A 56,507-nucleotide genomic window follows, 5' to 3' on the forward strand; every position below is an offset into this window, starting at 1 on the left:
CCAAGGCCGCCTCCCAAAAAGAAGCCTTGAATCTGATTTGCTCTCAAAAGGGAATCCTTAGAGTCCACACCACCTAGGGCGTAATCGGAAGATAGACGCCAAGCTGAAATGCCAGCGACGGTGCATAGTCCACCTCGATCCAGAGAATCACCGGAACCAAGACGTGTCCGACGATGACAATCACTAAGTAGGCCGGCAGGTCGTCGGCCCGGCGGCCGGTGAAATCGAGGTGGCAGACAGATCAGTGGTTATCGACCTTGAGAAACGCACAAAACACGCGACCCCGCCCGCAGCGCGGGCACCTTCCTCGAATGCCCCTCCAAAGGGAGAGGCTAACTTTGCGCCCGGCGGCAGTCTCTGCTGACGTCCAGTCATGGTCGTGACTTACAACATTGCCTTCAACCGTCGTGGCCATCGCCCGTCCTCCTGCCTTACACGGCAGCATGAGTTGTTCCGGCTTCATCGCGCATTGGCGTCACCGCAACTCACTCCGCCGCGACCGCTGTCGTCTGGGTCGGCTTGCCCTCGTTCTTGCCTTCCGCGAGATTGCGCACCACCATGTAGAAGATCGGCGTGAAGATCAGCCCAAACAGCGTGACGCCGAGCATGCCGAAGAACACGGCGACGCCGACCGCCTGGCGCATTTCCGATCCGGAGCCGGTGGAGATCACGAGCGGCAGCACGCCGAGGATGAAGGCGAACGAGGTCATCAGGATCGGCCGCAGTCGCAACCGACAGGCCTCGATCACTGCCTCCAGCCGCGGTTTACCCTCAAGCTCGATGTCCCGCGCGAACTCGACGATCAGGATCGCGTTCTTGGCGGCCAATCCCACCAGCACAATGAACCCGATCTGGGTGAGAATGTTGACGTCCTGGCCCATGATGCGGACCCCGATAGTGGCGGCAAGCAAGCACATTGGCACGATAAGCATGACGGAAAACGGCAAGCTCCAGCTCCCGTATTGCGCGGCCAGAACCAGATAGACGAACAGCACGCAAATCGGGAACACGAACAATCCTGTGTTGCCGCCGGTAACCTGCTGATAGGACAGGTCGGTCCATTCGAAGGAAAAGCCACTCGGCAATTTATCCTCGGCGAGCTTCTTCATAGCGGCGATCACGGTCGCCGAACTCGTCCCCGGCAAGCCTTCGCCTTGTAGCTCGGCCGTCGGATAGAGATTGTAGCGGGCGACGCGATCGGGGCCCGAGACGTCCTTGAACTCAACGACGCTGCCGAGCATCACCGTGTCGGCATTGGCGTTGCGGGTCCGTAGTCGCGCAAGATCAGGACGCTCCTTCCGGAACGGCAGATCGGCCTGCGCGGTGACATGAAAGGTGCGGCCGAACAGGTTGAAGTCGTTGACATAAGTCGAGCCGAAATACGTCTGGATCGTGTCGGTGATGTTCTGGATGGGAACGCCGAGCTTCTGCGCTTTGACCTGATCGATGTCGACGAAGACCTGCGGGGTGTTCGAGGAGAACGGCGAGAACACAGTGGGGGCGAGGAGCAGTGGCGACTTGCGCGCCGCTGCGACCAGTTCGTCAGTCGCATCCGCCAACAGCTTCGGACCACGGCCTTGCCGGTCCTGGATGCGCATGGTGAAGCCGCCGCCGGTGCCGATGCCGGGGATCGGCGGTGGCGGGATCACGATGATGAATGCACCTTCAATGGCCGATAGCCGCTTGCGCAGATTTGCCGTTATCACCTGCGCGTTCAGCCCTTTCTTGCGGCGCACCTCCGGTTCTTCGAACACTGGAAACAGCGCCGCCGAGTTGCTTGCCTGTGTGCGGGTCGCTCCCGACAGACCTGCAAGGACCGCGATATGCGAAATTCCGGGCGTATCGAGCGCGATGCTCTCGATCCTGCGAACGATCTCAGTGGTCCGCGCCAGCGAGGCCGCGCCCGGCAGTTGCGCGGATATGATCACGTAGCCGCGATCCTGTGCCGGAATGTAGCCCTGGGGCGTGGTGACAAGCAGCCAGCCGGCGCTGCCGATCAGGACCACATAGACGAGCAGCATCACCACGCGATGCCGGATCACGAAGCCTGCAACGTCAGCATAATAAAGCGACAGCCAGTCGAAGCCGCGGTTGAACAGCCTGATGAACCATTCCCAGCCGCGCGCGATCAGATTCCAGCCGGCCGACGGCCGCTTCTCCTCGTGCGGAAGCAGGATCTGCGAAGCCAGTGCCGGCGACAGGGTCAGCGAACAGAAGCAGGAAATTGCTGTCGCGACCGCGATGGTGACCGCGAACTGCTGGAAGAACTGCCCGGTAATGCCACCGAGAAACGCGGTCGCGCACGAACACCGCGCACAGCACCAGCGCAATCGAGACCAGTGCGCCGCCGACTTCCTCCATGGTCTTCAGCGCGGCTTCGCGCCGGCTCAAGCCGCGCGCGAGATGCCGCTCAACATTTTCGACCACGACAATGGCGTCGTCGACCACAATGCCCACCGCGAGCACGAGGCCGAACAGCGTGAGATTGTTGATGCCGTAGCCGAGGGCTGCCATGGCCGCAAAGGTACCAACCAGCGATACCGGGATCGCCACGATCGGGATGATCGTCGGACGCCAGCCTTGCAGGAACACCAGCACCACGACGACAACCAGTGCCATCGCTTCATAGATCGTCTTGATCAGCTCGGTGATGGACTGCCGGATGAACTCGGTCGGGTTGTAGCCGATATTGTAGTCGAGCCCCTTGGGGACGCCGACCTTCAGCTTCTCCATCGTGTCCTTAATGCCCTTGGCGGTCGCAAGCGCGTTCGATCCTGGCCGCTGTGTCACCCGCAACGCCACCGCTGACTTGCGGAACAGGAAGCTGTTGGTGGAATAGTCGAGCGCGCCGAGCTCGATCCGCGCCACGTCGTGCAGGCGAACGATGCGGCCGTCCTGGCCCGATTTGACGACGATGTCCTCGAATTGGGATGGATCCTTCAGCCGGCCAACGAAAGTAAGGTTTGGCTGGAAGGCGCGGTCAGCAATCGGTGGGCTCGCAAGCTGGCCGCCCGCGATCTGCAGGTTCTGGGCGCGGACCGCTGCAACCACGTCGTTCGAAGTCAGGCCGAGATTGGCGATCTTGTCGGGATCGAGCCACAGCCGCATCGAATAATCGCGCGCGCCGAAGATCTGGATGTCGCCGATGCCGTCAAGCCGCAGCAACTGGTCGCGCACCTGCAGCAACGCATAGTTGGAGATGTAGAGCTGGTCGAGCGAGTCGTCGGGCGACAGCATGAACACGACCATGAGGATGTCGGGCGAGTCCTTCTTGGTGACGACGCCGTTGCGCTGCACTTCCTCCGGCAATTGCGGCTGGGCGATTGCGACGCGGTTCTGCACCAGCACCTGCGCCTTGTCGAGGTCAGTGCCGAGCTTGAAGGTGATGGTGATGGTGAGCTGGCCATTCGAGGTCGCCTGGCTGTACATATACAGCATATCCTCGACGCCGTTGATCTGTTGCTCGATGGGAGCGGCCACGGTATCCGAGATGGTCTGCGCGGAGGCGCCCGGATATTGCGCGGTTATCACCACGGTCGGCGGCACCAGGATATTCGGCAACCGGTAGCGTCCGATAGGCGATCGCGCCCACGATCAGGAGCACGATCGACAGCACCATCGCCAGGATGGGCTGGTTGACGGAAAGACGCCCGAGATTCATGTCTTGCTCCCGCCAATTTCGGTCATGTGCGGGTTAACCTTGGCGCCGACGCGGGCACGCTGGATGCCGTCGATGATGACGCGGTCTTCGGGTTTGAGGCCCGTGCGGATCACGCGCAGACCCTCGTTGATCGGTCCGAGCTCGACCGCGCGCGCTTCCACCGTGTCGTCATCCTTCACCACGAATACGATCTTGCGCGACTGGTCAGTCGCGATAGCCGCATCCGGCAACAGCAGCGCTTCATAGGGCGAGGAGCCGATCAGCCGCACGCGACCGAATTGTCCGGGCAGAATGGACAGATCGTGGTTGGGGATGATCGCGCGGCTGCGCAGCGTGCCGGTCGACGCGTCCAGCCGGTTGTCGAGGAAATCCATCTTTCCTTCATGCGAGGGTTTGGTCTCGCCGGTGAGCGTCACCTGCACGGGGTTGGCCGTGTCGCGCGAGCTCGGCCGCCTGCCCTCGAACCACAGCTTGTTGTTCTTCAGATAGGTCGCCTCGTACACGTCGAAATAGATGTAGATCGGATCGAGCGAAACGATCGAGGTCAATAGCGTCGCGCTGCCCTCGCTGCCCTGCACGAGATTGCCCTCGGTCACCAGATGGCGGCTGACGCGGCCGGTGATCGGCGCCACCACATGCGTGAATTCGACATTGAGCTGTGCGGCCTTCAACGCGCCGTCGGCCTGGGTCTCGGCGGCACGCGCCGCCTGCAGCTGCTGGCGGCGCTGATCGACGACTTGTTCGGAGACCGCGCTGGTCTGCACGAGGGTCAGCCCGCGCTCGAGATCGCGCTTGGCAAGCGCCCCTTTAGCGCGCGCGTCGGCGAGTTGCCCTTCGGCTTGCAGCTTAACCGCCTCGAACGGGCGCGGATCGATGATATAAAGCAGATCGCCAGCGCGGACGGTCGCACCATCCTTGAACTCTACACTATTGACGAAGCCGCCGACGCGGGCACGGACCTGAACCTCCTGGATCGCCTCGAAGCGGCCGGTGAACTCGTCCCAGTCGGTGACGGTCCGTTTGACCGGTTGTGCCACCATCACCCGCGGCGGCGGAGGCGCGGCCGCCTGCGATTGCGCCCTCTCGTGGCAGCCAGCAAGCGCGAGCGCGAACAGCAGACCGATCGGAGCGCCGCCGCATCGTGCAAGGCGGCGAAACGAACTGCGATCGAGCCGGGGCGTCGGAGTCGGGTACTCCGTTTTGTCAGTCGCACTCACTTCCGCATCCCCGAGGACCTAGAATGTTGCAATTGAAGGAGAGATCGACGGGCTGGGAAACTGCCAGCGCCGTCGCCGGCTTGCGCCGGAGCTCCCCAAGACCGGTTCATATCCTCGACCAGCATTGCCGCGGCGTGGCGCGCGAGCGCCTGGGTCGGGGCGTTCGTGTTGCCGCTAGTGATGTTTGGCATGATAGAGGCGTCAATCACCCGGAGGCCCTCGGCCCCGCGGACCCTGAGCCTTGCGTCAACCACCGCTCGCGCATCCTGGCCCATCCGGCACGTGCCCACCGGGTGAAACATCGTCGTGACGGCACGCTTCACCCATTCGCCGATCTCGGCATCCGACTGGATGCGCGGGCCGGGCTCGATCTCTTCCGTGATCACCAGCGCCAGCGACTCCTGCGCCATGACCTTGCGGATCGCGCGCACCGATTCCACCGCGGCCCTCAAGTCTTCTTCCTCGCCGACGAAGTTCGGGTTGATGAGCGGCATCGACGTGGGGTCGCTGTCGGCCAGCCGCACCCAGCCACGGCTCTTGGGCTGAAGCACCACGAGTTCGAAGGTGATGCCCGAGCGGTCGCCCGTCGGGCTGATTCCATCGGCCGCGATGATTGGCACGTGATAGCATTGGATCGTGGGTTCGGCGGTGAAGTCGGACGGATTCCAGTGAGAAACCGTCTCGATGCCGTTGCCCGACGCCGGGCCATCCTTGGTGACGAAATAGCGCAGGCCCGCCTTCACGCTGCCGAGGCCCTGCGCGGCAGCCTGATAGCCGAGATCGCCCTTCACATAGGCACGGACTGGCACGATCGCGTGGTCGTGGAGATTTTCGCCGACCTCCGGAGAATCGATGATCACCGCGATACCGTGCTGGCGAAGTTGTTCGGCTGGCCCGATGCCCGAGTGCATGAGGATCGTTGGGCTATGGACCGTGCCGGCCGACAGCACAACCTCGCCGGCCATGATCCTCCGCAGACCGTTGTCCACGAACTCGACGCCGACAGCCCGCTTGTTCTCGACGAGAATGCGAAGGACCGTCTTGCCGGTGAGAAGAGTAACGCGGCCCGAGGCGAGGTGTGGACGCAGATAAGCGTCGACCGCGCTGCACCGCCGCTGGTTCCCGACTGTCGATTGCACCGGCGAGACGCCGATCTGGCTCTTGCCGTTATAGTCGGGATTGCTGAGATTAGTTGGACCAACTTTTGGAAAATGACCTTGCAATGCCGGCATGGGAAATCACCTCTCGCCATGGAGTCGATAGACGCTTGTTATTGCCGCTTGCCGCGCTGCGTGATACGCGAAGGCAACTCTTCAACCTGCCTTGGAAGTCGTCTCGCACACCGGTTTCTTTGTTGTGGCTTTATAGGTGTCTATGATCGAAGCATTCGTTCGCCCGCAGAACCGCAGAAGTTTTCTTGAGAAGCACGTTGACTACGTGGCTCTGGTTCCCGCAGCGGCGGCGATTTGTTATCCATTTCTGCTCAATGCTTTTCATGCCATCGTCGGCACGCGGGCCGTAAGCCTGCCACCGCTCGCAATCGCCAGCGCGACCTCCATCCTGGTCGTTGCGTTCATCGTGCCGTTTCTTGGGATCGCTCTGGCTTGTCGTCCGACGTCCAACCCCGGTTCAAGACGCCTCGCCTACGCCAGCGTGGTGTCGCCAACGCTCTATGTCTTTCTCGGCGTTGTCCAGACCTTGATCAAAAGCCCCATTCCCGACGAGGTCGTCTGGTGCGCGATTTGGCTCGCAATTGCGATCTGGTCGCAGTCTGCCCGAGATCCGGTCGCTGCAGCTGTGCCTGCAGTCGGGGCCTGGCGCGTGGTCCACGGGGTAACGGCTGTGGTCCTGTCCCTATATGTGGTGTTTCATCTCACCAATCATCTGTTCGGCTTGATAGGACCGGATGCGCATGCGGCCGTTATGAAAATCGGACGCGTGGTTTATCGCTCTGCCATAGGTGAACCGTTGTTGGTGGCGGCCATGCTTTTCCAGATCGGCACCGGCCTCTTTCTGGCGTGGCGCTGGAGCGCCGCAGCGCATGACTTCCAGCGGACCTATCAGGTCGCTTCGGGAGCCTATCTCTCAGTGTACATTCTCGGCCACATGAACTCGGTCTTCGTCTACGCCCGAAGCTTCCTCGGCATACCGACAGATTGGAATTTCGCGATCGGAGCCCCGACTGGGCTCATTCATGACGCATGGAATATCCGTCTGCTGCCTCACTACGCGCTCGGCGCCTTCTTCGTCCTGAGCCACCTTGCTTCAGGGCTGAGAGTGGTGCTGATCACGCACGGTGTCGACCAACGTAATACCGATCGCCTTTGGGGTGTCTGTGTCGCGATGAGCGCCATCGTCGCGGCCGCGATCATCGCGGGAATGTGCGGCGTCAGGATCGGTGCATTGGCTTCGTGACTTGCGAACGTGATTATCGCGGTCGCATACGCCGTTCTGCCCAAGGCGCGCGGAAATCTCCGACCTGGGTGGCCAGCCGACGCCCACGTGGTGATTGACCTCTCCGATTCGCTGTCATTTGACCTCAAGGCAGTATTGCGCCGCGCCCTCCTCGACGGCTGATCGAAGGCGGTGGGGACGCACGCGCACAGCGCTTTTAGGCAACGATACCCCGCGCTTATCGAATCCATGACCAAACGGAATTTCTAATTTCGCTGGCTGCGTCCGATCCTGAGGTCCACTGGGTCGGCCGAACACGCGGCTGCCTCGACATTGATTGAAGCGATTGCGCCGAGCCGCCGTGCCGTGCGCGGGCAGCAAAGGAGCCCCCAATGAAATTATCGAGGACTGTCGGCCTGGCTGTCGCCGTCTCGCTGATCGCCGGCACCGTGGCGGCGATCGCTCAGATCAGCGGAGCGGCTCCGGCCGACCCGACAGCGAACGTGGTGGACGCTGCCGGGCACCTGCGCGTGCCGGCAGACTACCGAACCCTCTACCAAGCACTCGGAAGTTGGGCGATTGCCGCCGACAGCGGCGGAGGCTCGAAGGAAATGCACACCGTCTACGCATCCCCGGGGGCGATCGACGCCTACCGGAAGACGGGACACTTCCCGGACGGCGCCGTCCTGGTGAAAGAGGTCTTCGCGACCTCGACGAACGAGATGACCACCGGCACAGTAAGCCACGCCGACAAGCTCAAGGGCTGGTTCGTCATGGTGAAAGACAGCAAGGGAACGCATCCCGGCAATCCACTGTGGGGCGACGGGTGGGGATGGTCGTGGTTCGACTCAGACAAGCCGCTCAAGACTACCTCGACCGACTACCACACCGATTGCCAAGGATGCCACGTGCCCGCCAAGGACACCGACTGGATTTACGTGAATGGATATCCCGTCCTGCGTCGCTAGGCGGCCGCATACGCAGGCGTTCTCCTCTTGCCGCGGTTTCGCGGAGGCCAGTGTCGTGTCTGGCGAGCTGGTGCGGCGAGCCAGAAGATTGAAGAGCTTATTGTGACGATTTGCTTCGGTCCGCGACCTTTCGGGTCCGTCCGACGTTCAGATTACAAACGAGCGCATGGAGGTCGGCATGTCCTTCTCGGTATATGACATCACAGTCCCTGTCATGCTGCATGGCTTGAACGTGATGGACGACTATCTTGATCACGCCCAAGCGCTCGAGCGGACCAAGGGATTTGAGCCTGGGAGGATCCTTGCTGAACGGCTCGCGCTCGACATGCTCACTTTCGGAGAACAGTTCTCCGTAAGCTGCAACAAGGTCGAGGCGCACATGGCAAAGTTGATGCAGCACGATCCGCCAGCCCCCAGTGACACCCCGATGATGTATCCGGCGTTGAAAGGGCGGCTCCTTGAGACTCGCGGATTCCTGCAAAGCGTGCAGCCGGACGAGATTTCTGGCGCCCAGTCCCACACATACGAGCTGACGCCGCCTATAGTGCGCGGGTGGTTTGGCGGCGAAGACTACATCCGCCACCTTGTGGTGCCCGACTTCTTCTTCCACATCTCGATTGCGCACGCGATCCTCCGTCACCTCGGAGCGAAGATCGGGAAGCGTGCCTACCTCGGCAACCTCACTCAGCAAAGCGGCGGTGACTACTCGTGAGAGCCGGGCGCGGTGCGCGGCACGGGCCGAGGCCCTCAAGACAGGAAAGCAAGCTCAGGGGATGACATTGTGAGCGATTTGCGAGAGGTCATTGGCGCGCTGCAAAGTGAAGTTGAATTCGAGGCTGCTGTAAGAGAGTTGGGAGCCGCGGGGATTGACCGCGCTCGCATAAGCTTCCTCGCGCAGGAAGAGATCGCAGCGTCTTGTGCGGGCGCTGTTGGCTGCGACATCAAGCAGCTGCCTCGCATCGAGATCGGCTTGAGCGATGACCGCCAGCAGGTTCGCACGCTTGCGACCTCGCTCGCGGCCACTGTCGCGTCGTTCGTCGGCGCCGGTGCCGTCTTGGCAACAACGGGCGGAGCGGCCGCGCCGGCTATGCTAGCCGGGTTGGCTGCCGGGGGTGGTGTGGGCGGGCTCGCGGCCTTGTTCGGGCAGCGACACGAAGCCCAGGTGCATGAGTGGACCGAGAGTCAGATACTCAACGGCGGCATCGTGGTGATCGTCCACCCCGCCAGTGCAGAACAGTTCGAGGCCGCCACCGCTATTATGCGCCGGCACCGCGGAGCCGACGTGTTCGCGACGCCATCAGCCTAGCAACGAGCCTCACCCTGACTCAGCATCGCCGCTAGTTGCAGGTCAGTTTCCGTCGGTTTGCGACTTCTGGAATGCTTTAGCTGACGGCAGTCGCCAGTTCGGTCGGAAGAAGTGGCAGCTGTAGCCGCCCGGGTGTCGTTGCAGATAGTCCTGATGCTCGGGCTCCGCCCTGCCAGAACAGTTCCTCGGGGTTGATTTCAGTCACCAAGGGACCGGGCCACAAACCAGAGGCTTCGATTTCGTCAATCGTCGCGAGCGCCGTGTCCTTCTGCTGCTCGTCCGTGTAGAAGATGGCGGAACGTAGCTCGGCCCAAAGTCGCTCCCCTGCTGCTCGTACGTTGTCGGGTCGTGGACCTGGAAGAAGCATTCAAGGATGGCCCGGTAGGTTACGACCGTGGGATCGAAGACGATCTCGATTGCCTCGGCGTGCCCCTGGTGGTTGCAGTAGCTCGGATTGGGGAGATCGCCGCCAGTATAGCCGACTCGCGTCGACACCACGCCTCGCAGTCGGCGGAACATATCCTGCATGCCCCAGAAGCAACCGCCGGCCAACACCGCCTTCTCAGTCGTCATGTTAGGATTCCTCCGACCGGCCAAACGCCGCTGCGCGACAGTAGCGGCTGCCAATTCTGTTGAGGCACCTTCCCCCTCAAGTCTGCAATTCGTCGGACGGATGCTCGTCGAAGCCGTGCATCCTGAGTGACCATTGCAGCGCCACGACGGCGCCCTTGACCGGCTGCAAGAGAGCTATCGAGGCCAAGGCCGTAATCGGAAGGTAGACGCCAAGCTGAAACGCTAGCGACGGCGCATAGTCCACCTCGATCCAGAGTATTATCGGAACCAAGACGTGTCCGACGATGACGATCACCAGGTAGGCCGGCAGGTCGTCGGCCCGGTGTCCGGTGAAATCGAGGCTGCAGATAGAGCAGTGGTCGTCGACCTTGAGAAATGCGCAAAACAGACGACCGCGCCCGCAGCGCGGGCACCTTCCTCGAACGCCCCTCCAAAGGGAGAGGCCGACGTTGCGCCCGGCAGCAGTCTCTGCAGACCTCCAGTCGTTGTTACTTCCAGCAGGGCCTGCAACCGTCGTGGCCATCGCCAGTCCTCCTTCACAAGCAACACAGTATTCGGCGACGGCGCGCAAACGTCATGAAGATAGGGCATGTAGTCGATAACCGGGCGTGATCGCGATGGCCTGCGCGGGTCGTGCGTCAACTGCGCGCGGCGCGATCGACGGCGCGCCGCGCCGGGCGAGCGGAATAGAAACAATAACGACCGGGCATTTCTAATGGTCGGCGTATCGGCATAGCCTTTCTGTGCGTCCAGCCGGGCTGGCCCGTGGCGGTCGTACGGAGTGCTTGCCAGCAAAGGACGGCGTGATCGTCCTCGTGGGTGGCTGGTCCTCCGCGTCGCAAGGATCCGCTCGAACAACCGAGCACATGGGAGTATCGCCGATGTCGTTCCGCTTCATCACCAAGTCCATCCACGCCTACCTGATCGATTATCCCGTCGCGATCGTTTTGATCGCAGCGCCGTTCGCGCTGAAGCTCGGCCAGAGCGGACCGGTCGCAATGTGGCTTTCGGTTGTTGTCGGTGTGGCGGCGCTACTCTTGGCCGCCCTGACCGACCACCCCACCGGGCTCGTCCGCATCATTCCCTACTGGCTGCACCTTTGGGTCGATCGCGCGGTCGGAGTGGTGTTTGTCGTCGCCCCGTTTGCCTTCAAGTTCTTCGGACTCGACGCATGGTACTACTGGGTCCTCGCTGCCGCTGTCCTACTCACGACGTCGGTTTTCAACGCGCCTGAGAAGCCGGTCGCGATGCGTTCGGGATTGGACACGCGCACGGCGGGTTGAAGGCGGCAAAGAGCTCGTCGGCTTCGACCGCTTTCTTGACGTGCAGGCGTGCCTCAACCGTTGTGTCGCGCGTCCGGCGGCGCCGCGCGGGCCGGAAGTGACGGTGGCTTAGCGAGAGGCTGCTTGAGGTTAAATTGATGTTGCGAGGAGTGTTCCGCGAACGGACACGGCGGCGCGGCTTCTGGCTGCTGGCCAATGAGCGCGCGCGCCGCGAATCGCTCGACCTGACCTGAGAGATTAGGTCGTGAGCAGCGCGTCTCTAATCCTGACCGACCGCAGCCTGGCGCTCTCCGAGCCTAAGGCCGTCGGCGCGCAGGGCAGCACAAAGGTGCTTGCCGCGTCGAGCCTGGGCAGCTGCCTCGTGTTCGTCAGCGGCGCCGTCGTCACGGTCGCGCTCGCGGCGATTGGCCGAGACATGCGCCTGTCGCCGCTCGACCTGCAGTGGGTGATGAACGCCGAACTCCTGCCGCTCGCGGCCCTGACCTTGGTCGCCGGCGCTCTGGGTGACCGGTTTGGACAGAAGCGGATCTTCCTCGCGGGGATTGCTCTCTATGGCCTCGGCGCGACCGCGATTGGTTTCGCGCCGAGTTTCGCCCTGTTCATCGCCAGCCGGTTCCTGCAAGGCTTGGGCGAAGCCTTGATCCTGCCCAACGGCCTTTCCGTGCTCGGGCGGGCCTTTCCCTCAGAAAAGAAAGCCCGCGCGGTCGGCATCTGGTCCGCCGCCGCGGCTGTCGCCAGCGCAGTCGCGCCCGCAATCGCCGGCGCGATCCTGGATCACGGGTCGTGGCGGATGACCTTTCTAATGCTCCTGCCCGTGGTCGCCGGCGCGCTGGCCGCCGGCATTGTGTGGATACCCACGGACTCCCCGACCAGCCACGCCCGGGTCGACGTCGGCGGGGCGATCTTTTCGACAGCCGGCCTCGGCGGGCTGGGCGCGGGCCTGACCAGCCTCACCAACGGTTCCGGTCTGACCCTTTGGGTGCTCGTCACCCTGATCATCGGTCTGGGCGGCTTAGCCTGCCTCATCGTGACCGAACAGCGATTGGGCGAGAACGCCATGCTGCCCCCGTCCCTCATCACCTCGCGGTCGGTCGTCGGCGCGAACCTGTTCACCGCGCTCCTCTACGGAGCGCTCACGGTCATGCTAACCTTGATCCCGTTCGTGATGATCCGGGGCGCACACCTGCCGACGCTGATGGCGGGGCTGGCCTTCATTCCCCTGCAAGTGCTGATTACGGTCGTCTCGCCACTCGCCGGCATACTCTGCCGCGGGTTCGGCCGGCGCTTGCCATTGTTCGCCGGCGGCGCCGTCGTCGCCTTGGGATGCGCCCTGACGCTACGTGTCGGTTCGAACGCGACCTATTGGGCGGACATCTTCCCGCCAATCCTGTTGCTGTCGCTGGGCATGAGCCTGGCAATCGCACCGTTGACGACCCTCGTCCTCACCTCCGTCGAGTCCGATCGCTCCGGGACCGCATCCGGTGTCAATAGCGCGGTCTCACGCGCCGGGTCCCTCTTCGCCATCGCCCTGCTCGGCGGCGTCCTGCAGCAGGGCGGTCCTGCGCTGTTCTCGGGATTCCACATGGCGATGGCTGTCGCCGCGGTCGCGTGCGTTCTCGCCACGCTCGCGGTGTTCATTGTTGAGCCGGGGCCCCACATCGACTTCATCCCGCGAGACTGACCCGTTCGGTGTCCGCAATCAGCAGGCCGGCGAGGCGGGAGGAAGCAATGAAGAACGAAGACCAACCTATATGCAGAAGGAGAAAGCCCATGAAGATCCGAACCATCATCTCCGCCACCTGCGCCGCCCTCACCTTCTCGATGGCCAGCCCCATGCTCGCCCATGACAGTGACGCCGAAACCGTCACGAAGAACTTCGGTGCGGCCATTCCCAATATCGCTGGCAAGTCGCTGATCGCCGTGGAAGTCGATTACGCGCCCAGCGAGGCCTCCGTTCCCCACACCCACGCGAAGTCGGCTTTCATCTACGCCTATGTGGTTTCAGGCGCGATCGAGTCGAAGGTGAATGACGGCGAGACGCGCGTCTATCGGGCAGGCGAGAGCTGGTCCGAACCGCCGGGCGCTATCCATTCGATCAGCCGAAACGCGAGCAAGACCGAGCCGGCAAAGCTGCTCGCTGTCTTCGTCCTCGACACCAATGACAACGCCCTGACCAAGCCCATCAAGTAAACCTTCAGACGGATTGAAAAAGAACGAGTATCCGGAAGCCATGAAAGGCTCTCGCTCCGCCGGTACCCGACGAGGCTCATTCGGGTCATGCGTTACTGGCTGCATCTCTGGGCGGACCGCGCATTCGGTGTGGTCTCCATCACTGCCCCTCCGGTTTCCATTTCACTCGGCTTGTCGCCTGCCACTACCGCACCTCGCAAATTTGAGGCAGCGGCTGAAAGCGATAATGCGCCATGAAGGAGGTGCGACCTTCCCATCCGTCGCAAGGCCCTCGTGGGCAGGGCCTAAACCTTGGTGTGGTCCTCTCAGCCAAAGATCCGATGAGGATCAACCTCTGTGCAATGGCTTGGCCTATCTTTCGGAGGCTACGCTTCGGCATAGCGGCTGATGTGTTGAGCGGCATCAGGAATAGGAGAGGTTTATCGATGATAACAATGGGTGCAACCGCATTTTCGGGTTTTGCTCGTAGGACGGCTGAGTTTGTCTCCGACTTCGCCAGTGTCGTTCGCAACCTGACTATGGACGTGCGCGACAGCTACCGACCCGAGCTGCACTACATGCGTGGCCCCGGCCCGAAATGGCTCGCCAAGCATCAGAGTTGGCTGAGATTCGGTTCTGAAGCTGTAACGCTGGACGGGCAGCGCCAGCTGTCGCCGGTGCATATACGCGGTCCTAACGCGACTAACACCACCCGATAGTCGGCCGAGGTTATGTAGTCATGCTCGCTCACTGGGCGACCACCCGAGCTTGGACGTTGCTCAGCGCCCCCACCCTTCGCATCGCATTGCTCGGCTTGGTAGCCATGCTGGGCTGCTCGGCGTATGCCGGCGTCGCCCTCGAAGAACGCAGATTGCCGATGAAGTTCAGCTGGGTCGCTTGCCAGCCGAATTGCCGAGGCTGGATCAGCGCAGTCGGCATCGTCACCGCCGACACTCCAAGCGATTTCGATGCTTTCGCGCGCGATCATCAGCTCAAGGGCGAAACTATCGTGCTGGATTCCAGCGGCGGATCGGTCAACGACGCGATCGCGCTCGGACGGCGGTTTCGGGCGCTCGAAATGGTCACGACCGTCGGGGTGAGCGTGTTTACCCCCAGAGCACGTGGCGAGCGCGCCCACGTGTCGCCGGAGGCCTACTGCGAATCCATGTGCGTTTTTCTGCTGCTGTCGGGCAAGTCGCGTTATGTGCCTGGAGAGGCGCATGTCCGCGTACATCAGATCTGGATGGGCGACCGCGCTGAGAATGCCCGGGCCGCGAGCTACAGCGCATATGATCTCATGACCGTTGAGCGCGATATCGGAAGTCTCGCCAAATACACCTTCGATATGGGCGGCGCGGGTGATCTGTTGTCACTATCGCTAAACGTTCCGCCATGGGAAGATTTACATGAACTGTCCAGGGAAGAATTGCGAGTCACTAATCTCATCACTACCGACAAAGTTGCTGAGCTGGGCAGCCCCACTGCAGCGGTGGTCGAGTTGACGCCCAAATCGCTACAAAGTCTGTTCGTAAGCACTGCAGCGGCGGCCTCCGCTGGGCAAGAGTAGCGAGTAGTTCGCCTCCAGAAATGTCAAAGGGCATCGCTGTTTCCTAAGTGTCAGAAACGGGAACGTCTTGAGTTGCCCGCTCCGCGTCCGCTTTTCCCTCAGTACGGACTTCGCCAGGTCATTTCGAAGCGGGATCTCAGAACAGGATCTTGCAAACTCGCGCCAATGGGCCCGTTTCTAACAACGGCCAAGAACAGCATTAAACAAGCAAATTTGGGCCGCTTTGCGCCAAAACCCTGCCGGTGCTCGAAGCTAAGGTTTGGGCCTCCGGCCCTTCTATACGATCCAACGCGCTGCGATACTCCATTAGTGAACACGCAATGGATTTTGGACTTCTACCGGGATAAGCCTAGCTCACCACTTCGGTCAGAATTCTCAATGCGAAGGAAGCGAGAACAACTCGACGAGACCACGCTAAACCACGCGATGCCAGCAGGCCGCACTACTCCCACTCTATCATCTCGGAAAACGTATCGCCGTTGATTTGCAAGCACAATTCTTCAAGTCTGACGGACAAATGCCGACGGTATATCCGCCGCAATTTTGTGGTCTTGAATTCACAGAAAAGTTTGGGACGTTCGCGCTGTCGGCGATTTCGCCATCTATCGTAGTCAATCGAGTGATCCGCGGCACAGACGTGGTCAAGACGGCCGTTACGACGTGGAGTTGAGCCTAGTTCAAATACCGTCAAGGAGCGCGCAGGTGCGGTCGTTCGATGGTCCGTACCTGCCGTGCCTGCCATAGCGCGACTGGGATGCGACCAGTTTAATGCGTGCTACCTTCAGGTTTCGGCTGAGGACCGCGAACCGCGATTTGCAACGGTCCCCTCCGCACCATCTGAACCGTAGCTTTCAACCGCAATGCGATGCGACACACCACGAGCGATCGCGTAACACCCCGGCGCGTTACACATGGTGCTAGCCGTCTACTTTAACCGCTATTGTGTTTGTGGGCCCTTAGCTGTCTCCAGCCGCTGTAAACTACCTGAAGGATTCAAATCGTCGGCTGAGGCGTCGTACCTCTGATGATCCCGGCATCTTCCGCGCCCATCGGCTTGAAATCGAGGTACATGTCTGCGCGCGGGATCGCAACTGCACCGGCTCGGGCCACGGCGAGATCCTGCATGCCCGACCCGGAGCCTGCCGCCACTGCGTCAAGAATGAATCCGTCGACGCGGATGGGCAAACCACCGATCAGATTGGTCCAACGACTTTCGTGCGCCAAGGTGACCTGAATCTCCACATCTGCGTGAGCGCCGCCGGTCGGCACGCCGGACAGCGCCGACGTCCGCGCCTTGTTGATGGATGACGTAACGCTCAGGCCTTTCGAGCCGTCCATGCGTCCGAACGCCAAGAGATTGCCGCCAGTATCGACCACCGCGATACACATCGGTTGCCCGATGCGGGTGGCTTCCGTGATGGCTGCGTTGAGCACCTTGAGCGCACCGTCGAGCGTGAGCGTCTTCGTGTCCCTGACGTCGGTCATTGCCGCTCCTCGAACAGTCCTACCGAGAATTCGCGAGCCAGGGTCCGTGCCGCGGCAACAAGGCGCGCATCACCGCCGCGCCAGCCGATGAGAGACAGCCCCACTGGAATAGAGCCGGATGTCGCGACGGGAAGGTTCACCTGAGGAAGCCCGGTCAGGCCTGCGATGCCGGTCAGGTCGACGATCTCGTGCACCGCAGCGCGGATCTCCGACAGGCGCGCGTCCCGGCTGATCGGCAGAATGGGCGACGTAGGCAGGCACAGCACGCGCCGCCCGTCGAGCAGATCGTCGAGCCGCTTCGACGCGCTCGTGCGAAAAGCCTTGGCCGCAGCGAGGTCGGCCGGTGGCGTGCGGCCGTCGTCGGCAAACGCGCCAGCGACTTCCGAGGAGAACCGCGGGTTCACCCGGTCGACCCAATCGCGAAAGGTCGCCTGGAATTCGCATCTCTGCAGGATGCGCTGATGCCGCGCCCAGTCGCGAAGCTCGCCTTCGGCCAGGGGTGATACGATGGTCGCAGCGGCCTGATGTAGCCGATCAACGACCGGCTGGAGAGCGCCCTGCACTGGCGCGTCGGCGATGGCAAAGCAGTCGGACGCAATGATGATATCAGTCGGCAGGGCGTCGGGCACCTGCTCGCCGAGCAGCACGGCACCGACCCGCGCGAACGTCGTCGCATCGCGGGCGAAATAGCCGACGGTATCGAACGACGGTGCTTGGGTCATCATGCCGGCGACGGAGATCCGACCGTGCGTCGGCCGCAGCCCGTAGAGCCCGCAGAAGCTGGACGGCACGCGCACCGAACCGCCGGAATCCGTCCCCAAGGCAATATCGACCAGGCCGCCGGCGACGGCCGAGGCGGAGCCGCTCGACGAGCCACCCGGAACACGGTCCGGCGCGCGCGGATTGAGCGGCGTGCCGTAAAATTTGTTGATGCCGAGCAGTCCGAGCGAGATTTCATCGGTGATGGTCTTGCCAGTCAACGCGGCGCCCGCCCCCAGCAGATGGTCGACCGCCCAGGCGTCGGCCTCTGCTACCTCATGCGTGGCGGCCCAGTCCGGATTGCCGCAGCCGGTCACGGTGCCTGCGACATCAAACAAGTCCTTCACCGCAAAGGTCAGGCCTGAGAGCGGCCCTGACCGGTTTGGACCGCGCTGGATGATGGGGCCTGGAACGAAGGCGCCGAGCGTGTCTTGCACTGTGTTTTCCCGATTGAAAGGCAAGCGCGCCCGATCGAGCGCGCTAGCCGTCGCCTCATTCCTTGTAGAGCTTGCGGAAGTCGGGATGGGTGTGGAACCAGTACTCAAAGCCCTTGACGTTCTTCTGGACCGCGTAGTCCGCAAAGCGGGTGTAGAGCGGAATGCGCGGCAGATCGGTCATAACGATGTCGACCATCTTGTTCAGACTGGTCTTGTAGATCTCGGGGTCGCGCGTGAAGCGCGCCTCGTCGATCACCTTGTCGAGGCTGGGGTTGACGTAATTGGCGGTATTGAAGACCGAGTTGTTGCCGCCATGGAACGTCCAGAAGAAGAAGTAGTCGGGGTAGTCGAGCCAGCCGTAGAATTCGGCGATGACCATCGGCATCGTCTTGCTGGCCATCTGGGCGAACCAGTTCGAGCCCGGCACCTTCTCGATCGTGAGCTCGACACCAATCGTCTTCAGCGCTTCCTGGATCAGGATGGCGGTCGGCTCACGCACGGTCGATTCCGACAGATCGATCGACAGCGTGGTCTTGAAGCCGTTGGGGAAGCCGGCCTCGGTCAGCAATTGCTTAGCCTTCGCGAGATCCTGGCCATGCTTGATCGGAACCGGCCACGTCGCATCCGGATAGGGTTTATCCGGGTCGCCGCCAAACATCGGCTTGGCGCGGTTATAGAGCGCGGAGCTGACGATTTCCTTGTAAGGGATGGCGTAGGAGATCGCTTCGCGCACTTTGGGATTGTCGAACGGGGCGATCTTGACGTTCATGTCGACGAACACGAGGTCGTTTTGCACGGGCACACCGATGATCGCGACCTTCCCCTGCTCTGCCAGTTCGGCATAGTCCTTCGGGGGCAGGCCGACCGACATATCGACGTCGCCCTTTTCCAGCAGCGCACGGCGCGTGCCGGCCGAGGCGATCTGCCGATAGATCACGCGCTTGAGCTGGGGTAGCGGGCCGGACTTCCAGGCGTCGAACCGAGTAAACACGGTCTGCTGACCGGGTGACCAGGACTCGACTTTGTAAGCACCACCGCCGCAATCATTGCGTGATACCCACTCGAACGCCCAGGGGTCCTGTGGCGTTGCATGCTTCTTGGCGAGCTCTGAATTGACGATGACGGGCACGGGAACGACGAGGTCGGGCATCGTCAGCTTGTTGAACTGGTCGAAGGTCGCTTTGAATGTGTGATCGTCGACCACTGTGAACTGTTCGGGCTTGACCAGCGATCCCGCCGCCATTTGCACCGCCGGAAAGCCGCCGGCGGCGATAGCGCGGTCGAACGACCATTTGACGTCCTTGGCCGTGACCGGGCTGCCGTCGTGGAACGTGGCATCCTTGCGCAGGTGGAAGATGTAGGTCTTGCCGTCCTCGGCGGCTTCCCAGCTTTCGGCCAGCTCCGGGGTCATGACCTTGGCATCGTACGACACCGTGCCATCCGCCAGCTTCTTCTCGCCATGGCTGACGAGCCGGTCGTAGGCCTGCCACACCACCATGCGGCTGTGATCGTTGGCGGTCGGCACCATCGTGTCGAGGCCGTTGGGGCCCATCTCGGACACGATGACCATCGTGTCCTTGGCGATTTCGGCCGCAAGTGCGGGTGCGCCGGGCAAGGCAGCGGACGCTGTGAGCAGCGCCGCTGTGAGAAGTCTACGATCGAGCCTCATGTCGTGCATTCTCCTTGATATGTGAGTGGGAACGTGACGGCAGCATCAGAGACCGAGGTCGCCCAGCAGCTTCGGCCATTTGTGAGCCCACGGACGCGCTTGTTCGAACGCACCGGAGGCTGCGAGCACGGTGCGGTCCGCCAAATGGCGGCCGATGATCTGCATGCCGACAGGCAGGCCGGTCTCGGTGAAGCCGGCGGGAACGGTCGCCGCCGGCTGACCGGTCAGATTGCAGATGAAGGTGAAGCAGAGCCAGTCGCCGGTCGTGACCATCTTCTCTTCGATGATCTCGGGGCCCTGCATGTAGAGAGGGAACGCTGGCACTGCAAGCGTCGGCGTGATCAGCAGGTCGTAGTTGGCCATGAACCGCCACATGCGATTGCAGACCATCTGGCGCATCATCTTGGCGTCGGTGAATTCCTCCGCGGTCCACTGTCGCTGCAGCAGCGCGACGAGATGCGGCGACATCTCCTTTTCGTGCCCCTTCATCATGCGGCGCATGCCGGTCAGATCAGTGTCGCCGGCAACGATGGTCCAGAATTGCGGGAACGGATCGTCCCATCCGGGACTGGCGCGCTCGACTGTGCAGCCGAGATCAGTCTCGAACACGCGCACCGCCTCGGAGACGACGCGGCGCACCTCCGGGTCAACAGGCGCATAGCCCCAGTCTTCGCTATAGGCGATGCGAAGGCCCTTGATGCTTTCCCTGGTGGCAGCGACATAGTCGAAGTCGGCGGCCGGAATCGAATAGCGATCGCGCGGGTCAGGTCCGGTGATCACCTTGAGCATCAGCGCCGAGTCGGCCACGGTCCGGCTCATGGGGCCGACGTGTTCGAGCGATTCCCAGCTTGACACGCCGGGATAGCGCTCATCGCGGCAACCTGGGTAGAGCGGCACCCGGCCCATCGAGGCCTTGATTCCGTACAGTCCGCAGAGTGCAGAGGGAATCCTGATCGATCCGCCGCCATCGGAACCGATCGCAAATGGCGCGACGCCCGCTGCGACCGATGCACCCGAGCCGGCGCTCGATCCGCCGGACGTCATGTCGAGATTCCAGGGATTGCGCGTGGCCGGGAAAACAGGATTGTGACCGACGCCGCTGTAACCGAACTCCGGCACATTGGTCTTGCCGATGATGACGGCGCCAGCGTCCTTCAGCCGTTCAACCACGATGTCATCCTCATCAGGCACGAAGTCCCGATAGAGGGGCGAGCCCATCACGGTCAGGATGTCCTTGGTGGCGACGAGATCCTTGATTCCGATCGGCACGCCCGCCAGCAGGCCCGGATCCTTGCCGGCTGCAATCTTGGCGTCGACCGCGGCGGCGGCGGCGCGTGCCACATCGGGCGTCGGCGTGCAGAAGGCATGGATGTGGGGTTCGAGCTTCTCCATGCGGCGCAGAACGGCTTCCGTGACCTCGGCGGCAGAAAGCGTCTTGTCCCTGACTTTCGCCGCGACGGTCATGGCATCCATACGGCAGATCTCGTTGTCAGCGCTCATCGGTTTCTCCAGGTGGTGAAGGAGCAAAATGGCAGGCGGCGAAGTGGTCCGGACCTACCGCGCGAAGTGGCGGCATAACCCTGGTGCAAATATCCGCCCCCTTGGGACAGCGGCCGTAGAAGCGGCAAACGTTCGGATCCGGATCGATGGGGCTGCTCGGACTGCCGTCGAGCCTGACCCGCGCTTCTCCGCGCCGTGCCGGATCCGGGATCGCCGCAACGAGGGCCTGCGTGTAAGGGTGAAGCGACGCCGTGAAGAGCGTCTCGGCCGGCGCGATCTCGACGATCTTGCCAAGATACATCACGACCACACGCGAGCAGAGAAGCCGCACTACGTTGAGATCGTGCGACACGAACAAATAACTCATCGACAACCGGGCGCGCAGGTCGGCGAGCAACCGCAGGATCACGGCCTGGACCGACACGTCAAGCGCAGAGGTCGGTTCGTCGAGGATCAGCAGCGAAGGTTCGACCGCGACGGCACGCGCGATGCCGACGCGTGCGCGCTGGCCGCCGGACAGCTGATGCGGATAGCGCTGCAGCAGCTCTTCCGGCAATCCGACCAGTGCGGCCGTGGCGCGCACGCGCTTGTCCAGCTCAGCGCCGTTGGTCATCCCGAGCAGCCGCTTCAGCGGATCGGCGATTGCCTGAAAAGCGCGAAACGAGGGATTGAGGCTTTCGGTCGCGTCCTGGAACACGACCTGAATGCGCCGCCGGCTCGGCGAGGCTGCAAATTGGGCTTGCGTCACGGCGGTGAGATCCTCACCACCGATCAGGACCTGGCCGACCGTCGGATCGATCAGCCGGCCAAGCAGGCGAACCATGGTGGATTTGCCGCAGCCGGACTCACCGACCAGGCCGACGCTTTCGCCGGCACCGATGGTCAGATCCACATCGTCGACCGCATGCAGCCGCGCGCCGCGCCCTCTCCGCTTGATCGGGTAAAACTTGGACAGCGATTTGACTTCGAGCAGCGGCATCATGACAGCGGAAACCGGCAGCGCACGAGGTGCGCGGGCGACAATTCGGTCCAGGGCAACTCCGCCTCGTCACAGATCAGCTGCCGCCGCTCACAGCGGCCGCTGAAGCGGCATGGCGGCAACGCACCGCGCAAATCGGGCAGATGACCGGGAATAGAATTGAGGTCGTCCAGACGGGATTCGGGCACGGGCGTGGCAGCCAGCAGCTGGCGCGTATAAGGATGTGCCGGATGCTGCAGGAGCGCCTCAGTCGTCCCGATCTCGACAATGTGCCCGGCGTGCATGACCGCGATCCGATCGCAATACTCGCCGGCTAGGCCGAGGTTGTGCGTAATCAACAGCGTCGACATCCGCGTCGACCGGCTCATCTCCCTGATAAGATCCATGATGACGGCTTGCGTCGTTACATCGAGCCCCGTCGTGGGCTCATCGGCAATCAGCACGGACGGCGTGCAGGCCAGCGCCATCGCGATCATCACGCGCTGGCACATGCCGCCCGAGAGTTCGAACGGATAGGCGTCCGCCCGACGTTCGGGATCGGGGATGCGGACCCGCGCCAGGGCCGCAATCGCCGCTTTCTTGAGATCGCGGCTCGGCAAGCCGGCATGCTCCTGCAGCACGTCCTCAATCTGCTTGCCGATCTTGCGGATCGGATTGAGCGCCGTACGGGGGCTCTGAAAGATCATCGCCATCTCGCGCCCGCGAATCTCGCGCATGGCCTCTGGCCGCGCGGCCAGAAGATCGATTCCGCCCATCGTGATGCTGCCCTTGGTGATCCGCGCGGCTTCATCGTTCAGGCCCATGACGGTGTAGGCGGTAACCGATTTTCCGGACCCGCTTTCACCGACCACGCCGACGATCTCGCCGCGCGTCACGGACAGGCTCACGCTGTCGAGTGCGCGCACCACGCCGTGACGGGTACGAAATTCCAGGGAGAGGTCGTCGATCTCGAGCTGTGCCATCAGACGCGCTTCCTCGGATCGAGCAGGTCGCGCAGTCCGTCGCCCAGCATGTTGAAGGAAAACACCGCGAGCACGAGCGCCGCGCCCGGGAACATGAAGGCCCACCACTCGCCGGAAATGATGTAGCTCGCGCCTTCCGACACCATGATGCCCCACTCCGGCGTCGGCGGCCGCACCCCGAGTCCGATGAAGGACAGGCCGGCGGCGTTGAGGATCGCCCAGCCCATGTTGAGCGAGGCCTGCACCATCATCGGCGGCAGAATGTTCGGCACGATGTGGTTGACGAGAACGCGCAGCGCTCCGTTGCCGCCCATGCGCGCCGCCTCGACATAGCCGAGCTCGCGCCGCACGTTGACCTCGGCGCGCGCGAAGCGGCAGTAGAATGGCAGGTTAATGATCATCGTGGCGATGATGATGTTGGCGACGCTGTTGCCGAGCGCCACCACGATGCCCATCGCCAGCACGAACAGCGGGAACGCCATGATGGTGTCCATGGCGCGGCCAATGATGCGGTCGGTCCAGCCGCCGAAATAGCCGGCCATAGAGCCCAGCGCGAGGCCCACTACGAACGACAGCGCTACCGCCGAAACCGCCATGCCGAGGTCGAGGCGTGTCGCCACGATGACGCGGCTGAGGATGTCTCGGCCAAGCGCATCGGTGCCGAACGGATGCAGCGCACTGGGTCGCGCCAGCTTGGTGGTGGCGGAGGTCAGCAGCGGATCATAGGGCGCGATATAAGGGCCAAAGATCGCGAACAGCGCGAGCAGCGCCAAAATGATCACGGCGACCAGTGTCAGGCGATTTTCGCCGAAGGCATAACCGGTGTTGCGGGCGAGCGTGATGATGCTCATCGCTCAGCCCTCGTACCGGACGCGGGGATCGACCAGCGTCGCGAAGATGTCGACAGCGAGATTGAGCAGAACGTAGAGCACCGCCATCATCAGGACGAAGCCCTGCACTGCGGCGTAGTCGGAGGCTATTACGGCCGATACCGCATAGGCGCCGACGCCCTGCCAACCGAACACCTGTTCGATCAGGACGTTGGAGCCAAGCAGGAACGAGAACACCATGCCGAGAACGCTGCTCACGGGTAGCAGCACGTTGCGGAATGCGTAGGTCATCAGGATCTTGCGGACCGGCAGTCCGCTGGCGCGCGCGGTGCGGATGAAATCGCTGCCCAGCGCCTCCAGCATCGCTGCCCGCGTGATGCGCGCGATCGGCGCCAGCGCGAACAGGCCGAGCGATATCGCGGGCAGGATCAATTGGGACAATGCCGCGCGGAGCACCGGCCAGTCACCCGCAATGAGGGCGTCGACGGTGTAGGCTCCGGTGACGTGCGGCGGCGGCGAAAAGGTAATCTCGTTTAGGCGGCCGAGCGGCTGCGGCGCCCAGCCGAGCAGGAAATAGAAGATATATACGAACAGCAGACCGACGAAGAACGTCGGAAAGGCTGCACTCACGGTGACGAGCCCGCGGCAGGCATGATCGACCCCACCGTTGATGCGGGCCGCAGCCCACACGCCCATCGGGATGGCGATGCTGATCGCGAACAGCAGCGCGAAGGACGATAATTCGAGCGACGCCGGCAGCCTTTCGATCAGATCGGTCAACACCGGCTGGCCGGTCGTGAGCGAGCGGCCGAGGTTGCCATGCGCGAGGTCAATCACATAGTGCAGGAACTGCACCGGAAGCGGGCGATCGAGTCCAAGTGTGGCGCGGATGCTCTCGATCGATGCGGCGTTCGCGGCGGGCCCAGCGAAGAAGGCCGCAGGGTCGCCGGGCAGCGCGTGCGAGATGAAGAACGTGAGAACAACAACTCCGATCAGGCTCGGGATGGTGCCCAGCAAACGTTTCCAAACGAAAGCCATCAGCGGTTCGCCTGCCGTTACTCACCGAAGCGACGGCATCGCTGCCGGAGCGCATCAACGTGATCGGGCCCCGTCAACGTCAGACGCAGCCGGGGGCAATCGACATGCATCACAGTCATGCAAAACGTTAAGCAAGCGCTATGCCAGCTCGGTCATTCCGGTGATCGAGCCGGCAAGTTCTCGAATTGGAGGTTTTTGGGATGCAACGCCGTCGCGCTCGCGCCGAAAAAGAAGCGATGCTGAGCCATCGCTGCTTCAGTTTTCGCCACATGCATCTAATTCATGCACTGGCGCGATCGCCTCAGTGGACCTGCGGCGTGTTGACCCAGACGATCCGCGCTTCGTCCGGCCCGACATTGCGATAACTGTTGGTCAAATAAGCCTTGAAGAAGAAGGAGTCGCCGGCCGTCATCAGATATGTGGTGTCGTCGACGGTGAGTTCGATGGTTCCTGACACGAGGTAGCCGACGGCTTCGCCCCGATGGGTGATGAGGTCGACCTTCTCGCCGCCCGGGGCGACCACATGAATGTTGCCCTCGAGCAAATTGCCCGCGGCGATCGGCACCAATCGCTCATAGGTCACACCGGTGCCGCCGCGCAGTGCGTCCAGCGGCACCTTGAGCCGGTCCTCAGGCTTCTGCACCAGCTTGTAGTCGTCGATCTTTAGGCCAAAAAACGAGGCCATGTCTCGGTCGAGCGCGTGGACCATCTTGTCGAGCATGGGCAGCGACGGCATGACCTTGCCGGCCTCGATCTTGGAAATCATGCTCTCGTCACATCCGACGACCTGCGCCAGGTCTCTCATGCGCAGCCCCTTGGACAACCGGGCACGCCGGAGGCGCGGACCAATATTCAACGCGTTGTTTTCGGACGTCACGTTACGTTCCCAGCAATGCAAGCGGGCCAATACTATGCATATAAATCACATGATTTACCAGCACGTCGCGGCGAATCCAGAGCAAATTGGAGAAGCCGCCCCCTCGCCCGCATAAAGGCGGCCTTGGCCGAAAACGAGAGTTTGTCAGATTTATGCTCCGCGGGACTTCGGGTCTCGCCAGCATCGATGCGTGGCCTCGGGTGTATCGGCGTAATGTCGAACTCCGGCGCGGCAAGGCCTGACAGCACGTGCGTGGGAACGTACATCTCACGGACGATTGGTTGAGGCCCACTGCGAATAGTTTCCGGTGCCGAACCGGTCGAGCGGCGGCGCCGCCGTTTTCTGTGTTAGACGACCGCGCTAGGAAAGCCCGCTACTGTGAAGGGTTTCGGACGCCGGCCGCCGAATGTGCCGCGCCGTCAGTCATGCGGCCGGCATCCGAAACCCTTCACACTTTCAGACATGGCTCGCTTGCTTCCTCTGAGATGGCAACGGCCCGGTTTGGTGAGGAGCGTGCTTTCCCAAATGAGGTTTAGCTCTCACCAAATCCGCGGGATAAGCCGCCATCGGACTAGCGCGGCGTAATCCGAATAGCCCGCAAGGTCTACCTGAAGAATTCGATCCTCCGTGATGGTGCGATAGAGCAGAAACGGCAGGCTGAAGATCACAACGAGCGCGGCAGCGAGCCAAGATCCGAGTGCGGGTCCGCTCGCCACCATAATTAGAATCCCGGCGGTGTATCCGGGATGGCGAACGAAGGCGTAGGGTCCCGTGGTGACGACGTACTGACCGCGGTCGGTCTGGATGCGAATAGCGGAGGAGAAAAACCGGTTCACGCGCATAGCCCATAGTGCCAGGGCGTAACCGGACCCGACCGTGAACAGGCAAACGCCTTGCAGCCAGTCGGGCACATTGTCGCTCCAATGGAAACGGCCACGGTCAAGCCCGGCAACGATCCAATGCATGAACAGAACCAGCGAGAAGACCTTCAGCGCGAGCGGCGGCTTCTCGCCGCCCGGCCGCATGCGTTCGCGCAGGAGGTCCGGATCGAGCGCCGCGAACGAAACGATCATGACGACGGCGAAGATTGCGAGATACGCCCAAAAGCCCGGGATGGCGACCGTGCCGGCTGCTGCGAACAATGCGGCGGCCGCGGCGACCACGAACAAGCCTGCCTTGAGGTAAGCCGAGACTGGCATCCGCTAGTTTACCATTTCAGAGGAAGCGAAGTGGTGCCACGCATGACCCTAAGATCGTGCGGTCGGTATCGTCACTTCAAGAATAGCCCGGCAACATTCATCAGGATGCCGGTCGTCGGGATGTCCCACACGAGCGAACGAGCTAACGGCAGGTCCGCCATATACAGGATTGCGTAGAGGATGCGACCTCAAAAGTAGAAGTGGGCTCCCCACACGGTGAGCCAACTGTGCGTGTTCGTCACGGTCACGACAAGAATTGCAGCGGCGAAGAATGGAAAGGTCTCAAAATAGTTTCGGAGTGCTCGTTCAGCCCTTCCGGCAACGCCGGTGAGCGGCGGAACACTGTGCTCCCTTGAGCTGGCAGTCCACCAATAGCCTCGTTGCCAGCTCTGCAGGTGCGACACGATGATAATGTGCACGATGCCGAGGACTACGCTTCCGGCGAGCAGGACGAGTTCGATGGTCATACAAGACCGTATACCCTCAGCCGCGTGGATGTCTGTTGAGGGTCATTCTCGACGGATTCAGCGGGGTTGTCGGCAGGTTGAATGTCCGCTTCTGCCCGTTCGGCGGGCAAAAGCAATCCTTTGGAGGGCCGCGCCTTTTCAAAGGTACTTTGGGAAATCCAAAACCGCGCGGGTAGATCGTGTCCCTGAGCGTGGTGTAACTGGCGGCGGGGCACCGCGTTCGCCGGCAAGAGCCGGACTGGTCAGCTGGCGATAGCCGGGAGACTGACGGTTGGATCATCGCTCAACGGCGCGATGGTTTCCAGCGTCATGTAGCGGGCGCGCTGGACGGCCCATTCATCGTTCTGTTCGAGCAGGATCGCGCCGATGAGACGGACGATGGCGTCTTCATTGGGGAAGATACCGACCACCTCGGTGCGCCGCTTGATCTCGCCGTTGAGGCGCTCGATCGGGTTGGTCGAGTGCAGCTTGGTCCGGTGCTGCGGCGGGAACGTCATATAGGCCAGCACATCGGTCTCGGCCTCGTCGAGGAAGCCGGCAAGCTTGGGCAGCTTGGGGCGGAGCTGGTCGGCGACCTTCCGCCATTGCGCTCGTGCGGCTTCCGCATCGTCCTGGGCAAAGGCGGTTGCGATGAAGGCAGAGACGACACGCCGTCCGCTCTTGCCGGCGTGCGCCAGCGCGTTACGCATGAAGTGCACGCGGCAGCGCTGCCAGCTGGCATTGAGCACCTTGGCGACGGTCGCCTTGATGCCCTCATGGGCGTCGGACACGACCAGCTTGACGCCGCGCAGGCCGCGGCGAGCGAGCTTGCGCAGGAACGCCGTCCAGAACGTCTCGGCCTCGGAAGGGCCGATGTCCATGCCGAGAACTTCGCCCCGGCCGTCGCTGTTGACGCCGACCGCGACAATCACCGCGACCGACACGATGCGCCCCTGCTGGCGCACCTTCACGTAGGTGGCGTCGATCCACAAATACGGCCAGTCGCCCTCGATCGGACGGGCGAGGAACGCCTTCACCTTGTCGTCGATCTCGGCACAGAGCCGGCTCCCTGGCTCTTGGAGATGCCGCTCATGCCCATGGCCTGCACGAGATCGTCGACGGAGCGGGTCGAGACGCCCTGCACGTAGGCTTCCTGCACCACAGCGGTGAGCGCCTTCTCGGCCATGCGGCGGGGCTCCAGGAAGCCCGGGAAGTAAGAGCCCTTGCGCAGCTTGGGGATGCGCAGTTCGACCGTGCCGGCGCGGGTCTCCCAGGTCCGGTCGCGGTAGCCGTTGCGCTGGGCCAGACGCTCGGGGCTCTTCTCGCCATAGGCGGCTCCGGTCTGGCCTTCGACTTCCAGCTCCATCAGACGCTGGGCGGCAAAGCCGATCATCTCGCGCAGCAGATCGGCATCAGGGGTCTTCTCCACGAGCGTGCGGAGGTTCATCATCTCGTCGGTCATCGGTGGTTCCTCGAATCAGGTTGGTGTCAGCAACCCGACCCTACCGGCGAACCGCCGGTGACCACCGCAAAGCCGCCCGCCCGCTACGGCGCTACGTGAGGGCGCGCGTGCGGGCGGCTTTGCTCTACCGAGCTACACCATCACTGGGGACACGACCCGCGGGTACGCCGGACCGCCCGCCTTTTGCGTATTTCGGGACCGCGTTTTGGGGCTTTGATTCCTCGCAAACTCCACGCGAACGGAGCTGGTTAGGGCGTTTAATGGCGAATCGACCGTTCGGCCATTTTGCTTGAAATCCACGAGGCGACCGGCGTCGTCGGCACGATGGTGACGGCGCCGTTTGCGCCGTTTGGGTTGGTTTTAAAGCAAGCGCAGCGGTAACGGCCCCGCCGACGGCAGCGCACAATCCGCCGTGAGCGAGGAACTGAAGTTGTTTAACTTGCGTTGCCCAAGATGGATAAAAACTGCCCAATCTGCTTCGGCATCGGGTGGGTTTGCGAGAACCATCCGCACCTTGCATGCAGTAAAGATCGGCTGTCTGTGCGGAGCCAGAATTCCGTGAGGGTATGAATAACCGACCGCAGGCGATTGCCTGACGGTGCGATATTTAGGGTGTTTCAGATGCCCGGTCCGAACGAGGAAGAAATACGCACTCGGGCTTATAAGCTTTGGCAGGAGGCCGGCCAACCACACGGTGAGATGGATAACTTCTGGTATCGGGCCGAAAAAGAGCTTCTCGTAGAGAAATGTCGGAAGGGCGAGAAGTGCATCCCGCAAGTCGAAAACGGATAGCATACCAGCTTCCTCCATTGCGGGCGGCAGCAGCTCCAAATCGGCTCCCGCGTCCGATGCGCAAGTGAAATTCGCCAGGCGGTGGCTCCTCTCCACACATTGCGCTGCTCCTAGTCGGCGACCCAAGTGTCGATGCACTCGCGATGCAGGCGCGTGGTGGTGCCACCGTGGTGCATGTCGACGGTTTCGCCCGGCTTGTTGAGGCGAATGCAATGCGTTGCGGATTTAAAAGTCTAGGTCCGGGCCATAAACGGCCCTACAGGCGGCAAATCATGGATGCACTGGCGAGCAAGCCGGCCGTGGAAGCATGGCCGGTTGACCGTTTACGGCCCTACGAGCGCAATTCGCGCCGGCACTCGCCCGAGCAAATCGAGCAGATCGCGGCCTCAATCAAGCAATGGGGTTGGACAATGCCGATCCTCGCGGCCGATGACGGCATGGTGCTCGCCGGGCACGGCCGATTGGCCGCCGGCAAGCTGTTAGGATTTACCGAGGTGCCGGTCATTGTCGCGCGCGGTTGGACCGATCAGCAGAAGCGCGCCTATGTCATCGCCGATAATCGCCTGACCGATGCCAGCGATTGGGATGACGAGATGCTGCGGCTCGAATTGGCCGACCTCGTGGAGGACGGTTTCGAGATCGCGCTGACCGGCATAACCGAGGACGAGCTTTCGCGGCTATCGGTCGGGGTCGGCGAGTTAGAGCGGATGCCCGAATTGCCGGACGGCGATCGGTCGCCATTCCGCGACATGACGTTCATTCTGTACGGGGATCAATTCGGGCTCGTCGAGCGCGCCATCGCCAGGGCGACCAAGCCGCGCGACCCGAACAATCCCAATCGCTCGCCACAAGGCAATGCGCTCGCCTCGATCTGCGCCGAATATCTAGGGCGCGTCTCATAAATCGAGTTTGTTATTCTAGAGGTCCGCTATGCCCCGATACTGACCAATTACCGCAACGCAACGAAATGGTGCGATGGGCCAGAGGCGGAAGTCTCGCACTCGGCTTGATCGCTTCGAACGCAGGCCTGGCAATGCGACTGGCTGTCCCAGCGCGAGCCCTTGCACGGCCGGCTTCTCTTCTGAGACCCACAGGATTCATAGGCTGGCCTTGAACTCCTCCCACCGCGCTTCGCGCTCATCCTGATAAGCGGGATTCAGCTCGGCGATCATATCCTCGCGACGTAGTGGCTGGCCGCAACTCTCACAGACGGGGCCAAGGCCCGTCGACTTGCCGCATGTCCGGTGGATGTAGTTGATAGCGCGGCCTTCCCGCGGCGACTTGCACCATATCTCGCCCCAGCCCCGCAGCGCCTGCAGCACAGGATAGAAGGCCTCCCCCTTCTCCGTCAGGTGATACTCGTGACGCCGCGGTCGCTTGTTGTAGATGCGTCGCCTGACGAGCCCGTTGGCTTCCAAGCTCTTCAATCTCGCCGCGGCCATTTGCGGCGTAGCTCCGGTCTGGGCCTGGATCTCCTCGAAGCGATGACTGCGCATGAAGAGTTCGCGCAGGATTAGCACCGTCCAGCGGTCGCCCACGACCGTCTCGGAGCGGGCGACCGGGCAAAGCGTCTGGGAAACAACGGCTTTTTGGTTCTTCATCACGTTTTCTTCATCGCGGGTTGTAACTATGATTTTCATAGTAACATAGGACATCATTGAAGCCGAAGCAACCGGCCGCGCTGCGGCCCAAGGAGACGGACGATGATTGAGACCCAATACCCTCGCGGCAGGACCGCATTGCTGCTCGTCGATCCCTACAACGACTTCCTGTCGGAGGGCGGGAAGGTTTATCCGCACCTCAAGCCGGTCGCCGATGAGGTTGGCCTCCTCGATAACCTGCGCCGGCTGGACGGTGCCGTGCGCGCGGCTGATATCCAGGTCGTCATCGTCCCGCACCGGCGCTGGGAGCCGGGCGATTACGAGGACTGGGACCATCCAAACCCCACCCAGCGACTGATCATGCAGCGCCACAGCTTTGCGCGCGGCGAATGGGGCGGCGAATGGCATTCCGATTTCACGCCGAAGCCTGGCGACATCGTCGCCAAGGAGCATTGGGGACAAAGCGGCTTCGCCAACACCGACCTGGACTTCCAGTTGAAGCAGAAGGGTATCACCCACGTGATCGTGATCGGCCTGCTCGCCAACACCTGCATCGAGTCGACAGCTCGCTTCGCAATGGAGCTCGGCTATCACGTGACGCTGGTGCGCGACGCCACCGCCGCCTTCTCGCACGACATGATGCACGCTGCGCACGAATTGAACGGCCCCACATTCGCCCACGCCATCGGGACGACGGCCGAGGTGATGGCGGCCTTGCCTAAGACGTAACCCGCGCCCTGCGCGCCAGCGCACTTATCATGAAAGGTGAACTCAAATGACCCTGACAGGAAAGCTTTTCATCGGCGCCGCAGACATCGCGGCCAGCGAAGGAACGATGAACGCGCTCAACCCCGCCACGAACCGCGAAATCGAACCCGGCTTTGCCCTCGGCGGTCGCGCGGAAGTCGACCTGGCCGTGCGGCTCGCCGAACAAGCGTTCGACGGCTACAGCCACACGACGCTTGCGGAGCGCGCAGCGTTCCTGGGCCGGATCGCCGACAATCTCGATGCTGTGCGCACAGAGCTTGCCGAGCGCGCCGCGCAGGAGACCGGCCTGCCCGCGGTGCAGCTCGAGGCCGAAGCGACCAAGGCGGCGACCCAATTCCGGCAATTCGCCGAGGTCGTCCGCAAGGGGCGCTTCCTGCAGGCGACGATTGACCCGGCCCAGCCCGAGCGCCAGCCCCGCCCGCGCATGGACCACCGCATGCAGAAGATCGCGCTCGGTCCCGTTGCCATCTTTGGTGCAAGCAATTTCCCGATCGCCTATTCGGTCGCCGGCGGCGACACCGCCTCTGCGCTCGCGGCGGGCTGCACCGTGGTGTTGAAAGCGCACAACGCTCACCCCGGGGCGTCGGAGATCATGGCCCGTGTCATCCGCAAGGCGGTCCAGGATAGCGGCCTGCATCAGGGCGTGTTCTCGATGGTGCGCGGGGCGGGCAATACCGTCGGCGAGGCGCTGGTCGACCATCCGCTGATCAAGGCCGTGACTTTCACCGGATCGGAAGGCGGCGGCATGGCGCTCTATCGACGCGCCCAGCTGCGGCTGGAACCGATCCCGGTCTTTACCGAAATGACCAGCGTCAACCCGACTTTCATCCTGCCACAGGCCCTGTCGTTGCGCGGAGCCGAGATCGGCGACGGCTTCGCCGAACGGATGCTGGTCAATGTCGGACAGGCATGCCTAAAGCCCGCTATCCTTCTGGGCATTGAAGGGCCCGGCTTCGAAGCCATGCGCGAGAGCTTGTCGGCGCGCATCGCTTCTGCCCCTGCGCGCCCTATGCTGACCCCGGGCATCCATAGCGCCTATCTGCAAGGCCTCGACCGGCAGCAGGCGAGCGGTGCTCGCCGCACCGCAGAGGGGGCGGCGCCGTCCCAAGATCTCGACGGCCGCTCGGCCCTGCTCGAGATCGACGGCGCACGCTTCCTGGCCGATCCCAGGCTTGCGGAGGAAGTGTTCGGCCCCGCCGCCCTGCTCGTGAAGGTCCGCGACGCAGAGGAGTTGATCGCCATTGCCATGGCCTTCCGCGGCCAGCTTTCGGCGAGCATGCATCTGGAAAACGCCGACACTTCACTGGCGCAGCGTCTGCTCCCCATCCTGGAGCGACGCACCGGTCGCATCGTTGTCAACGCCTTCGCGCATCCGCAGGAGGTCTCTTATGCCTCGATCCACGGAGGTCCCTTCCCCGCGACCTCGGACAGCCGCTTCACCTCGGTCGGCATGAGCGCGATCGATCGGTTTTTGCGGCCGGTCTCTTACCAGGGTTTTCCGGACACGCTGCTGCCCATGGCGCTGCGCGAGGCCAATCCGCTCGGCGTGCCCCGGCTGGTCGACGGAGGCGTGGTCACTCGCCGTTCCCCCGCTGCCCGGAACGACCAAGAGACAATTAGGTGGCGCGGCGATGGCGCGCCTGCCGACCAACGAGCATTCGCTCGAGCATCGAAGCGACCCAACTTCCAAGGCGCGAGCCGGTAACCTCAGGAGAGAATGCAATGACCATGCTCATCAAAACGCCGGCGACAGAAGCCATCAACCCGGACAGACGCAAGTTCTTGACCACCGCTGCGCTGGGAATAGCCGCGGCCGGCGCAGCCAGCCTGTTTCCCGCGCATCCGGTGTCGGCCGCCACGGGCGATGCAATCCGCCCCTTCCGCATCAACTTTCCTGAAGAGGCGCTCGTCGACCTGCGCAGGCGCATCGACGCGACAAACTGGCCTGAACGCGAGACTGTCCCGGACCAATCGCAAGGCGTGCAACTCGCGACGATGCGGGAACTGGCGCGCTATTGGGCGACGGATTACGACTGGCGGAAGGTAGAGGCGCGGCTCAATGCCTTGCCGCAGTTCATCACCGAGATCGACGGGCTGGACATTCATTTCATCCACGTTCGTTCGAAGCACGAAGGTGCGTTGCCGCTCATCGTCAACCACGGATGGCCCGGCTCGATCATCGAGCAGTTGAAGATCATCGATCCCTTGACCAACCCCACGGCATACGGCGCGAGCGCATCGGACGCTTTCCATTTGGTCATTCCGTCAATGCCGGGATACGGCTTTTCGGGCAAACCGAAGAGCACCGGCTGGGGTCCCGAGCGGATGGCCCGAGCATGGGCAGAACTCATGAAGCGCCTCGGCTACACCAGTTACGTCGCTCAAGGCGGCGACTGGGGAGCGTTTGTTGTCGATCAAATGGGCTTGCAGGCTCCCGCGGGACTGCTCGCCATCCACACCAACATGCCCGCCACCGTCCCGGCTGACGTCGACAAGGCTCTTAAGGCCGGCGAGCCGCCGACGACCGGTCTGTCAGCTGAGGAACGACGCGCTTATGAGCAACTGGTCAGGACTTTCAAGCAAGTCGACTATGCCAGGTTGATGGCGTCGCGCCCGCAAACCCTCTACGGCATCGCGGATTCGCCCGTTGGCCTCGCGGCCTGGCTGCTCGACCACAATGACGCTGACGGCCAACCGGCGGCGGCGGTCGCTTCGGCACTAACCCGGGCGACGAGTGCCACTGGGGAGCTGACGCGCGACGAGATCCTCGACAACATCACGCTGTACTGGTTGACGAAGACCGGGGTCTCTGCGTCCCGTCTTTACTGGGAATACAAGGGCGGCTTCTTCAATGCGAAGGGCGTCCACATCCCGGTGGCCGTGAGCGTTTTTCCAGGCGAGCAGTATCAGGCGCCGCGGAGTTGGACGGAGCGGGCGTATCCCAAGCTCATCTATTACAACAAGGTCGATAAAGGCGGGCACTTTGCAGCCTGGGAACAGCCGCAGCTCTTTTCTGAAGAGGTGCGCGCAGGCTTCCGATCGCTGCGCAAATCGCTTGAAGACTTCGGCGCGCGCCATCACGCGCGCGCCGAGCGCCACTCGTAACGCGGAAGAGTGTCTGACACCCGACGTATATTCACCCCTCTCCCGACCGCGCCTGGATGAGTTTGTCGCACGTCTTGTGGCCGAGCACCGAAGCATCGGAATGAGAATTCCAATCGGCATTCCTCGGTTTGACTAGCCCTCGCCTTACGTACATCGGCGACGGCAAGAGGTAGACCTGGTCACCGCCGACAGGTGCTGCGCATCGCCAGTTTTCTGGCATGCGCCCGCTCAGACATGTCTGCCTTGGGTCACTCTCGACCGAGTCTGCGGGCCTCGCCTTCCATTTGATGTCTGCTTTACCCCAAAAGCAACCGGTGCCGGGGCGGGGTCCCCTCGGGTTCATCGGGCGGGCGATGCCCCAGTGGTGATCTACCGGAAATAAATTCAGACAGCATCTGGACACGGAGGTCGCGATGAACACGCACGGTGGAAGCTGCCTGCTAGCATTCGTCGTGGTGATTGTGCTGGCCGCCATCGGGCTGGCCGCAGCGGTCTTCTGATATCGGCCGGCCCAAGCACGCCAAACAGGCGCACTCATCATCGGCTCAAGCCCGACTAAAGCCGTCCACCGCCAGCGTGATCTTGTGCGCGGTATGGTCAATGGTGATGCAGTTTATCTTTGTCAGCGCGCCGCTGGTCCTGAAGAACAGTTCGTGGTGGAGCTTTAGTTCGGCGTCGATTTGGTGGTGCCCTTTGACAAGCGTGCCATCGAGGTTGGTCTGGCCCACTTCATCGCCGGCTTCGTTCACGATTGTTCGGATCATTTCGTCTTTGATGGGTTTCATTTCCGCCTCCTACAACGTTGTGCCGGTCCCGGCGTTCGAACCAGACGTACCCAAACACGATACGATCGGCGGGCGCATCAAGCTCTATGTGCAGGAGAACTTCCCGGAGGCTTAGAGCCTGACGGCCTGCATCGCTCCGGGCTCGCCTGACATGGCGCGCTGCGGACTACCGAACCGGTCTATCGTGATCCATTCGCGGTCAAATGTCGGCTCATACAGAGCGAAGCCGTCAGGACTGGACGTGACGACCAGCGTCTCCGGATCGAGCTTCTGTAGCTCATCTAACAGGTCTTTGACTTTCATGGCCGTGCTCGTTGCATGCGCCGCGGTGCCGGCGCGTTCGAGAACCTTGGCCATTATAGCCTCGCAGTCCTGCGCTGTCAGGACAGCGCCCCAGTCGCGCAGCTCCTGCTGGAGGGCAGCGGCCACCAACCTCACGGCGCTTGTTGCGGCTTCCTCCTTCGAGAGCGCTGCACAAGACGGCGGCTGGACGGTAAGAGCCGGATGAGCGGAGACGTTCACGTGAGCGCGGACCAAAGGGACGCTAGAAGCAACTCACGTGTATCTCCGGGGGCAGGAAATTACCCGGTGTCCCACCACCAAACCACTGCGGCACAAGACTCACCACGCCAAACAAGGCTCCGAGGGGGTCGGCCGGTTGTTGCGGACTCTGCGGGTGCAAATCACCCGCCCCAATCCGCGCCCGGAAAAACCGGATGGAGAGCAACGCTCTGAGCGCCGCCGAAGCGCTGAGGGCGGCGCGGGTCGCCGGTGTCGAATTGCGTCTCGACGGCGACGACCTAGTGTTGGAAGCCTCCGCGCCGCCGCCGGCCGAAATCCTCGATCTTCTCTCGATTCACAAGCTTGGCATCGTGGTGTTGCTGCGTCCTTGGCAAAGATGGCTGGTCGGCCGAGGACTGGCAGGTCTTTTTTGACGAGCGCGCCGGGATTGCGGAGTTCGATGGCGGCCTGCCACGCGATCGGGCTGAGGCCCGCGCCTTCGCCTGCTGCGTCGCCGAGTGGCTCAACCGCAATCTGGTGCGCTCCCCTCCCGGCCGCTGCGTCGGCTGTGGTGCAGGCGAAAGCGCCTAACGATGCGATTCTCACGACCATCCTCAAGCTTCTCCGCCGGCTCCCAATCTATCCGATGTTCGGACGCGGCTTGATGAGATTGCAGCCAGCCTATGTGCGTTCGCAGTTCGAAGACCCCGATCGTCCCGAAACATCACCCCCCGGTCCGGCAGCGATTGCAAGGCGCTGACGATGGAACTGGCGCGGAACCAGGGATGGGAAAGTCTTCGCGGCTTGATCGGCCAGGAAGCCCGCCGCCGTCGCGGCACTGATCCGCGAGGCCGATGATCTCACCGCCCCAGAATATGGAACAAAAAGATGGGAGGCTGATGACGGCCGGTCTCTCCCTCGCCGTCAATCGATTAGACCATCAACCGCGTTTGTCCGTGACTCCAGATCCAATCCTCCCGCTGCCAGACGCCGCGGGTGAGCGATCTAGCCACCGCGCCCAAGTTGCCACCACCCTCGTCCACGCTCCGCCCGTCGGAGGACGGCCGGAGGCTGGCAAAGGGGTCCAGCTCACAGCCCAAGCCCACGTTTCCGACCGCCCCCCCCATTCGATGCCACCGCTGTCGCGCATCACACCGCTGATGTGCTGGCCGATGCGCTTGTCGAGCACAGGTTGCCAGGGCACGAGTTGGAAGCCGAGGCCATCCTCGATCATGGCGAAGCGCCCGCTGACAAGCGTGGCGACGCCCGCAAGCCTCCCGGCGATCAACTCGCCCGACTTGCTCGGCATATAAGTCAGCCCGCGCTCGGCCGCCATCTGCCGCCCGACGCGACTGATCTCGGTCGCCTCAAGGCGGGCGACGAGGTCTTTCGGCGCACGAACGCGGCCGTCGGCGAGCCGGGTGGCGTGCCCCTGATCGACGAGGGCCTGGCGACGACGCTCCATCGCGTCCGTGACCTCCCGTCCAAAGCCCGCCTCCGAGAGCGGCGTCCGGTTGGGTGAGGCCAGTTCGCGGTCGAGCCAGGTCGCCCCGTCGCTGCCGATCTGGCGTTCAAGATCGAGGGTGGAGAGCGTGCGAATGGCAAAGTCCTTCGGCTGGCCAGAGGCGTCATAGGCCATGCCGCGTTCGGCGATGTCGTGGGGGATTTTCCAGTGGTCGGCGTCGATGCGCTCGACATGGCCGGCGCGGCGCAGGGCTTCGAGACGGCGGACGTGGGAGCGGATGTATGCATTCGGGTCGCCCTTGAAGCGTTCGATCTCCAGGCACGCGGCCGCCAGGTGTTCGCTCGGCCGGTAGAGGCCGCCGTTTGTTGCCGCCATGGCGCGGATGTTGAGGTCCGCAGCTCGTGGCTCCGCCTTGCTCAGCACCGGCTCGAGCGCGACGATGTGGCCGCGCTTGATCTCGTCCAGCCTGGCCGGATCGGCCGTCTCGACATAGTGGGTGCGCCCGTCCACGCCATCGATAACGAGATGCAGCCGGTCGCTCATCTCGTCGCCGGCCAGTCCTTTGGCCAGCACCCGGCCGACGACCGGCTCGGCGATCTGCCTGCCATGGCTGACGTACTGGCTGGGCCCGCGCTCGGAGGCGATGCCATGCTCGGCAAGCGCCCGGTGCATGGTCTTGATGATGTCGCCGCGCTCGCCGAGCTCCCGCAAGGTCCGCTCGGCCTTGCCCGAGAGCGTCCAGCGTCCCGGCTCGATCTCGCTGGCGAGCCCGTACCGCTCAAGCTGGCGGACGCGCCCGATCAGGTTGGCGCGGTTCTCGCGGACGAGATAGCTCGCCCCCTCGCCGGGCCTGAGATCGATGACGCCCTGGTCGCGCTGCTCGGAGGCCAGCATCTTATCGAGCCGGGTCCAGCGCTCGGCCTGCACCTCGTTGTGGAGCTTGTTCTGAAGCTCGATCTCGGTCTGTGGGCCAAGTTCGAGCGTAACCAGCTCGCTCGCCCGATGGCGGACGCCATGAGCGATATAATCACCGGCAATGTTGAGGATGCGACCATCATCGAGCACCCCGCGGACGATGACATGGGTGTGCGGATGGCCGGTGTTGTGATGATCGACGGCGATCCAGTCGAGCCTGGTGCCGAGATCAGTTTCCATCTGGCGCATGAGGTCGCGGGTGAAGCCGCGCAGATCCGCCATCTCGATGGAATCCTCCGGCGCGACAATGAAGCGGAACTGGTGGCGGTCCTCACGTCCGCGTTCGATGAACGTCTTGCCGTCCGCTTTGTTCTCAAGTGCTGAATAAGCCCGGCCTTGCTCGCCGTCGCGGGTGACTCCGTCGCGCTCGAGGTAGCGCAGATGCGCGTCGGCCGCCTTGCTCGCCGCGCCCCGCATCTTTCGCCCGCGCGACCTGCGTTGCGGGTTGAGCTTCACCACCCGCGCCTTGACCACGACTCGCCGCGAGCGGAAGCGACCACTGGAGTCCCGCTGCCAGCCGCCGCCGTCCCGAGGAAGGGACGCCGCCACCCTTGCGCCCCGGCCGCGCGCGTTGAAGCGGCCGCTGCCTTGCCCGTTCCGGCTGCCCGCCGATCCCGGGCCTCGGCCGATCTGCCCGGGGTTACCGCCGGCCTTGCGCACGGCGATCTTCACCTCAGTCAAGAAGGGCAGATAGCGCGCGTTGACGCGCGAGCCCCGGTTGCGCGCGCGGCCCGGCCTGATGCGGAAATCGTCGTGCTCATCGCTCGCCATGACGCGACGATCGGCGCGGGAATCACACCGTGCAAGACCTCAAACCATCGATCGTAGAGCGTCGCAGAATGGGTTGCGGCAGTGTAGCGATGACGAGGCATGCTACGGCGCACATTGCAAAAGACAACCGTCTTGGCCTTGAAAACAAAAGAGAAAGTCTTTGAGATGGCACCATGCGCACATGCGCAGTGCTGTCAGATGGGCTTCGCAAGGTGCCAAAAACAATGTGCAGACAATCACTTGCCGAGCCCGCGAGGTGCGAACGACAGTTCGCTTTATCTTGCCGTCTTAATCGGGCCGTCTTAATCGGGCGTCTCGTCTCTCTGCTCTGTCCCATTCTCGCTTCCTTTCTCGTTTGCGACAAGGCTCTCTGCGCCACGCCATGACACGATGCGCCGCGATGAATGCGAGTCCTGATGCGCCGTGCAATCTTCCGCGCTCATCGACGGCACAAACTCGCTGCAGCAAGGCAGCGCGGACGCCGTCGCGGCGCATCTTTCCATCGGTCTGACGGAGCCACATCACAGGCAATCCGGCGCGATCGGCAGGCATCCGAAGATGCGCCGTCGCAGGCAAGATAACGTGCGTTCCGTCGTCGTTATGCTGCACCAGTCCTCATCCGCCAGCGGCGGAGCTCCATGTTCAGGACGCGGCGATCGCCACGTCGTCAACGGGTCGATTGATCGCGCTGCTCATGCGTAAGCCCCGAGCAGTTTGCGCGCTTTGGCCGTCCGCTCGGCGCGCATCTCCGCCGCCGACGCGTCCGGATCGCCGCAGTAGAACGTGCCGGAGGTCCACATCGCGTGCATGATCACGGCGAGCTTGCGCGCCACCGCCACCGTCGCCTTGCGGTGCGAGGCGCGCTTCGCCAGCGCCAGCCCCCACGCCTTGACTTTGTCCTTCTTCTTGTAACGCGTCAGCGCGCGCTCGCCGCCTCAGCGCCCGCCGCACGTCGCCGTCACCCGCCTTGCTGATCCGCCCCTGCACGCCGACCGAAGAGCCGGACTGCCAGCGCCGTGAGGTCAGGCCAAAATACGCCGCCACGTCGCGCGAGCGCCTGAACCGCGAGGGGTCGTCGACCGCGGTCATGAAGCTCAGCGCCGCGATCGGACCGACACCGGGAATCTGCGTGAACCGCCGGCACAGCTCGTGCCCGGCGACATGTCGAGGCGATGAGCTGGACGGCATCGGGCATGCCAGGCATGCCGCGCCCCTCGGTCTTTCGCGCGATTCGTTGCGGATCTGGCGCGATCGTCTCGAAGACTCCGGCGGCGAGAAGGACTGGCGATTGCTGCATCATCCGAGCACCCGGCTCAATTAAGCAGCGCTGCTAACTGCGCGCGACGCAAATACCGCTTGACGCCGGAAGCGGTGGACGGGCGGTCGAACCGGCGTCGGTTCAGCAACAAGCAGAAGCGGGCGATCGTGCAGCAGACGGAGAAGCCCGGCGTCAGCGTGGCGCAGGTTTGCCGCCGCCATGGCGTCGTTACCAGCATGGTGTTCCGCTGGCGGGTCGAGTTCGGCCTGACCGCTCGCAAGGCACCGCAACTCGCGACGGTGACGCTCGCCGACGGCGCGGCGAATGAGCCAGCAGCACTCGCGGCCTTGCATGATCTTGTAAAGCCGCCGGACGGCATGATGGCGGTCGAACTGGAAGATGGACAGCGTGTGTTCGCGCCGGCGGGCAGCAGTCCGACCGCGGTGAATCGGCAGCTCGCCGGTAGGGAGACAGCATCGTGATCGTCATCCCGGCGGGCGTGAAAGTGCATCTCACTTGTGCGCCCTTTCATCGCACGCCACAGCCCGTCGCGCAGCATACGCGTTCCTCAAAATCGCCGTCAAACGGCAGCTCGGCAGAATAGCACAGACCAACAACCCGCGGCTCTTTCGACCAAACGCGGTGTTTTGCCGTTTCGATGCGCAATACGACGTGCCAGCCGTCGGCGGCGCGGCGGATCTGGTCAGCCGCGAGATCGAGCAGCGGCCGAGGCGCTGCGCTGGCGCTGAGAGGCGGCACGATCACTGCGCCCGGCACAACGGTCGGCAGAACATCGGGCGCCCAAAAGATGGTCTGTTCGTTGAAGGACCTCACTGGATCATGGCCGAGAGCAGGTGCCCCACCTCCTCCTGAACTCGGCTGTCACTTCGCCAGCTGGTTTGTTGGCGATCATCGCTTCGTGGTCACGGCGATAATCCGTATTTCGACGAAGACATTCCCAGGCAATGTCGGTGATCTCTGCATCCTGAAGGCTCTTGAAGGATTCCGGCGACCGCCAGTCGAACTCAGGCATTGCTTCCGCCCCATTGCACACAGCTAACAGGATTGCGGCTCAATAATTCCAATCGATTGGGCTGCAGGAAGAACCTGGTTTGGCACCACGTGGTGCTTCCTGGTGACCAAGCGTTAGCCGGAGAAGTCGAGTTTCGGCCGATAAATTTCCTCTAGTTCGACCACGTGCCACGCAACAGACGCCCCTGTTCGGTCATCCACTTCGCGCGCGCGAGGTGACTCTGGTATGCGTCGCGTGCGCGGCCCGGTTGACGCTCCGGATCAATATGCAGGACAAGTCGAGCGACTTCCCGCCAGTCCGCCCCCTCACTCTCGGCCTGTAGAAGTCGCATGTAGGTTACGACATGCTGCTGGTCATAAGGTGTAACGATTGGATCGTCCGGCGCAACGTCCGCGACCTCCGGATCAAGCGGTGGTTTTGGCATCGGGGGCTACACTGTTCCAGAGAGCGGAAGTCGACTCGCAGCGCTCGCAAAGCGCCCTCTCGCATAGTCGCCGACACTAGCGTATGGCATGCCGCCTGCCCCAGGCTCGGGGACCGCAGGAAAGCGCGTTCTTCTATCCTTCTCCACAATCGAAACTCCTTTTGCGAGCACACGCAACCGAGGTCGCCGCGTATTATAACACGTAGCGCCAAAATACGCGATTGCTTCCTATCCTGCGGATGGACATTCGCAAGGTATTTGGAGCAAATGCGCGCCGTTTTCGGCTAGGCCTTGGTTTGAGCCAGGAGGCCGTCGCAGAACGCATGGGCGTCGATAGGGCCTTCATCAGTAGTATGGAAAGAGGGCTGCAAAACGCGACCCTGCTCACAATCTGGGAGACGGCCCAAGCTTTGGAGGTGCGGCCGGTCGACCTGCTTGACGAGAAAGTGTCTAAGATTCGATCCTGATCTCTTCCGCGAGCCGGGCCGAAGGCCCGGCGAGCGCCGGACGCGGACGCGCGTCACCGCCGCCGATCAAGCTTGCCGGATTGGCGGCGGCGCACCAAGCTGGGCGGAAGGCGCTCGCTAATCCTTCGCCGTCATCAGGCTGGATAGAGGACTTCCACCTCCAAGCTGTCGTTCATACTCGGCACACATGCAAAAGGCTCCGCCTCCGAGGAGGCGGGGCCGAAGATCCGTAAGGGATCAGTCGCCGTTGCGGCGAGACCAGATCAGGGTGAAGCCCTCGTCGCCTTCGACCTTCACCAGCGAGGCGTAGATCGGGGCCGGGAAACTCGGGTCGTCGAGCTTGACCGAGAGGTATTCGCGATCGCTGTCGCGGGCGGTCTTCTTCCAGGCCGCGCCGAACTCGGTGGTGCCGGCGAAGATGCGGTAGTCGGGCGCCTTGTCGTTGTCCTTCTCGGATGCGGCGAACCGCGCCTTGATGTTCAGCGTCAGCGTCTTGATCGAGCCGGTGTAGCCGTTGTCCAAAGCGATGAAGGTGCCGATGGTAGCCATGGTCGTCTCCGTTTGTTGCTCGGGCCGCGCCTATCGCAGCCTCGATGGCGATCCTTGGCCCGGGGAGCGATCGGCCCGCAGCCGTCAGGCCCGCAGCGCAGCGGAGGACGGCGACAAGCCTGCTTTTTTGTCTTCCGCGAGGAATGCCACCCCTTCGCGGCAGGAGAAAAAAGCAGGCGCAGCCGTTGCGGGAAGGCGATCGAGGCTCTGCCGGCCCTCGGGCCTGATCAGCCCATTCGAGGTTGCGTTGGACGCGCCATGAACGAACTGACGGAGACCACCATGACGGCCGACGCAGACGCAACACAAGGACACTGCTGGATCGATCGGCCCCATGCTGAGGCCTGCGCGTCAACGGCAAGAAGGTCGCATCCCGGCAAACGCTAGTGCCCCTCGCCGTATTCCCGCGTGCCGTGGCGAAGGTGCCGCGGGAGCGATCTGCCAGACAGCAATCCAATACTCCAGGCATCACACGAGCAAAGCGCCCGGGCCCCATCGCTTGCTATTGGTTGACGAACACGACACAGCGGACCGTCGCGGACGGCGTAGATCAAAGTGATCGAGGTCTCGATCATGGCGCGATTTCCATGAGCGCAGGATTGCCAAGTGGCCCCCGACAGGTCGATCCTTAGCACCTCGCGAAGAGCATGTTGCTTGGAACAGGGATCCCCCCCCCCGAGAGGGCCGCTCAGAGAGCGGGTCTGCACGGGGCGCATGCCAGTCGTTCCAGAAATTGAAGGATCAGAGAAAGCGCGGAAGACCAGGGAGACCGCTCCGGGCGGCGCCGGCGTCAGCCGGCGCCTTACCCTGGCGCAGGCGAGGCGCTGCGCCCACTAGCTTCTTAGAGAGAGGCAAGGTCTGTGCGCGCGGTGCAAGCAGTGCGCTAAACAATGTTAAGGCAAAAGAGGCACCCGCAGGAGGGTCAGCATAGCGCCGACGCGTAGCGGCGGGACCCGGGACCGAGTGCAGTCGCGAGACCGGTTAAGAAGGCACCCGAACGTGGGACAGTGATAGCGACGCCGGCATGCAATGACGGCGGGGGCCGCGAGCGAGTGCCTCCGGCGAGCGACACATTATATTGCGCGGGAGATCGAAGCATGGCTGGCTGCGCGCAAACAGAAATTCAGCGAAGACAGGGGCTCAGGGAAACTGGATCTCCTCTCGAGCCTTGGTTTCGGCGTCATAGATTCTAATCTGAAGCCTTGGAAAACGCATCTTCAGCTCTACTCCACCTGTCCTGGCGCCGTCCCGGGTGGCAAATTCAGCTTTCAGTCGGCCGTCCACTTCAAGCGCGTAACCAGAAGCTGGCAGTTGACGAGTGGCTGCAACCATGTCGTCCCTATCGTGTAGTGAGGCAATCGATGATGATTGGTTAGCGTGAGTCGCCCAAACCACGCTAGAGTCACCTGCGCCACTTGGAGGCGCTGTCAGCGAAGCTCCAATGCGCGACCGAACCGTTGGCAAATGCGCCCAAACATTTCTTTTTGTACGACCCGTTATTTGGCCAATTGCTGGGCAAAGCCAAGAGCTCTACTTCCACGGCACCAATCTCAATCGCCTGCAGAACAGCGATATGGCACGTCGGGAAATAACCCCCATCAAACGCACCATCCGGCGAGATCAGCTTCGCGAGATGGTCCCGCTCGCCGACAGCACCATTTATGAGATGGAGCAGCGCGGAGAGTTTCCGAGGCGGTTCGCGCTTTCGCCCCGTTGCGTCGTGTGGGACCTCGCAGAGGTCGAAAACTGGCTGGCTGCGCGCAGATCGGCGCCTCTCGCTCGTGCACCGCATCCAGATGTAAGGCAGCGTCGAACCCGGCCGGTCAAAGGGCCGGATCGGGTTGCAGGAGTGGCATTGAAGGGGGGATGAGGATCGGGATGTATTTCTGACCACCAGTCCAGGCATCAACGATGTTGGACCACTCCTGCATCATATGACGACGCTGGACCTCGTATTCGGCCTTGTTGTAGACCCCCCTCGATGACCGTCCGTCCTCGTGCGCAAGGCACTTCTCGATCCAGTCACTGTTGAATCCGAGTTCGTTCAGGAGAGTTGACGCGGTCCTTCGCAAGTCATGAACCGTGAACGGCTCCAGCGGAAGTCCTTCCTTTTTCGCCTGCCCAACGACCGAGTATGTGACCCGGTTGAACGTTGCGCGCGACATCGGAGCGTCGGCGTCATAGCGCGACGGCAGCACATACTTTGAATTTCCTGCGCAAGTCTTCAACGCAATGAAGATATCGAGCACCTGTCTCGAGAGATACACGTTGTGCGCCTTCGAACGCTTCATACGTTCCTTGGGGATCGTCCAGACCGCATTCTCGAAATCGACTTCGCCCCACGTGGCATCGAGCAGTTCACTCTTGCGGACCATCGTGAGCAGATACAATCGCATTCCCAGTCGAATGGTGGGCAATGTCGCGACACGGTCCAGCTGTTTGACCATGATGCGAATTTCAGTCGGTGACAGCGAACGGTCTCGCGGGACAAAGTTCGCGATCGACGCGGGTCCCACCTCGTCCGCCGGATTGGCGATTTTCTCGCCATGCAGGATCGCAAATCCGTAGATCTGCTTCACAATATCGCGGACATGGATCGCCGTTGCGGGTGCGCCGCGCTCCACGATGGCAGCGCAATGGGCACGAAGATCGTCCGGTGCGATTTCATTCAATAGGCGCTTTCGCCAAACGGGCAGCAGCTCGCGTTCGAAGATCGATCGCCGCATTGCGCGGGTACTGTCAGCCATGGGTGCCGCGACAAGCCACTTCTCTCCGAGCTCGCCAAAACTCCTTGCTTCAAGAAGACGCCGTTTCTCGCGCTGCTTCTCGATAGCGGGAGATCGCCCCTCGCCTACTGCGCGCCTCGCATCGATGCACTTCTCGCGAGCGCGTGCGAGCGACAACCCTGTCGGGCCGTACTTTCCGAGAACCACAGTCTCGCGTCGACCATGCAGACGATAGTCGAGCCGGAACGACAGCGTCCCCGCGGGCGACACAACCACGTACATACCGTCTCGGTCGGTGACCTTGTATGATTTTTCCTTTGGTCTCAGCGCCTTAAGCGCAGCGTCTGTCAGCAAGGACTTCCCCTCCAGGTAAATACCGTCAGCCACTTTTGCGCTGCGTTTGATCAGAGATTTCCTTGTTTTACAGTCACTTGAACAAAGAAAAATACCGTCAGACGCATCTTCGCGCATGACGGTATTGATCGGGATCGATGGTTTCAATGGACGGCGACACCGTCAGGCGCTCCGTCTGTCCGGTTTTATGCGCGCCGATAGTTCTCGAATGCAGATGACGATTTAGATCGCAAAATCAGTCTGTTAAGTCGTGCAAATGGACAGAGCGGGATAGTCCCGGACGGGTCCGAATTATTCCCACTCGATCGTCCCCGGCGGCTTGCTGGTCACGTCGTACACCACCCGGTTCACGCCCTTCACCTCGTTGATGATGCGCGTCGCGGTCTCGGCCAGGAATTTCATGTCGAACTGGTAGAAGTCGGCGGTCATGCCGTCGGTCGAGGTGACGGCGCGCAGGCCGACGACGTATTCGTAGGTGCGGCCGTCGCCCATCACGCCGACGGTCTTGACCGGCAGCAGCACCGCGAAGGCCTGCCAGATCGCATCATAGAGGCCGTGTCTGCGGATCTGGTCGATATAGACCGCGTCCGCATTGCGCAGGATGTCGAGCTTTTCCCTGGTGATGTCGCCGGGGCAGCGGATGGCGAGGCCGGGGCCCGGGAACGGGTGGCGGCCGACGAACACTTCGGGCAGGCCGAGCTCGCGGCCGAGCACGCGCACCTCGTCCTTGAACAATTCGCGCAGCGGCTCGACCAGCTTCATGTTCATGCGCGCCGGAAGGCCGCCGACATTGTGGTGCGACTTGATGGTCACCGACGGGCCGCCGGTGAAGGAGACGCTCTCGATCACATCAGGATAGAGCGTGCCCTGGGCCAGGAATTCGGCGCCGCCGATCTTCTTGGCTTCGGCCTCGAACACGTCGATGAACAGGCGCCCGATGGTCTTGCGCTTCACCTCGGGGTCGGTGACGCCCTCGAGCTCGCCCAGAAACTGCTTCGACGCGTCCACATGGACCAACGGGATGTTGTAGTGGTTGCGGAACAGGTCGACGACGGTCTTGGCCTCGTCGAGCCGCAGCAGGCCGTGATCGACGAACACGCAGGTGAGCTGGTCGCCGATCGCCTCGTGGATCAAGACCGCCGCCACGGCGGAATCGACGCCGCCGGACAGGCCGCAGATCACCTTGCCCGTGCCGACCTGGGCGCGAATCTTCTCGATCGCCTCCTCGCGGAAGGCGCGCATGGTCCAGTCGCCGGTCAGCCCCGCGACCTTGCGCACGAAGTTGCGCAGCAGCTTGGCGCCGTCGGGCGTGTGCACCACCTCGGGATGGAACATCAGGCCGTAATATTTACGCGTCTCGTCCTGGATGATCGCGAACGGCGCATTCGGCGAGGTGCCGGCGACGGAGAAGCCCGGAGGCATCTTGGTGATGCGGTCGCCATGGCTCATCCACACCTGGTGCTTCTCGCCATGGCCCCAGATGCCGTCGAACAGCTGGCTGTCGGTCTTCACCTCGACATCGGCGCGGCCGAACTCGCGGTGGTGCCCGCCCTCGACCTCGCCGCCGAGCTGGGCCGCCAAGGTCATCTGGCCGTAGCAGATGCCGAGCACTGGAACGCCCGACTCGAAGATCAGCTGCGGCGCGCGCGGCGAGCCGGTCTCATGCACCGATTCCGGACCGCCGGAGAGGATCACCGCCTTCGGCTTCATCTCCTTGAAGGCGGCCTCCGCCTTCTGGAACGGCACGATCTCGGAATAGACGCCCATCTCGCGGACGCGGCGGGCAATCAGTTGCGTCACCTGGCTGCCGAAATCGACAATCAGAATCTTGTCATGCGCCGAGGCCACGGAGGGCGTCGACGGTGCTTGAACTGTGTCTTGGGCTGTGTGCTGGGCTGTCATGGCAAGCAGATACGCGACGGCGCCCGCCCCCGCAACCGCGCTCGAAGGGGCGCCCACATTCTTCTTTGGGCATGGACAAATCCGTATAGGTCAGTATTATTGACCTAATTTGGCCATAAGCCACATGGAGGAAACCAATGCCGGATTTTCACGACCCGCCCCGCCTTGCCGCGCTCGGCCGCGACTGGATCGCCGCCTGGAACGCGCGCGACCTCGAGCGTGTGCTGGCGATGTATGCCGAGGATGCCGAGATGACCTCGGACCGGATCCCGCCGCTCGGCTTCGGCGCGTCAGGCACCGTGCGCGGCAAGGTGAGCTTGCGGGCCTATTGGAGCACGGCGCTGGCGAAATTGCCCGAGCTGCATTTCGAGCTGATCGACCTCTATGTCTCGCCCGACAGCGTCGTCGTGTTCTACCAGAACGAAAGCGGCAAGAAGATCTGCGAGTATTTGCGGCTCGACGCCGAGGGGAAGATCCGGCAGGGCTCGGCGAACCATCTGGTGGGGTGAGGCTGCTTCTCAGCCGTCATTGCGAGCGAAGCGAAGCAATCCATTTTGTCCGCATATGCGGAACGATGGATTGCTTCGTCGCTTCGCTCCTCGCAATGACAGTAGAGGACTCGTAGGTTGAACAGAACGTCAGGAACCACGCGCATGAAAATCCCGACCCTGCCCTTCACCGTCACCGACTGGAACAAGCTCGAGCCTTCAGTGCATCCCGGCGAGACCGGACAGGCGCTGTGGCGCACGCTCAACATCGGCGAGCTGCGGGTCCGGATGGTCGAATATTCGCCCGGCTACCTCGCCGATCACTGGTGCGATCGCGGCCATGTGCTCTACGTCGTCACGGGCGAGCTCGACACCGAGCTGCGCGACGGCCGCAGATTCACGCTGAAGCCGGGCATGAGCTACCAGGTCTCCGACTTCGGCGACGCCGCACATCGTTCGTCGACGAAGACGGGTGCGACGCTGTTTATTGTGGATTGAACACACGTCGTCCGTCGCCCCCGCGCAAAGGCTTCGCCTTTGTCGCTGGAGGAGCGCGTAGCGCGTCTCGAAGGGCGACGGCCCGGCTCCATCCCCGTCATTGCGAGCGTAGCGAAGCAATCCATCGCGCCGCTTGCCGAGACATGGATTGCTTCGTCGCTTCGCTCCTCGCAATGACGTGGAGAGAGTTCGCCCTTCGCTCACCGCCTCCGCGCAGCGACCTTCCTCACCTTCGTGTCCGCCCAGCCCAGCGGCTTGCCGCTCTTCGACGGCAGCACGAGCTGCCCGACCGCCTGGCCGGCCTGGTCGAGCAGCACCGAATGCGGCTCGCCGCGCGCAAAGAGATGCGCCTCGCCCCATTGCCGCAAGCCGACCACGATCGGGAACAGGTCGTGGCCCCGCTTCGTCAGCACATATTCCTGATAGGCGCTGCCGTCGGAGGCTGCGACCTGCTCGAGCACGCCGAGCTCGATCAGCGTGCGCAGCCGCGTCGTCAGCATGCCCTTGGCGATGCCGAGATTCTTCTGGAAGTCGCCGAACCGGTGCAGGCCGTCGAACGCGTCGCGCACGATCAGGAGCGACCACCAGTCGCCGATCGCATCCAGCGCGCGCGCCACCGGGCATTCCGCTTTGGCGAATCCGGTCCGCTTCATCGCGGCCAACCTTTCTCGATCACGATTCCGAACTGGTCCTAAAATAGGACTAGACAGCGCCCGGCGCAACTGGTCTCGTTATAAGACCAGATTGACCAGACTGCAGCGGAGACGTCATGACGAACCAGACCATGGCCAAGGCCGGACCGGCCGAAGCCGATCACAAGACGCACAACAGGCCCAACCATAGCACGGCTCGCGCTCTGTCTCCCGCCGTCGTGCTGCTGTTCGCCGTCGCCTGCGGGCTGAGCGTCGCCAACATCTATTTCGCGCAGCCGCTGCTGGACACCATGGCGCAGGATCTCTCCATCGCGCCGGCGGTGATCGGCGGCGTCGTGACGCTGACCCAGATCGGCTATGCCTTCGGCTTGATGCTGATCGTGCCGCTCGGCGACCTCTGGGACCGCCGCAGGCTGATCGTCGGCCAGACCGTGCTGTCGGCGATCGCGCTCACCATCGTCGGCGCCGCGCCGAACGCCGCGGTACTGCTTGTCGGCATGGTGCTGGTCGGGCTGCTCGCCGTCGTGATCCAGGTGCTGGTCGCCTACGCCGCGACGCTGGCGGCGCCGGCCGACCGCGGCCGCACCATCGGCACCGTCACCAGCGGCGTGGTTTCGGGCATTCTGCTCGCACGGTTTGCCGCCGGCGCGCTGGCCGATCTCGGCGGCTGGCGCGTGGTCTACCTCACCTCGGCCGCGCTGACGCTGGTGCTGGCGGCGCTGTTGGCACGCGCGCTGCCGCGGCATGCGCCGCAGCCGATGGCCGGATCGTCCTACGCCAAGCTGTTGCGCTCGACGCTCGCGCTGTTCGTCGAGGAGCAGGTCTTGCGCGAACGCGCGGTGTTCGCGCTTCTGATCTTCGCAAGCTTCAGCGTGTTCTGGAGCTCGGTCGTGCTGCCGCTCGCGGCACCCCCGCTCTCGTTGTCGCATACCACGATCGGGATGCTCGGGATCGCAGGCCTCGCCGGCGCGCTGGCGGCACGCAATTCCGGTCAGTTCGCCGACCGCGGCTGGGGGCAGCGCACCACCGGCTTGTCGCTGCTGCTGATGCTCGCCGGCTGGGTGCCGATCGCCTGCCTCAACACCTCGCTATGGCTGGTCGTGGCCGGCGTCCTGATGATCGACTTCGCGGTGCAGGCGATCCATGTCACCAACCAGAGCCTGATCGTCGCCGCGCGCCCCGACGCGGCGAGCCGGCTGGTCGGCGGCTACATGGTGTTCTATTCGATCGGAACAGGTTTTGGCGCGATCAGCTCGACAATGGCCTATGCGGCCGCCGGCTGGCCCGGCGTCTGCGTACTGGGCGCCGCGATCAGCGGCAGCGCGCTGCTGTACTGGGTGATCGTGGTGAGCCGGATGCCGGCGGCAGTTGGTGCGGCGTATGATTGCGGGCACTCATGACGTGGATTTCGTCATTCCGGGGCAATGCGTAAGCATTGAACCCGGAACCTCGGGATTCCGGGTTCGTCCTACGGACGCCCCGGAATGACGATCGCTGTTACGCCTTCCTCAGTACCGAGACGAAGAACCCATCCGTGCCGGTGCGGCGTGGCGTCATCAGCAAGCCCTCCGCCGACTGCAGCGCGGCCTCGGCAAAGGCTTCGGCCTTGTCCCACAGCACCGCTGCGGTCTGCTCCGGCGGCTGCACGGAGAACTCCGGATGCCGCGCGATGAAGGCCCTGACCTGCTCGCCGTTCTCTTCGGAGAGCACCGAGCAGGTGATGTAGGCGATCCGTCCGCCGCCCTTCACCAGCGGCGCGGCGCGCTCCAGCACCTCGGCCTGATCCTTCAGCCGCACCTCGAGCGCGCCGGGGCGCATGCGCCATTTGGCGTCGGGATTGCGGCGCCAGGTCCCGGTGCCGGTGCAGGGCGCGTCGATCAGCACGAGGTCGGCGGACGCCTTGATGTCGGACAGCACCTCCTCCTCGCCGCGCGGCGTGCGTACATCGCAATTGTGCACGCCGGCGCGCGACAGCCGCTCATGGATCGGCGCAAGCTGGCGCTTGTCGCTGTCGGTCGCGATCAGCCGGCCCTTGCCCTGCATCATCGCCGCCACCGTCAGCGTCTTGCCGCCGGCGCCGGCACAGAGGTCGATCACCTGCTCGCCGGGCTTGGCCGCCGAGAACAGCGCGGCGAGCTGCGAGCCCTCGTCCTGGACCTCGATGGCGCCCTTGATGAAATCCTCCTCGGCATGGATGCCCGGATTGCGCGCGTCGGCGCCGAGCTCGATGCGCAGGCCGAGCGGCGACCACGGCGTTTCCCTGGCGCCGAGATGCGACAGCCGCGGCAGCACCTTCTCGCGCTTGCCGCGCAGCGTGTTGACGCGCAGATCGAGCGGCGCGCGGCTCGCCATCGCGGTCGCTTCCGCCGCGCGGTCGTCGCCGAACACCTTTGCCAGATGCGGGTCGAGCCAGTCCGGATAGTCGCCCGCGACATGCGCCGGCGCATCCTCGAGCGAGCGCGAGGCCAATGCGGCCTCCTCGGTCGCGGTCAGCGGATCCGGCGCGAATCGGCCGCCGTCGCACAGCGCCTGGATCGTGGCGATGTCCATGCCGCGTTCGAGCTTGAGCATGCCGAGCAGGCGCGACCGGGCGCTGGCGTCATCCATCAAATAGGCCGCGGAGGATTGCCGGCGCAGCACGTCCCAGATCAGGCCGGAGATCGCGGCGCGATCGCCGGAGCCGGCATAACGGTGCGCGGTGCCCCATTCCTTCAGCGCTTTCGCCGCGGGAATGCGCTGTGCGTCGATGGTGGCGATCAGCTCGATCGCGGCGGAAAGCCGGGCAGCGGGGGTCATTGGTCTCTTTCGGTTGGGCGCATCAGATCAGCAGCAGCAGTCTGAGCGCGAAATACAGCCACATGGCCGCCAGCACCAGCGCGCCGGCGAACCAGGCGAGCGAGCGCGGCCGCACGTCGTTGGCGGTGACGAACACGCCGGCATGGGCAAACCGCGTCACCACGAACACCCAGGACATCAACACGATGAACAGATCGGCACGGCGCAGCGGCAGCGCAATAGCGATCAGGACATAGAACAGGATCGGCAGCTCGAACTGGTTGGCGAAGCAGTTGCCGAACTTGGTGGCCTGGGCCGGCCAGTTCGGCTCGCGCAGCGCGATATCGGCGATCTTGGTCTCGCCGCTCGTCAGCGCCCTCGTGCGCGTCGTCGCCATGGCGAACAACAGCGCGAAGGTGAGCCCGATCTGGATGAAGACCGGTAACAGAACCATTTGAACCGACATCAAAAATCTCCCTCAGCCGCGGGCGCCCGGCCGCCCTCTTAGCCGCCGCTCGCGCCCAACACAATGAAGCGTGCGCGGTAACCCGTTGAACCGTGATCCGAGCCCGGGTGACCAACTCCCAGGACCAATGGCGGTTTCAGCCCCTCAAGGTTGGCCCGATCAGCATCATCACCCTGATCCTCGACAGCGCGGCCCCCGGCAGCGGCGTGCCCGGCATGGTGACGGCGGGCTCGCCGGCATCGGTGCGGCAACTGGCGATCCAGCGACCGCCCCAAAAGGCGCAAAGCCAAACAACACATCAAACAGGGCATCAAACAGAGCATCGAACAAGACGGCGAAATCGTCATCGTTCCGACTTCGCGCCGACCTATGCTCCGGCCGAAAGGAGCGATGCATGCCCCAATTTCGCCTGACACAGATCTCCGACACCCATCTCGCGCGCCGCTTCAAGCCGCTGATCGACAACTTTCATCGCGTCAGCGAGCACATCGACGCGACGCGTCCCGATCTCGTGCTCAACTCCGGCGACGTCTCGTTCGACGGGCCGACCAGCCGCGACGACCTCGCATTCGCCAAGGAGCTGCACAACGCGCTGCCGGTCGATTGCCTCTATCTGCCGGGCAATCACGACATCGGCGACAATCCGACCGCGGTCGGCCCCACGCCTTCACAATTGCCGACCGAGGAGACGCGCGGCGCCTTCACCTCGGTGCTCGGCGAGGACCGCTGGCATTTCGACGCTGCCGGCTGGTGCTTCATCGGGCTGAATTCGCTGATCATGAACACCGGCCTCGACAGCGAGGCCGAGCAGTTCGACTGGCTCGCAGGCGCGCTCGACAAGGCGGTCGGCAGGCCGGTCGCGCTGTTCCTGCACAAGCCGATCTATCTCGACCTGCCCTACGATGCCGAGCACGCCGAGACCGCGATCCGCTTCGTGCCGCAGCCGGCGCGCCGCCGCCTGATCGAGATGCTCGGCAAGGTCGATTGGCGTCTGGTCGGCAGCGGCCATGTGCACCAGCGTCGCGACTATACGTTCGAGCATGTGAGACACATCTGGGCGCCCTCGGCCGGCTTCGTCATCTCCGACGCGCGGCAGGAGGTGATCGGCATCAAGGAAACCGGTCTCGTCGAATACCGCTTCCAGCCCGACAGTTTCGAGGTCCGCCACCTCAGGGCGAAGGGCCAGGTCGATGTCGACCTGGACATGCTGCTCGGCAAGCAGCCGGCCTGAGCCGCGTCAGCTCCGCGCCGCGTCGTGCAGGTCCTGCTTGATCACGGTGAGCAGCGCCTGCAGCGTGTCCTTGTCGGGCTGTGGTGCCGCCTGCGCGGGCCGTACGCAAGCTACGTGCGGCATGAAGCGGACCGGCGTCGTGTCCGGCTGCTCCTCGACGAATTTTCCATGCAAGACGTCGTCGCGGCGGCCCATGACGAACATCGTCGCCCAATAGCCGACGGCGAGGAGAATGACCCCGAAAACAATAGCTTCAAAAATCATGGCTACACCTGAAATATAGCCATATTGAATCAACTGCTGCGGGTCTCCGTCAAGCAAATGGGGGCCGAAAGGCCCCCAAATCCCCGCCATTGTGGCGCTTTTGATACTTTGTTGCGCGGAATGGGAGCTTCCGGGGCCTGTAACTTAGGCCTTGTCCGGCCCGACCCGGACCAGCTGCTTGCCGAAATTGGCGCCCTTGAGCAGGCCCATGAAGGCCCCCGGCGCGCTGTCCAGGCCCTCGGTCACGAACTCCTTGTACTTGACCTTGCCCTCGCGCACCCACTGCGACATGTCGCGGAGGAAGTCGCCATGCATGGCGGCGAAGTCGCTGACGATGAAGCCGCGGAAGGTCAGCCGCTTGGTCAGGATGTTGCGCATCATCGCGCCGGCCCATTTCGGGGCATGCGCTTCGGTGTCGTTGTAATGCGCGATCAGACCGCAGACCGGGATGCGCGCGAACGCGTTGAGCAGCGGAAACACCGCGTCAAACACCGCACCGCCGACATTCTCGAAATAGACGTCGATGCCCTTCGGGCAGGCTTCCTTCAGCTTCGCTGCGAGATTGGGATCGCGGTGGTCGAGGCACTCGTCGAAGCCAAGCTCGTTCTTGACGTAGGCGCACTTGTCCTTGCCACCGGCGATGCCGATCGCCCGCGCGCCCTTGATCTTGGCGATCTGGCCGACCGCCGAGCCGACCGCGCCGGACGCCGCCGCGACAACCACCGTCTCGCCCGCCTGCGGCTTGCCGATCTCGAGCAGGCCGGTGTAGGCGGTCATGCCGGGCATCCCGAGTACACCGACCGCGGTCGAGATCGGCGCGATCTTCGGATCGATCTTGGCAAGGCCCTTGCCGTCGGACAGCACATGCGTCTGCCAGCCCGCGCGCGACAGTACGATATCGCCCTTGGCAAAGCCGGGATTGTTGGAGGCGATCACCTCGCTCACCGTGCCGCCTTCCATCACGCCTCCGACCGGCACCGGTGCGGCATAGGACGGACCGTCGGCCATGCGGCCGCGCATATAGGGATCGAGCGACAGCCAGATGGTGCGGAGCAGCACCTCGCCCGCACCCGGTGCCGGCGGCGTGTAGTCCTCGAGCCTGAAATTGGCCGACGTGGGCTCGCCGTGCGGGCGCGAAGCCAGAACGATGCGCTTTCCTTGGGACATGATTTCCTCTTGGGATGATTGGTTCGTGGCGCACACGTAGTCATGCAATCCACCTCCCCGCAAGGGAAATGGATTTGCTGTCTTCGCGTTGCGTTGTTTGAAATGTTGTTTGAAATGACAGCCATCATGCCAGGCACATTGGCGCCAACGCGATACCGTCACGTCGCGGCGGTTCGCAGGGCCCCCTGGTGGCGGCAGTTTGTCACGGCGCGCCACCGGCAAACGAAGCGGCCATCGTCAAGTCGCCTGACCCGACCTCGCGATCCGGCACGGCGGAGCCAGGCGGTCAGGCGGCCCTCCATGGTCGCAACGAGGGCGGCCGCGCAGCAAATCGGCAACCGGTTTCCGGTCGCCCTCGAAACCTGAGTGGCGCAGGACTCCAGTCAGCTTCGCGGGATCGTCCGATGGACGTGAGGCTCTCCGAAGCATTGGGGTTACCTCTTGAGAGCCGATCAGCGTCTTCGCGCCGCAATGTCCGTCTGGTGGCGGCCGGATTCACCTTCGGCGAATTGGCAGCCGGTAGACCTATCTCTGCCGCGCGCGCCCGCGGCAAAAACGCGACCTATCAATCTGGCACTTGTCGGACTTTCGATTCGCTGTAATCTCGGACCATGCGGCACTCGCATGTCTGTTACCCAAAAATGGGGCAGGCATCACCATAACCAACGCTTCGGTTTTTGGATCGAGACCGACATGGCCGGCGACGGA

General features: G+C 63.1%; 53 protein-coding genes and 5 pseudogenes (1 of these 58 running past the window's edge). 23 read left to right on the forward strand and 35 right to left on the reverse strand.

Features of this window, described 5'->3' with window-relative positions; translation table 11 throughout:
- Positions 1–73 precede the first annotated feature (73 nt).
- From Q2M23_RS44055 to Q2M23_RS21360, 4 genes and pseudogenes are all read right to left on the reverse strand, one after another.
- Positions 74–226, reverse strand: a pseudogene (locus Q2M23_RS44055) (DUF983 domain-containing protein); the annotation flags it as partial.
- A gap of 259 nt (positions 227–485) precedes the next feature.
- A pseudogene (locus Q2M23_RS21350) lies at positions 486–3,661 on the reverse strand (efflux RND transporter permease subunit).
- Positions 3,658–4,785: an efflux RND transporter periplasmic adaptor subunit gene (locus Q2M23_RS21355; RefSeq protein WP_316396985.1), complete on the reverse strand. Its 1,128-nt coding sequence runs from the start codon at positions 4,783–4,785 to the stop codon at positions 3,658–3,660. Before Q2M23_RS21355 ends, Q2M23_RS21350 begins: the two are co-directional and overlap by 4 nt.
- An 89-nt stretch (positions 4,786–4,874) precedes the next feature.
- Positions 4,875–6,110: a GMC family oxidoreductase gene (locus Q2M23_RS21360; protein WP_316396931.1), complete on the reverse strand. Its 1,236-nt coding sequence runs from the start codon at positions 6,108–6,110 to the stop codon at positions 4,875–4,877.
- Positions 6,111–6,252: 142 nt separating this feature from the next.
- Here Q2M23_RS21360 and Q2M23_RS21365 point away from each other — a divergent pair, with 142 nt between their 5' ends.
- From Q2M23_RS21365 to Q2M23_RS21380, 4 genes are all read left to right on the forward strand, one after another.
- A complete protein-coding gene (locus tag Q2M23_RS21365) occupies positions 6,253–7,293 on the forward strand; it encodes a hypothetical protein (RefSeq protein WP_316396932.1) in 1,041 nt (346 codons plus the stop codon).
- 371 nt (positions 7,294–7,664) lie between these two features.
- Positions 7,665–8,240, forward strand: a complete 576-nt coding sequence (locus Q2M23_RS21370) for a cytochrome P460 family protein (RefSeq protein ID WP_316396933.1) — start codon at positions 7,665–7,667, stop codon at positions 8,238–8,240.
- Positions 8,241–8,418: 178 nt separating this feature from the next.
- A complete protein-coding gene (locus tag Q2M23_RS21375) occupies positions 8,419–8,952 on the forward strand; it encodes a DUF1993 family protein (protein ID WP_316396934.1) in 534 nt (177 codons plus the stop codon).
- 69 nt (positions 8,953–9,021) lie between these two features.
- Positions 9,022–9,546, forward strand: a complete 525-nt coding sequence (locus tag Q2M23_RS21380; protein WP_316396935.1) for a hypothetical protein — start codon at positions 9,022–9,024, stop codon at positions 9,544–9,546.
- 42 nt (positions 9,547–9,588) lie between these two features.
- Here the strand turns inward: Q2M23_RS21380 and msrA are convergent.
- Positions 9,589–10,119: pseudogene (gene msrA / locus Q2M23_RS21385) on the reverse strand (peptide-methionine (S)-S-oxide reductase MsrA).
- 76 nt (positions 10,120–10,195) lie between these two features.
- Complete coding sequence (locus Q2M23_RS21390) at positions 10,196–10,642, reverse strand: DUF983 domain-containing protein (RefSeq protein ID WP_410469749.1); 447 nt, start codon at positions 10,640–10,642, stop codon at positions 10,196–10,198.
- 358 nt (positions 10,643–11,000) lie between these two features.
- On the opposite strand from Q2M23_RS21390, the gene Q2M23_RS21395 reads away from it, so the two are divergent.
- From Q2M23_RS21395 to Q2M23_RS21410, 4 genes are all read left to right on the forward strand, one after another.
- Positions 11,001–11,402 carry a hypothetical protein gene (locus Q2M23_RS21395; protein WP_316396936.1) on the forward strand — a complete coding sequence of 134 codons (402 nt, stop codon included), beginning with the start codon at positions 11,001–11,003 and terminating at the stop codon, positions 11,400–11,402.
- A 244-nt stretch (positions 11,403–11,646) separates the two neighbouring features.
- Positions 11,647–13,083 (forward strand): MFS transporter, encoded by a 1,437-nt coding sequence (locus tag Q2M23_RS21400; RefSeq protein WP_316396937.1) that lies wholly within the window; start codon positions 11,647–11,649, stop codon positions 13,081–13,083.
- A gap of 89 nt (positions 13,084–13,172) precedes the next feature.
- Entirely contained in the window at positions 13,173–13,592 is a 420-nt protein-coding gene (locus Q2M23_RS21405; protein WP_316396938.1) for a cupin domain-containing protein, read from the forward strand.
- Between the two features lie 718 nt (positions 13,593–14,310).
- On the forward strand, positions 14,311–15,138 hold the full coding sequence (locus Q2M23_RS21410; protein WP_410469750.1) for a hypothetical protein: 828 nt from the start codon (positions 14,311–14,313) through the stop codon (positions 15,136–15,138).
- Between the two features lie 993 nt (positions 15,139–16,131).
- Here the strand turns inward: Q2M23_RS21410 and Q2M23_RS21415 are convergent.
- The 12 genes and pseudogenes from Q2M23_RS21415 to Q2M23_RS21470 all read right to left on the reverse strand — a co-directional run bounded on the left by Q2M23_RS21415 (position 16,132) and on the right by Q2M23_RS21470 (position 28,781).
- A complete protein-coding gene (locus Q2M23_RS21415; protein WP_141342859.1) occupies positions 16,132–16,623 on the reverse strand; it encodes a GlcG/HbpS family heme-binding protein in 492 nt (163 codons plus the stop codon).
- Positions 16,620–17,819 (reverse strand): amidase, encoded by a 1,200-nt coding sequence (locus Q2M23_RS21420; protein WP_316396939.1) that lies wholly within the window; start codon positions 17,817–17,819, stop codon positions 16,620–16,622. The genes Q2M23_RS21415 and Q2M23_RS21420 overlap by 4 nt, the downstream gene beginning before the upstream one ends.
- Positions 17,820–17,874: 55 nt before the next feature.
- Positions 17,875–19,488, reverse strand: coding sequence for an ABC transporter substrate-binding protein (locus tag Q2M23_RS21425; protein ID WP_141342861.1), 1,614 nt, complete (start codon positions 19,486–19,488; stop codon positions 17,875–17,877).
- A gap of 45 nt (positions 19,489–19,533) precedes the next feature.
- Positions 19,534–20,988 (reverse strand): amidase, encoded by a 1,455-nt coding sequence (locus tag Q2M23_RS21430; protein WP_141342862.1) that lies wholly within the window; start codon positions 20,986–20,988, stop codon positions 19,534–19,536.
- Positions 20,978–21,967: an ABC transporter ATP-binding protein gene (locus Q2M23_RS21435; protein ID WP_410469751.1), complete on the reverse strand. Its 990-nt coding sequence runs from the start codon at positions 21,965–21,967 to the stop codon at positions 20,978–20,980. Before Q2M23_RS21435 ends, Q2M23_RS21430 begins: the two co-directional genes overlap by 11 nt.
- Complete coding sequence (locus tag Q2M23_RS21440) at positions 21,967–23,037, reverse strand: ABC transporter ATP-binding protein (protein ID WP_316396940.1); 1,071 nt, start codon at positions 23,035–23,037, stop codon at positions 21,967–21,969. Before Q2M23_RS21440 ends, Q2M23_RS21435 begins: the two co-directional genes overlap by 1 nt.
- Positions 22,929–23,780 carry an ABC transporter permease gene (locus Q2M23_RS21445; protein WP_141342865.1) on the reverse strand — a complete coding sequence of 284 codons (852 nt, stop codon included), beginning with the start codon at positions 23,778–23,780 and terminating at the stop codon, positions 22,929–22,931. Before Q2M23_RS21445 ends, Q2M23_RS21440 begins: the two co-directional genes overlap by 109 nt.
- Before the next feature lie 3 nt (positions 23,781–23,783).
- Positions 23,784–24,800 (reverse strand): ABC transporter permease, encoded by a 1,017-nt coding sequence (locus Q2M23_RS21450; RefSeq protein WP_316396988.1) that lies wholly within the window; start codon positions 24,798–24,800, stop codon positions 23,784–23,786.
- A gap of 298 nt (positions 24,801–25,098) precedes the next feature.
- Positions 25,099–25,674 (reverse strand): cupin domain-containing protein, encoded by a 576-nt coding sequence (locus Q2M23_RS21455; RefSeq protein WP_092082107.1) that lies wholly within the window; start codon positions 25,672–25,674, stop codon positions 25,099–25,101.
- A 539-nt stretch (positions 25,675–26,213) separates the two neighbouring features.
- Positions 26,214–26,837, reverse strand: coding sequence for an isoprenylcysteine carboxylmethyltransferase family protein (locus Q2M23_RS21460; protein WP_316396989.1), 624 nt, complete (start codon positions 26,835–26,837; stop codon positions 26,214–26,216).
- A gap of 224 nt (positions 26,838–27,061) precedes the next feature.
- The gene (locus tag Q2M23_RS21465; protein WP_316396941.1) at positions 27,062–27,340 is read right to left on the reverse strand and encodes an MAPEG family protein; all 279 of its coding nucleotides are present in this window, start codon (positions 27,338–27,340) and stop codon (positions 27,062–27,064) included.
- 242 nt (positions 27,341–27,582) lie between these two features.
- Positions 27,583–28,781 (reverse strand): annotated as a pseudogene (locus Q2M23_RS21470) (IS256 family transposase).
- 621 nt (positions 28,782–29,402) lie between these two features.
- Here Q2M23_RS21470 and Q2M23_RS21475 point away from each other — a divergent pair.
- Positions 29,403–29,573: a DUF2934 domain-containing protein gene (locus tag Q2M23_RS21475; protein ID WP_316396942.1), complete on the forward strand. Its 171-nt coding sequence runs from the start codon at positions 29,403–29,405 to the stop codon at positions 29,571–29,573.
- Positions 29,574–29,740: 167 nt separating this feature from the next.
- Positions 29,741–30,475, forward strand: coding sequence for a ParB/Srx family N-terminal domain-containing protein (locus tag Q2M23_RS21480; protein ID WP_316396943.1), 735 nt, complete (start codon positions 29,741–29,743; stop codon positions 30,473–30,475).
- A 195-nt stretch (positions 30,476–30,670) separates the two neighbouring features.
- On the opposite strand, the gene Q2M23_RS21485 is transcribed toward Q2M23_RS21480, so the two are convergent.
- Complete coding sequence (locus Q2M23_RS21485) at positions 30,671–31,174, reverse strand: helix-turn-helix domain-containing protein (protein WP_316396944.1); 504 nt, start codon at positions 31,172–31,174, stop codon at positions 30,671–30,673.
- 102 nt (positions 31,175–31,276) lie between these two features.
- On the opposite strand from Q2M23_RS21485, the gene Q2M23_RS21490 reads away from it, so the two are divergent.
- The 3 genes from Q2M23_RS21490 to Q2M23_RS21500 are packed head-to-tail and all read left to right on the forward strand — an operon-like array spanning position 31,277 to position 35,047.
- Complete coding sequence (locus tag Q2M23_RS21490; protein ID WP_316396945.1) at positions 31,277–31,903, forward strand: isochorismatase family cysteine hydrolase; 627 nt, start codon at positions 31,277–31,279, stop codon at positions 31,901–31,903.
- Positions 31,904–31,949: 46 nt separating this feature from the next.
- Positions 31,950–33,647: an aldehyde dehydrogenase (NADP(+)) gene (locus Q2M23_RS21495; RefSeq protein ID WP_316396946.1), complete on the forward strand. Its 1,698-nt coding sequence runs from the start codon at positions 31,950–31,952 to the stop codon at positions 33,645–33,647.
- 17 nt (positions 33,648–33,664) lie between these two features.
- Complete coding sequence (locus Q2M23_RS21500; RefSeq protein ID WP_316396947.1) at positions 33,665–35,047, forward strand: epoxide hydrolase; 1,383 nt, start codon at positions 33,665–33,667, stop codon at positions 35,045–35,047.
- 545 nt (positions 35,048–35,592) lie between these two features.
- Here the strand turns inward: Q2M23_RS21500 and Q2M23_RS21505 are convergent.
- Together Q2M23_RS21505 and Q2M23_RS21510 are read right to left on the reverse strand one after the other, a co-directional pair.
- Complete coding sequence (locus Q2M23_RS21505; RefSeq protein ID WP_316396948.1) at positions 35,593–35,832, reverse strand: hypothetical protein; 240 nt, start codon at positions 35,830–35,832, stop codon at positions 35,593–35,595.
- A 111-nt stretch (positions 35,833–35,943) separates the two neighbouring features.
- Complete coding sequence (locus Q2M23_RS21510; protein ID WP_316396949.1) at positions 35,944–36,189, reverse strand: hypothetical protein; 246 nt, start codon at positions 36,187–36,189, stop codon at positions 35,944–35,946.
- A gap of 359 nt (positions 36,190–36,548) precedes the next feature.
- Between Q2M23_RS21510 and Q2M23_RS21515 the strand changes: the two genes are divergently transcribed.
- Positions 36,549–36,767 (forward strand): hypothetical protein, encoded by a 219-nt coding sequence (locus tag Q2M23_RS21515; RefSeq protein WP_316396950.1) that lies wholly within the window; start codon positions 36,549–36,551, stop codon positions 36,765–36,767.
- 506 nt (positions 36,768–37,273) lie between these two features.
- Here Q2M23_RS21515 and Q2M23_RS21520 read toward each other — a convergent pair.
- Together Q2M23_RS21520 and Q2M23_RS21525 are read right to left on the reverse strand one after the other, a co-directional pair.
- A complete protein-coding gene (locus Q2M23_RS21520) occupies positions 37,274–39,544 on the reverse strand; it encodes a DUF3363 domain-containing protein (RefSeq protein ID WP_316396951.1) in 2,271 nt (756 codons plus the stop codon).
- 692 nt (positions 39,545–40,236) lie between these two features.
- Positions 40,237–40,711, reverse strand: a pseudogene (locus Q2M23_RS21525) (transposase); the annotation flags it as partial.
- A 189-nt stretch (positions 40,712–40,900) separates the two neighbouring features.
- On the opposite strand from Q2M23_RS21525, the gene tnpA reads away from it, so the two are divergent.
- Positions 40,901–41,284 carry an IS66-like element accessory protein TnpA gene (gene tnpA, locus Q2M23_RS21530; protein ID WP_316396952.1) on the forward strand — a complete coding sequence of 128 codons (384 nt, stop codon included), beginning with the start codon at positions 40,901–40,903 and terminating at the stop codon, positions 41,282–41,284.
- A gap of 46 nt (positions 41,285–41,330) precedes the next feature.
- Here the strand turns inward: tnpA and Q2M23_RS21535 are convergent, their stop codons facing one another.
- The 3 genes from Q2M23_RS21535 to Q2M23_RS21545 all read right to left on the reverse strand — a co-directional run bounded on the left by Q2M23_RS21535 (position 41,331) and on the right by Q2M23_RS21545 (position 42,259).
- Complete coding sequence (locus tag Q2M23_RS21535) at positions 41,331–41,636, reverse strand: hypothetical protein (protein WP_316396953.1); 306 nt, start codon at positions 41,634–41,636, stop codon at positions 41,331–41,333.
- A 4-nt stretch (positions 41,637–41,640) separates the two neighbouring features.
- On the reverse strand, positions 41,641–41,835 hold the full coding sequence (locus Q2M23_RS21540) for a transcriptional regulator domain-containing protein (protein WP_316396954.1): 195 nt from the start codon (positions 41,833–41,835) through the stop codon (positions 41,641–41,643).
- A 151-nt stretch (positions 41,836–41,986) separates the two neighbouring features.
- Entirely contained in the window at positions 41,987–42,259 is a 273-nt protein-coding gene (locus tag Q2M23_RS21545; RefSeq protein WP_316396955.1) for a DUF2285 domain-containing protein, read from the reverse strand.
- Between the two features lie 239 nt (positions 42,260–42,498).
- On the opposite strand from Q2M23_RS21545, the gene Q2M23_RS21550 reads away from it, so the two are divergent.
- Positions 42,499–42,726: a helix-turn-helix domain-containing protein gene (locus Q2M23_RS21550; RefSeq protein WP_141340641.1), complete on the forward strand. Its 228-nt coding sequence runs from the start codon at positions 42,499–42,501 to the stop codon at positions 42,724–42,726.
- 237 nt (positions 42,727–42,963) lie between these two features.
- Here the strand turns inward: Q2M23_RS21550 and Q2M23_RS21555 are convergent, their stop codons facing one another.
- Together Q2M23_RS21555 and Q2M23_RS21560 are read right to left on the reverse strand one after the other, a co-directional pair.
- Positions 42,964–43,275 carry a DUF736 domain-containing protein gene (locus Q2M23_RS21555; RefSeq protein ID WP_316396956.1) on the reverse strand — a complete coding sequence of 104 codons (312 nt, stop codon included), beginning with the start codon at positions 43,273–43,275 and terminating at the stop codon, positions 42,964–42,966.
- 1,140 nt (positions 43,276–44,415) lie between these two features.
- The gene (locus Q2M23_RS21560; protein WP_316396957.1) at positions 44,416–44,607 is read right to left on the reverse strand and encodes a hypothetical protein; all 192 of its coding nucleotides are present in this window, start codon (positions 44,605–44,607) and stop codon (positions 44,416–44,418) included.
- Between the two features lie 241 nt (positions 44,608–44,848).
- Here Q2M23_RS21560 and Q2M23_RS21565 point away from each other — a divergent pair, with 241 nt between their 5' ends.
- A complete protein-coding gene (locus Q2M23_RS21565) occupies positions 44,849–45,145 on the forward strand; it encodes a helix-turn-helix transcriptional regulator (RefSeq protein ID WP_316396990.1) in 297 nt (98 codons plus the stop codon).
- Here Q2M23_RS21565 and Q2M23_RS21570 read toward each other — a convergent pair.
- Positions 45,099–46,355, reverse strand: coding sequence for a tyrosine-type recombinase/integrase (locus Q2M23_RS21570; RefSeq protein ID WP_316396991.1), 1,257 nt, complete (start codon positions 46,353–46,355; stop codon positions 45,099–45,101). The two genes, Q2M23_RS21565 and Q2M23_RS21570, sit on opposite strands and share 47 nt — an antisense overlap.
- Before the next feature lie 291 nt (positions 46,356–46,646).
- Positions 46,647–48,257, reverse strand: coding sequence for a glutamine-hydrolyzing GMP synthase (gene guaA / locus Q2M23_RS21575; protein ID WP_316396958.1), 1,611 nt, complete (start codon positions 48,255–48,257; stop codon positions 46,647–46,649).
- A 137-nt stretch (positions 48,258–48,394) separates the two neighbouring features.
- Here guaA and Q2M23_RS21580 point away from each other — a divergent pair, with 137 nt between their 5' ends.
- Positions 48,395–48,766 (forward strand): nuclear transport factor 2 family protein, encoded by a 372-nt coding sequence (locus tag Q2M23_RS21580; RefSeq protein ID WP_076826626.1) that lies wholly within the window; start codon positions 48,395–48,397, stop codon positions 48,764–48,766.
- 144 nt (positions 48,767–48,910) lie between these two features.
- On the forward strand, positions 48,911–49,243 hold the full coding sequence (locus Q2M23_RS21585; RefSeq protein WP_076826624.1) for a DHCW motif cupin fold protein: 333 nt from the start codon (positions 48,911–48,913) through the stop codon (positions 49,241–49,243).
- A 200-nt stretch (positions 49,244–49,443) separates the two neighbouring features.
- Here Q2M23_RS21585 and Q2M23_RS21590 read toward each other — a convergent pair whose 3' ends face one another.
- The gene (locus Q2M23_RS21590) at positions 49,444–49,896 is read right to left on the reverse strand and encodes a helix-turn-helix domain-containing protein (protein ID WP_316396959.1); all 453 of its coding nucleotides are present in this window, start codon (positions 49,894–49,896) and stop codon (positions 49,444–49,446) included.
- Positions 49,897–50,012: 116 nt separating this feature from the next.
- Between Q2M23_RS21590 and Q2M23_RS21595 the strand changes: the two genes are divergently transcribed.
- Entirely contained in the window at positions 50,013–51,296 is a 1,284-nt protein-coding gene (locus Q2M23_RS21595; protein ID WP_316396960.1) for an MFS transporter, read from the forward strand.
- Positions 51,297–51,393: 97 nt separating this feature from the next.
- On the opposite strand, the gene Q2M23_RS21600 is transcribed toward Q2M23_RS21595, so the two are convergent.
- A complete protein-coding gene (locus Q2M23_RS21600) occupies positions 51,394–52,692 on the reverse strand; it encodes an RsmB/NOP family class I SAM-dependent RNA methyltransferase (protein ID WP_316396961.1) in 1,299 nt (432 codons plus the stop codon).
- Positions 52,693–52,714: 22 nt separating this feature from the next.
- Positions 52,715–53,137, reverse strand: a complete 423-nt coding sequence (locus tag Q2M23_RS21605; RefSeq protein WP_316396962.1) for an MAPEG family protein — start codon at positions 53,135–53,137, stop codon at positions 52,715–52,717.
- A 107-nt stretch (positions 53,138–53,244) separates the two neighbouring features.
- Here Q2M23_RS21605 and Q2M23_RS21610 point away from each other — a divergent pair, with 107 nt between their 5' ends.
- Entirely contained in the window at positions 53,245–53,550 is a 306-nt protein-coding gene (locus tag Q2M23_RS21610; RefSeq protein WP_316396963.1) for a hypothetical protein, read from the forward strand.
- Complete coding sequence (locus tag Q2M23_RS21615; RefSeq protein ID WP_316396964.1) at positions 53,532–54,368, forward strand: metallophosphoesterase; 837 nt, start codon at positions 53,532–53,534, stop codon at positions 54,366–54,368. Before Q2M23_RS21610 ends, Q2M23_RS21615 begins: the two co-directional genes overlap by 19 nt.
- Before the next feature lie 6 nt (positions 54,369–54,374).
- Here the strand turns inward: Q2M23_RS21615 and Q2M23_RS21620 are convergent, their stop codons facing one another.
- Positions 54,375–54,722 carry a hypothetical protein gene (locus Q2M23_RS21620; protein ID WP_307720386.1) on the reverse strand — a complete coding sequence of 116 codons (348 nt, stop codon included), beginning with the start codon at positions 54,720–54,722 and terminating at the stop codon, positions 54,375–54,377.
- Positions 54,723–54,776: 54 nt separating this feature from the next.
- Entirely contained in the window at positions 54,777–55,799 is a 1,023-nt protein-coding gene (locus tag Q2M23_RS21625) for an NADP-dependent oxidoreductase (RefSeq protein ID WP_316396965.1), read from the reverse strand.
- 693 nt (positions 55,800–56,492) lie between these two features.
- Between Q2M23_RS21625 and Q2M23_RS21630 the strand changes: the two genes are divergently transcribed.
- Positions 56,493–56,507 carry the beginning of an AMP-binding protein gene (locus tag Q2M23_RS21630; protein ID WP_316396966.1) on the forward strand. It continues 1,956 nt past the right edge of the window, so the window shows 15 of its 1,971 coding nt (coding positions 1–15); it begins with the start codon at positions 56,493–56,495; the stop codon falls past the right edge of the window.

The organism is Bradyrhizobium sp. 33ap4 (assembly GCF_032654765.1).
Taxonomy (GTDB): domain Bacteria; phylum Pseudomonadota; class Alphaproteobacteria; order Rhizobiales; family Xanthobacteraceae; genus Bradyrhizobium; species Bradyrhizobium australafricanum.

Coding starts and splice junctions, on each gene's coding strand:
- Q2M23_RS21390 (WP_410469749.1), bottom strand. CDS start 10,642: ATGGCCACGACGGTTGCAGGCCCTGCTGGAAGTAACAACGACTGGAGG.
- Q2M23_RS21505 (WP_316396948.1), bottom strand. CDS start 35,832: ATGAAACCCATCAAAGACGAAATGATCCGAACAATCGTGAACGAAGCC.
- Q2M23_RS21375 (WP_316396934.1), top strand. CDS start 8,419: ATGTCCTTCTCGGTATATGACATCACAGTCCCTGTCATGCTGCATGGC.
- Q2M23_RS21545 (WP_316396955.1), bottom strand. CDS start 42,259: ATGCCAAAACCACCGCTTGATCCGGAGGTCGCGGACGTTGCGCCGGAC.
- Q2M23_RS21405 (WP_316396938.1), top strand. CDS start 13,173: ATGAAGATCCGAACCATCATCTCCGCCACCTGCGCCGCCCTCACCTTC.
- Q2M23_RS21490 (WP_316396945.1), top strand. CDS start 31,277: ATGATTGAGACCCAATACCCTCGCGGCAGGACCGCATTGCTGCTCGTC.
- Q2M23_RS21600 (WP_316396961.1), bottom strand. CDS start 52,692: ATGACCCCCGCTGCCCGGCTTTCCGCCGCGATCGAGCTGATCGCCACC.
- Q2M23_RS21615 (WP_316396964.1), top strand. CDS start 53,532: ATGCCCCAATTTCGCCTGACACAGATCTCCGACACCCATCTCGCGCGC.
- Q2M23_RS21410 (WP_410469750.1), top strand. CDS start 14,311: ATGCTCGCTCACTGGGCGACCACCCGAGCTTGGACGTTGCTCAGCGCC.
- Q2M23_RS21595 (WP_316396960.1), top strand. CDS start 50,013: ATGACGAACCAGACCATGGCCAAGGCCGGACCGGCCGAAGCCGATCAC.
- Q2M23_RS21365 (WP_316396932.1), top strand. CDS start 6,253: ATGATCGAAGCATTCGTTCGCCCGCAGAACCGCAGAAGTTTTCTTGAG.
- Q2M23_RS21360 (WP_316396931.1), bottom strand. CDS start 6,110: ATGCCGGCATTGCAAGGTCATTTTCCAAAAGTTGGTCCAACTAATCTC.
- Q2M23_RS21540 (WP_316396954.1), bottom strand. CDS start 41,835: ATGCCTGAGTTCGACTGGCGGTCGCCGGAATCCTTCAAGAGCCTTCAG.
- Q2M23_RS21560 (WP_316396957.1), bottom strand. CDS start 44,607: ATGGTTGCAGCCACTCGTCAACTGCCAGCTTCTGGTTACGCGCTTGAA.
- Q2M23_RS21515 (WP_316396950.1), top strand. CDS start 36,549: ATGGAGAGCAACGCTCTGAGCGCCGCCGAAGCGCTGAGGGCGGCGCGG.
- Q2M23_RS21495 (WP_316396946.1), top strand. CDS start 31,950: ATGACCCTGACAGGAAAGCTTTTCATCGGCGCCGCAGACATCGCGGCC.
- Q2M23_RS21465 (WP_316396941.1), bottom strand. CDS start 27,340: ATGACCATCGAACTCGTCCTGCTCGCCGGAAGCGTAGTCCTCGGCATC.
- Q2M23_RS21520 (WP_316396951.1), bottom strand. CDS start 39,544: ATGGCGAGCGATGAGCACGACGATTTCCGCATCAGGCCGGGCCGCGCG.
- Q2M23_RS21500 (WP_316396947.1), top strand. CDS start 33,665: ATGACCATGCTCATCAAAACGCCGGCGACAGAAGCCATCAACCCGGAC.
- Q2M23_RS21425 (WP_141342861.1), bottom strand. CDS start 19,488: ATGAGGCTCGATCGTAGACTTCTCACAGCGGCGCTGCTCACAGCGTCC.
- guaA (WP_316396958.1), bottom strand. CDS start 48,257: ATGACAGCCCAGCACACAGCCCAAGACACAGTTCAAGCACCGTCGACG.
- Q2M23_RS21510 (WP_316396949.1), bottom strand. CDS start 36,189: ATGGCCAAGGTTCTCGAACGCGCCGGCACCGCGGCGCATGCAACGAGC.
- Q2M23_RS21585 (WP_076826624.1), top strand. CDS start 48,911: ATGAAAATCCCGACCCTGCCCTTCACCGTCACCGACTGGAACAAGCTC.
- Q2M23_RS21445 (WP_141342865.1), bottom strand. CDS start 23,780: ATGAGCATCATCACGCTCGCCCGCAACACCGGTTATGCCTTCGGCGAA.
- Q2M23_RS21475 (WP_316396942.1), top strand. CDS start 29,403: ATGCCCGGTCCGAACGAGGAAGAAATACGCACTCGGGCTTATAAGCTT.
- Q2M23_RS21435 (WP_410469751.1), bottom strand. CDS start 21,967: ATGCCGCTGCTCGAAGTCAAATCGCTGTCCAAGTTTTACCCGATCAAG.
- Q2M23_RS21565 (WP_316396990.1), top strand. CDS start 44,849: ATGGCACGTCGGGAAATAACCCCCATCAAACGCACCATCCGGCGAGAT.
- Q2M23_RS21620 (WP_307720386.1), bottom strand. CDS start 54,722: ATGGCGGGGATTTGGGGGCCTTTCGGCCCCCATTTGCTTGACGGAGAC.
- Q2M23_RS21395 (WP_316396936.1), top strand. CDS start 11,001: ATGTCGTTCCGCTTCATCACCAAGTCCATCCACGCCTACCTGATCGAT.
- Q2M23_RS21415 (WP_141342859.1), bottom strand. CDS start 16,623: ATGACCGACGTCAGGGACACGAAGACGCTCACGCTCGACGGTGCGCTC.
- Q2M23_RS21590 (WP_316396959.1), bottom strand. CDS start 49,896: ATGAAGCGGACCGGATTCGCCAAAGCGGAATGCCCGGTGGCGCGCGCG.
- Q2M23_RS21550 (WP_141340641.1), top strand. CDS start 42,499: ATGGACATTCGCAAGGTATTTGGAGCAAATGCGCGCCGTTTTCGGCTA.
- Q2M23_RS21485 (WP_316396944.1), bottom strand. CDS start 31,174: ATGAAGAACCAAAAAGCCGTTGTTTCCCAGACGCTTTGCCCGGTCGCC.
- Q2M23_RS21625 (WP_316396965.1), bottom strand. CDS start 55,799: ATGTCCCAAGGAAAGCGCATCGTTCTGGCTTCGCGCCCGCACGGCGAG.
- Q2M23_RS21555 (WP_316396956.1), bottom strand. CDS start 43,275: ATGGCTACCATCGGCACCTTCATCGCTTTGGACAACGGCTACACCGGC.
- Q2M23_RS21370 (WP_316396933.1), top strand. CDS start 7,665: ATGAAATTATCGAGGACTGTCGGCCTGGCTGTCGCCGTCTCGCTGATC.
- Q2M23_RS21430 (WP_141342862.1), bottom strand. CDS start 20,988: ATGAGCGCTGACAACGAGATCTGCCGTATGGATGCCATGACCGTCGCG.
- Q2M23_RS21580 (WP_076826626.1), top strand. CDS start 48,395: ATGCCGGATTTTCACGACCCGCCCCGCCTTGCCGCGCTCGGCCGCGAC.
- Q2M23_RS21605 (WP_316396962.1), bottom strand. CDS start 53,137: ATGTCGGTTCAAATGGTTCTGTTACCGGTCTTCATCCAGATCGGGCTC.